General features: G+C 39.0%; 47 protein-coding genes (1 of these 47 running past the window's edge). 39 read left to right on the top strand and 8 right to left on the bottom strand.

Going from position 1 to position 51,236, the window contains the following annotated elements:
• Positions 1 to 470: 470 nt before the first annotated feature.
• Positions 471 to 1,379 carry a nuclease-related domain-containing protein gene (locus tag MLOOGBEN_RS16145; RefSeq protein ID WP_179159279.1) on the bottom strand — a complete coding sequence of 303 codons (909 nt, stop codon included), beginning with the start codon at positions 1,377 to 1,379 and terminating at the stop codon, positions 471 to 473.
• Positions 1,380 to 1,533: 154 nt separating this feature from the next.
• Here MLOOGBEN_RS16145 and MLOOGBEN_RS16140 point away from each other — a divergent pair, with 154 nt between their 5' ends.
• From MLOOGBEN_RS16140 to MLOOGBEN_RS29615, 5 genes are all read left to right on the top strand, one after another.
• Positions 1,534 to 5,193 carry a dynamin family protein gene (locus MLOOGBEN_RS16140; protein ID WP_179159278.1) on the top strand — a complete coding sequence of 1,220 codons (3,660 nt, stop codon included), beginning with the start codon at positions 1,534 to 1,536 and terminating at the stop codon, positions 5,191 to 5,193.
• Between the two features lie 17 nt (positions 5,194 to 5,210).
• Complete coding sequence (locus MLOOGBEN_RS16135) at positions 5,211 to 6,038, top strand: sulfurtransferase (protein ID WP_179159277.1); 828 nt, start codon at positions 5,211 to 5,213, stop codon at positions 6,036 to 6,038.
• A 56-nt stretch (positions 6,039 to 6,094) separates the two neighbouring features.
• Positions 6,095 to 6,988 carry a 5'-3' exonuclease gene (locus MLOOGBEN_RS16130; protein WP_306430749.1) on the top strand — a complete coding sequence of 298 codons (894 nt, stop codon included), beginning with the start codon at positions 6,095 to 6,097 and terminating at the stop codon, positions 6,986 to 6,988.
• Between the two features lie 124 nt (positions 6,989 to 7,112).
• Positions 7,113 to 7,235: a hypothetical protein gene (locus tag MLOOGBEN_RS29295; RefSeq protein ID WP_256989125.1), complete on the top strand. Its 123-nt coding sequence runs from the start codon at positions 7,113 to 7,115 to the stop codon at positions 7,233 to 7,235.
• The gene (locus MLOOGBEN_RS29615) at positions 7,235 to 7,318 is read left to right on the top strand and encodes a hypothetical protein (protein ID WP_306430750.1); all 84 of its coding nucleotides are present in this window, start codon (positions 7,235 to 7,237) and stop codon (positions 7,316 to 7,318) included. Before MLOOGBEN_RS29295 ends, MLOOGBEN_RS29615 begins: the two co-directional genes overlap by 1 nt.
• Before the next feature lie 52 nt (positions 7,319 to 7,370).
• Here the strand turns inward: MLOOGBEN_RS29615 and MLOOGBEN_RS16120 are convergent, their stop codons facing one another.
• On the bottom strand, positions 7,371 to 8,054 hold the full coding sequence (locus MLOOGBEN_RS16120; protein WP_179159276.1) for a response regulator transcription factor: 684 nt from the start codon (positions 8,052 to 8,054) through the stop codon (positions 7,371 to 7,373).
• Positions 8,055 to 8,091: 37 nt separating this feature from the next.
• Entirely contained in the window at positions 8,092 to 9,600 is a 1,509-nt protein-coding gene (locus tag MLOOGBEN_RS16115) for a sensor histidine kinase (protein WP_179159275.1), read from the bottom strand.
• Positions 9,601 to 9,715: 115 nt separating this feature from the next.
• On the opposite strand from MLOOGBEN_RS16115, the gene MLOOGBEN_RS16110 reads away from it, so the two are divergent.
• From MLOOGBEN_RS16110 to MLOOGBEN_RS16065, 10 genes are all read left to right on the top strand, one after another.
• A complete protein-coding gene (locus MLOOGBEN_RS16110; RefSeq protein ID WP_179159274.1) occupies positions 9,716 to 11,017 on the top strand; it encodes an ABC transporter substrate-binding protein in 1,302 nt (433 codons plus the stop codon).
• 100 nt (positions 11,018 to 11,117) lie between these two features.
• The gene (locus tag MLOOGBEN_RS16105; protein WP_179159273.1) at positions 11,118 to 12,017 is read left to right on the top strand and encodes a carbohydrate ABC transporter permease; all 900 of its coding nucleotides are present in this window, start codon (positions 11,118 to 11,120) and stop codon (positions 12,015 to 12,017) included.
• Positions 12,018 to 12,048: 31 nt separating this feature from the next.
• A complete protein-coding gene (locus tag MLOOGBEN_RS16100) occupies positions 12,049 to 12,918 on the top strand; it encodes a carbohydrate ABC transporter permease (RefSeq protein ID WP_179159272.1) in 870 nt (289 codons plus the stop codon).
• 14 nt (positions 12,919 to 12,932) lie between these two features.
• Entirely contained in the window at positions 12,933 to 16,343 is a 3,411-nt protein-coding gene (locus MLOOGBEN_RS16095) for a polysaccharide lyase family 8 super-sandwich domain-containing protein (protein WP_179159271.1), read from the top strand.
• 19 nt (positions 16,344 to 16,362) lie between these two features.
• Positions 16,363 to 17,796, top strand: coding sequence for a sulfatase family protein (locus tag MLOOGBEN_RS16090; protein ID WP_179159270.1), 1,434 nt, complete (start codon positions 16,363 to 16,365; stop codon positions 17,794 to 17,796).
• On the top strand, positions 17,793 to 18,992 hold the full coding sequence (locus tag MLOOGBEN_RS16085; RefSeq protein WP_256989124.1) for a glycoside hydrolase family 88 protein: 1,200 nt from the start codon (positions 17,793 to 17,795) through the stop codon (positions 18,990 to 18,992). Before MLOOGBEN_RS16090 ends, MLOOGBEN_RS16085 begins: the two co-directional genes overlap by 4 nt.
• A gap of 76 nt (positions 18,993 to 19,068) precedes the next feature.
• The gene (locus tag MLOOGBEN_RS16080; RefSeq protein ID WP_179159269.1) at positions 19,069 to 19,680 is read left to right on the top strand and encodes a YesL family protein; all 612 of its coding nucleotides are present in this window, start codon (positions 19,069 to 19,071) and stop codon (positions 19,678 to 19,680) included.
• A 53-nt stretch (positions 19,681 to 19,733) separates the two neighbouring features.
• Positions 19,734 to 22,352 carry a polysaccharide lyase 8 family protein gene (locus tag MLOOGBEN_RS16075; protein ID WP_179159268.1) on the top strand — a complete coding sequence of 873 codons (2,619 nt, stop codon included), beginning with the start codon at positions 19,734 to 19,736 and terminating at the stop codon, positions 22,350 to 22,352.
• Positions 22,353 to 22,467: 115 nt separating this feature from the next.
• Positions 22,468 to 23,976, top strand: coding sequence for a sulfatase family protein (locus tag MLOOGBEN_RS16070; protein ID WP_179159267.1), 1,509 nt, complete (start codon positions 22,468 to 22,470; stop codon positions 23,974 to 23,976).
• 43 nt (positions 23,977 to 24,019) lie between these two features.
• Positions 24,020 to 25,276: an anaerobic sulfatase maturase gene (locus tag MLOOGBEN_RS16065; protein ID WP_179159266.1), complete on the top strand. Its 1,257-nt coding sequence runs from the start codon at positions 24,020 to 24,022 to the stop codon at positions 25,274 to 25,276.
• Positions 25,277 to 25,606: 330 nt separating this feature from the next.
• On the opposite strand, the gene sspL is transcribed toward MLOOGBEN_RS16065, so the two are convergent.
• Complete coding sequence (gene sspL, locus MLOOGBEN_RS16060; RefSeq protein WP_179159265.1) at positions 25,607 to 25,744, bottom strand: small, acid-soluble spore protein L; 138 nt, start codon at positions 25,742 to 25,744, stop codon at positions 25,607 to 25,609.
• Between the two features lie 85 nt (positions 25,745 to 25,829).
• Between sspL and MLOOGBEN_RS16055 the strand changes: the two genes are divergently transcribed.
• Complete coding sequence (locus tag MLOOGBEN_RS16055; RefSeq protein WP_179159264.1) at positions 25,830 to 26,336, top strand: divergent PAP2 family protein; 507 nt, start codon at positions 25,830 to 25,832, stop codon at positions 26,334 to 26,336.
• Positions 26,337 to 26,351: 15 nt separating this feature from the next.
• Positions 26,352 to 26,633, top strand: a complete 282-nt coding sequence (locus tag MLOOGBEN_RS16050) for a DUF6123 family protein (RefSeq protein ID WP_179159263.1) — start codon at positions 26,352 to 26,354, stop codon at positions 26,631 to 26,633.
• Between the two features lie 73 nt (positions 26,634 to 26,706).
• Here MLOOGBEN_RS16050 and MLOOGBEN_RS16045 read toward each other — a convergent pair whose 3' ends face one another.
• Positions 26,707 to 27,114, bottom strand: coding sequence for a reverse transcriptase-like protein (locus MLOOGBEN_RS16045; protein WP_179159262.1), 408 nt, complete (start codon positions 27,112 to 27,114; stop codon positions 26,707 to 26,709).
• 193 nt (positions 27,115 to 27,307) lie between these two features.
• Here MLOOGBEN_RS16045 and MLOOGBEN_RS16040 point away from each other — a divergent pair, with 193 nt between their 5' ends.
• Positions 27,308 to 27,964 carry a reverse transcriptase-like protein gene (locus MLOOGBEN_RS16040; RefSeq protein ID WP_179159261.1) on the top strand — a complete coding sequence of 219 codons (657 nt, stop codon included), beginning with the start codon at positions 27,308 to 27,310 and terminating at the stop codon, positions 27,962 to 27,964.
• A gap of 21 nt (positions 27,965 to 27,985) precedes the next feature.
• A complete protein-coding gene (locus MLOOGBEN_RS16035; RefSeq protein WP_179159260.1) occupies positions 27,986 to 28,174 on the top strand; it encodes a zinc-finger domain-containing protein in 189 nt (62 codons plus the stop codon).
• Positions 28,175 to 28,279: 105 nt separating this feature from the next.
• Here the strand turns inward: MLOOGBEN_RS16035 and cspD are convergent, their stop codons facing one another.
• A complete protein-coding gene (cspD, locus tag MLOOGBEN_RS16030; RefSeq protein ID WP_026563856.1) occupies positions 28,280 to 28,480 on the bottom strand; it encodes a cold-shock protein CspD in 201 nt (66 codons plus the stop codon).
• 271 nt (positions 28,481 to 28,751) lie between these two features.
• Here cspD and MLOOGBEN_RS16025 point away from each other — a divergent pair, with 271 nt between their 5' ends.
• The 7 genes from MLOOGBEN_RS16025 to mntR all read left to right on the top strand — a co-directional run bounded on the left by MLOOGBEN_RS16025 (position 28,752) and on the right by mntR (position 38,077).
• Positions 28,752 to 29,033, top strand: coding sequence for a hypothetical protein (locus MLOOGBEN_RS16025; protein ID WP_095251973.1), 282 nt, complete (start codon positions 28,752 to 28,754; stop codon positions 29,031 to 29,033).
• Positions 29,034 to 29,276: 243 nt separating this feature from the next.
• Positions 29,277 to 30,683 carry a cytochrome ubiquinol oxidase subunit I gene (locus tag MLOOGBEN_RS16020; protein WP_368737794.1) on the top strand — a complete coding sequence of 469 codons (1,407 nt, stop codon included), beginning with the start codon at positions 29,277 to 29,279 and terminating at the stop codon, positions 30,681 to 30,683.
• Between the two features lies 1 nt (position 30,684).
• A complete protein-coding gene (cydB, locus tag MLOOGBEN_RS16015) occupies positions 30,685 to 31,698 on the top strand; it encodes a cytochrome d ubiquinol oxidase subunit II (protein ID WP_179159259.1) in 1,014 nt (337 codons plus the stop codon).
• Entirely contained in the window at positions 31,698 to 33,416 is a 1,719-nt protein-coding gene (cydD, locus tag MLOOGBEN_RS16010) for a thiol reductant ABC exporter subunit CydD (protein WP_179159258.1), read from the top strand. The genes cydB and cydD overlap by 1 nt, the downstream gene beginning before the upstream one ends.
• Positions 33,413 to 35,140 carry a thiol reductant ABC exporter subunit CydC gene (gene cydC / locus MLOOGBEN_RS16005; RefSeq protein ID WP_179159257.1) on the top strand — a complete coding sequence of 576 codons (1,728 nt, stop codon included), beginning with the start codon at positions 33,413 to 33,415 and terminating at the stop codon, positions 35,138 to 35,140. The genes cydD and cydC overlap by 4 nt, the downstream gene beginning before the upstream one ends.
• 264 nt (positions 35,141 to 35,404) lie before the next feature.
• Positions 35,405 to 37,585 carry a DNA topoisomerase III gene (locus MLOOGBEN_RS16000; protein ID WP_179159256.1) on the top strand — a complete coding sequence of 727 codons (2,181 nt, stop codon included), beginning with the start codon at positions 35,405 to 35,407 and terminating at the stop codon, positions 37,583 to 37,585.
• Positions 37,586 to 37,654: 69 nt separating this feature from the next.
• Positions 37,655 to 38,077 carry a transcriptional regulator MntR gene (gene mntR / locus MLOOGBEN_RS15995; protein ID WP_179159255.1) on the top strand — a complete coding sequence of 141 codons (423 nt, stop codon included), beginning with the start codon at positions 37,655 to 37,657 and terminating at the stop codon, positions 38,075 to 38,077.
• Positions 38,078 to 38,110: 33 nt separating this feature from the next.
• Here mntR and MLOOGBEN_RS15990 read toward each other — a convergent pair whose 3' ends face one another.
• Together MLOOGBEN_RS15990 and metA are read right to left on the bottom strand one after the other, a co-directional pair.
• Positions 38,111 to 38,323 (bottom strand): DUF3892 domain-containing protein, encoded by a 213-nt coding sequence (locus MLOOGBEN_RS15990; protein WP_179159254.1) that lies wholly within the window; start codon positions 38,321 to 38,323, stop codon positions 38,111 to 38,113.
• 124 nt (positions 38,324 to 38,447) lie between these two features.
• Positions 38,448 to 39,356, bottom strand: a complete 909-nt coding sequence (gene metA / locus MLOOGBEN_RS15985) for a homoserine O-acetyltransferase MetA (RefSeq protein WP_179159253.1) — start codon at positions 39,354 to 39,356, stop codon at positions 38,448 to 38,450.
• A 202-nt stretch (positions 39,357 to 39,558) separates the two neighbouring features.
• Between metA and MLOOGBEN_RS15980 the strand changes: the two genes are divergently transcribed.
• The 13 genes from MLOOGBEN_RS15980 to MLOOGBEN_RS15925 form a co-directional block, all read left to right on the top strand.
• Positions 39,559 to 41,241 (top strand): formate--tetrahydrofolate ligase, encoded by a 1,683-nt coding sequence (locus MLOOGBEN_RS15980; RefSeq protein ID WP_483296394.1) that lies wholly within the window; start codon positions 39,559 to 39,561, stop codon positions 41,239 to 41,241.
• A gap of 19 nt (positions 41,242 to 41,260) precedes the next feature.
• Positions 41,261 to 41,797, top strand: coding sequence for a hypothetical protein (locus tag MLOOGBEN_RS15975; RefSeq protein ID WP_179159251.1), 537 nt, complete (start codon positions 41,261 to 41,263; stop codon positions 41,795 to 41,797).
• 133 nt (positions 41,798 to 41,930) lie between these two features.
• Complete coding sequence (locus tag MLOOGBEN_RS15970; protein WP_179159250.1) at positions 41,931 to 42,779, top strand: DegV family protein; 849 nt, start codon at positions 41,931 to 41,933, stop codon at positions 42,777 to 42,779.
• Between the two features lie 12 nt (positions 42,780 to 42,791).
• Complete coding sequence (locus MLOOGBEN_RS28935; protein ID WP_218781214.1) at positions 42,792 to 42,995, top strand: hypothetical protein; 204 nt, start codon at positions 42,792 to 42,794, stop codon at positions 42,993 to 42,995.
• A gap of 73 nt (positions 42,996 to 43,068) precedes the next feature.
• Positions 43,069 to 43,719: an HD domain-containing protein gene (locus tag MLOOGBEN_RS15965; protein WP_179159249.1), complete on the top strand. Its 651-nt coding sequence runs from the start codon at positions 43,069 to 43,071 to the stop codon at positions 43,717 to 43,719.
• Positions 43,716 to 45,605, top strand: coding sequence for an ABC-F family ATP-binding cassette domain-containing protein (locus tag MLOOGBEN_RS15960; RefSeq protein ID WP_179159248.1), 1,890 nt, complete (start codon positions 43,716 to 43,718; stop codon positions 45,603 to 45,605). The genes MLOOGBEN_RS15965 and MLOOGBEN_RS15960 overlap by 4 nt, the downstream gene beginning before the upstream one ends.
• Before the next feature lie 137 nt (positions 45,606 to 45,742).
• Entirely contained in the window at positions 45,743 to 46,879 is a 1,137-nt protein-coding gene (locus MLOOGBEN_RS15955) for a conserved virulence factor C family protein (protein WP_179159247.1), read from the top strand.
• Positions 46,880 to 46,937: 58 nt separating this feature from the next.
• Positions 46,938 to 47,378 carry a BrxA/BrxB family bacilliredoxin gene (locus MLOOGBEN_RS15950; RefSeq protein ID WP_179159246.1) on the top strand — a complete coding sequence of 147 codons (441 nt, stop codon included), beginning with the start codon at positions 46,938 to 46,940 and terminating at the stop codon, positions 47,376 to 47,378.
• Between the two features lie 176 nt (positions 47,379 to 47,554).
• Positions 47,555 to 48,133, top strand: coding sequence for a YpjP family protein (locus MLOOGBEN_RS15945; protein WP_179159245.1), 579 nt, complete (start codon positions 47,555 to 47,557; stop codon positions 48,131 to 48,133).
• 100 nt (positions 48,134 to 48,233) lie between these two features.
• Complete coding sequence (locus MLOOGBEN_RS15940; RefSeq protein ID WP_179159244.1) at positions 48,234 to 48,815, top strand: TerD family protein; 582 nt, start codon at positions 48,234 to 48,236, stop codon at positions 48,813 to 48,815.
• Between the two features lie 71 nt (positions 48,816 to 48,886).
• On the top strand, positions 48,887 to 49,657 hold the full coding sequence (locus MLOOGBEN_RS15935) for a TerC family protein (protein WP_179159243.1): 771 nt from the start codon (positions 48,887 to 48,889) through the stop codon (positions 49,655 to 49,657).
• A 76-nt stretch (positions 49,658 to 49,733) separates the two neighbouring features.
• Positions 49,734 to 50,930, top strand: a complete 1,197-nt coding sequence (locus MLOOGBEN_RS15930; RefSeq protein ID WP_179159242.1) for an HpcH/HpaI aldolase/citrate lyase family protein — start codon at positions 49,734 to 49,736, stop codon at positions 50,928 to 50,930.
• On the top strand, positions 50,872 to 51,236 hold the 5' portion of the coding sequence (locus MLOOGBEN_RS15925; RefSeq protein ID WP_179159241.1) for a phosphoribosyltransferase family protein. 967 nt of this gene lie beyond the right edge of the window; the window shows 365 of its 1,332 coding nt (coding positions 1-365); it begins with the start codon at positions 50,872 to 50,874; its stop codon lies beyond the right edge, outside the window. The genes MLOOGBEN_RS15930 and MLOOGBEN_RS15925 overlap by 59 nt, the downstream gene beginning before the upstream one ends.

Here is a 51,236-nt window from a genome sequence, read left to right as displayed (position 1 = left end):
CATTTAGCGAAGGAAAATGAGTAGTTTTGTACATTCTTAAACAAGCGAAAGTGTACATATTTGTGTTGACATTTATAAATTGGGTAACTCCAGGTGGGCTGGAGTGACTGAAGAGCATAACGAAATAGCAACTGGGTAACTCCAGGTTGTCTGGAGTGACCGAAGAGCATGTGGAAAAGGCAATTGGGTACCTCCAGGGGGGACTGGAGTTACCTAAGAGCATAAGGAAATAACAATTGGGTAACTCCAGGTTGTCTGGAGTGACCGAAGAGCATGTGGAAAAGGCAATTGGGTAACTCCAGGGGGACTGGAGTGACCGAAGAGCATGGGGAAATAGCAATTGGGTAACTCCAGGTTGTCTGGAGTTACCGAAGAGCATGTGGAAAAGGCAATTGGGTAACTCCAGGTTGTCTAGAGTGACCGAAGAGCATGTGGAAAAGGCAATTGGGTAACTTCACCATAGTCAAATTTTATTTATAATAAGTAGCGTGTCTTAAACCTATTATCTGGTAATGTTTCTTCAATATCCGCCTAATCTGTTTCCTAGATTCAATTACCTTAAACCACTCAAATATCAAATTTGTTGTTATCTTTATATCTGGAATGAGCAGCTGAAGTTCTCCCACGGCCCGTAAAATGGCGTCATCCACATTTTCCAAACACCCACATGAATGACAGGTGAAGATCGTCCCATCAAACGAAACTGCAAAGGAATGGCACAACATACAGCTAGGGCCTTTCTTCAGTTGATAATAATCGTATTGTGGTAATCGGGTATAAGGGGAAATCGTTTTATGTTCCTTCACTAAATCTTCGGCTAGCCTATAATGGTCATCGGTTAGAATAGAACTTCTCTTATTTAATTTTTCAAAATACTTAGCGAGCTGAGTAGGATAAATAATCGGCTTGTCCTGTGGCGCTTGGTAGAGGGTGAAAGAAGGATTGACAAAGAAAACATTTGATTTTAAAGAAATAGAGTATTTTTTCTTTTGGAGAAATTGGAGCAGCAATGTGTCACTTTTCTTTATTTGGTCAAGGGGATTCTGGATCACTGTATCATTCATGGCAAAGAACTGATCAGTTTTATAATAAAAATCCCCCTCGAAATTTTTCACTTCACAAGGAAAATGGGTCCCTTGGCTGATGAGAAACGAATCTATTTGAAAGGTGGTAGAGTTCGTCTCCAAGAGTAAATCATTCAATATTAGAAACTTATTTGGGTCGAGACCTTCCGTTAATTGATCAAACATCACCTCACCTTTAAATCCTTTTTCAAGATTTGCATAAAATAATTTCTCTTTACTTGGTAAGACCGAACGATAATTCAATAACCTAAAAATCTTCAACTCATCTGACTCTCTGCGTTCCCTAAATGCCATAATCCACTTCCTTCCTCTTTTCTTAATTGTAACCAAGGAATAAAATAAAAGAAGTGAATATTATGTTAACAAATTGAGTTTTCACGATAGGAAAAGTTTGAATTATCGTATAAAATATTAAATATTACAAAGTTGTGAACAAGGGGAAGAAATTATGGTGCAAACGGCAAATAAGCAAGAAACCATTTTATCACTTAAAAATAAGATCCTTGCTTTATATGAATATCTTATTGAACAAAGTGATACGGAGAACGCAGAAAAAACAAAGCAGCTAGCGAAGAAACTGCAGAATCGTGAGTTTATGATTGCATTTTGCGGTCACTTTTCAGCTGGAAAATCAACGATGATTAACAAAGTGGTCGGCGAGAATTTGCTGCCATCAAGCCCAATTCCCACCAGTGCAAACCTAGTGAAGGTAAAATCAGGTGAGGAATATGCGAAGGTGTTTTTCAAAAATGAAAAGCCGCGGGTTTACTTAGCACCATATGATTATGAATTAGTAAAGAATTACTGCAAGGATGGCGACCAAATCGAGGAAATCGAAATTAGCCATGCAGACTCTCAGTTACCAGAAAACACCGTTATTATGGATACTCCAGGAATAGATTCAGCAGATGATGCACACAAGGTGGCAACCGAATCTGCAATCCACCTTGCAGACCTCGTTTTGTACGTGATGGATTATAATCATGTCCAAGCTGAGCTGAATTTTTTATTCACAAAAGAATTGACGGAAGCAGGGAAAGAAGTTTATCTCGTTATTAATCAGGTAGATAAACATAAGGAAGAGGAGCTATCGTTCCGCCATTTTCAAGAAAGTGTCCAGGATTCGTTTGGTGCATGGGGAGTTAAGCCGGCACGAATCTTTTATACTTCCTTAAAGTTTCAAGACCATAAACTGAATGAATTTAATGAATTGAAAGCATTTATCGCCGAGAAATTGCAGAATAAGGATCAGCTTCTACAGCAATCCATTTTTCATTCTTTGAAAAAAATTGCTGTAGACCATCTAGACCAAGATCGCAATAAAAGGGTAGAAGAACTTCAGCCAGTTTTTGATTTGTTAAATGAACTTCCTGAGGAAGAAAAACAGGAACTAACACAAACCTATCAATCCATTAGTACAAACCTTCAGACTCTTGAAAAAGGGGTTGAGGAAACCGAAAAAGAAATGGATAAAGAGATAGCAAAAATCTTGAATAATGCTTATTTGATGCCCTTTCAAACAAGAGAATTGGCGGAGGCTTATCTTGAAGCAGCACAGCCGGAGTTTAAGGTAGGTTTTCTTTTTTCAAAACAAAAAACGCTAGAAGAAAAGAATGCTCGTCTTGATAGACTTTACCAGGACCTGCTAGAGAAAACGAAATCACAGATTGAATGGCATTTGCGTGAATATTTGATCGCCATCCTCAAGAACAACAGTCTAGATGACCAGGTTCTACAAAATAAGGCGCAATCTTTTTCAATCAATGTTCCGATTGAATTAATCGTACAAACGGTTAAGCAAGGAGCCCGTTTATCCGGTGAATATGTGCTTCACTACACAGAGGACTTGGCGAATGGAATCAAAAAGATAGCAAGAGAAGGTATTTTAGATTTTAAACAGGCACTCATGCCTGAACTAGCAGCAAAAACAAAAAAGTTAACACAAATGTATCAAGAAGAATTCAAGAATATTGAACAATATGTAGGTGCACTAACAGAAAAAGAAAATTTTGAAAAAGATACTGCAGCAAAAGAGGCAAAAGTTGATAAGCTGCTTAATGAAGCATACGAAGATCTAAACGATGAGTATTTGCTATTCCAGCAAGAGGAAGAAGAAGCTGATGTTGTATATGGTCAAACCATACCGGAGACAGAAACACAACAAAAGAAATTGCCGGTAGCAAAAGTAAAAACAAACCTTGCCAAGAAAAACGAAACAGAAAAAGCAAGAAGTCATTTACAAAGCATGGTTGCTCGGTTAGATCAATCTGCTAAGTTAATTGACAACCTGCCAGGCTTTAAAAAGCTTGCAAAGGAACTGGAAGAAAAAGCAGATCGTTTGGCTAACAAAGGGTTTACTGTTGCATTATTTGGTGCCTTTAGTGCGGGGAAATCTTCCTTTGCTAATGCACTTATGGGGGAAAAGGTGCTGCCAGTATCTCCTAATCCGACAACTGCAGCTATTAATAAAATCAAGCCTGTAACCGAGCAATATCAGCATGGCACGGTGCTTGTGAAATTTAAAGAGGGCAACGCGATGCTTGAGGATGTTAATCGCTCCTTGAAATTATTTGACCTGCAAAGCCCTGAGTTAGAAGCTGCGTCGAGTGAAATTGATAAGGTTATGCTTGAAAAAGGGCAGGAAGGTGTAGCGGAAAAGACACACTATGCATTTTTACAAGCATTTAAAAAAGGCTTCCTCTTACACGGAAAGCAGCTTGGAAGTGTCTTGGAAACGGACTTAAACGAATTTGCAGATTTCGTTGCTTTGGAAGAAAAGTCGTGCTTTGTGGAGTGGATTGAGCTTTACTATGATTGTGAACTGACTCGCAAAGGAATCACGCTCGTTGATACCCCAGGAGCAGATTCAATTAATGCCCGTCATACGGGAGTTGCATTTGATTATATTAAAAATTCAGATGCTATCTTGTTTGTTACGTATTATAACCATGCCTTTTCAAAAGCGGATCGAGAGTTTTTAATCCAGCTTGGACGCGTGAAAGAGTCCTTCCAGCTAGATAAAATGTTCTTTATTATTAATGCTATTGACTTAGCTGAAAATGAGGAAGAGAAGGAAACCGTTGCGGAATATGTAACAGAACAATTAATTAAATATGGAATTAGGAAACCACACCTTTATCCGTTATCTAGTTTGTTGGCTTTAAAGGAAAAAGTAGAACCAAACACAGATGAAAAGTCTGGAATGGGGAATTTCGAAGAGGATTTCTACCATTTTATTTCTAATGATTTAACTGAAATGGCCATCACCTCTTCAGGTAATGAATTAAGTCGTGTTCAGGAGTTGGTTGGTAAACTAATTCAAAATTCTAAAGAAGACCAATCCGTAAAAGACAAAAGACGCACTGAAATAGAAAAACAAAAGGCCATGATTAAAGAGCTGCTAGAAAAACAAAGTTCTGAAGGATTACAAAAACGTATGACACTAGAAGGTGAAGAACTCCTTTACTATATTAAGCAAAGGGTATTCCTTCGCTTTGGTGACTTTTTTAAAGAGGCATTTAATCCTGCATCCTTAAGAGATGACGGAAGAAATTTAAAGAAGGCATTACAATCTGCTTTGGATGAATTGTTAGAAAGCCTTGGCTTTGATTTCGCTCAGGAGCTGCGAGCAACTACAGTCAGACTGGACTCTTTTGCACGAAAAGTGTTATTCGACTATCATACAGCGCTAACTCGCGGTATGAAGGAAATCAATAAGGACTTATCATTTGCGCCTTTTGAGATGAAGTATGAAGGGGAGATAGAGTTTCCTTTAGCTTTTAGTCAGTTAAATAAACAGCTGTTTACGAAAGCTCTGTCTTATTTTAAAAATCCAAAGTCCTTTTTCGAAAAAAATGAAAAGAAGCTTATGAGTGATGAGCTAAATCATGTTTTAAATGGCCCTGCAGATGATTATCTGAAGTCTGAAGGTGAAAAATTAGCTAACTTTTACTCACAAATTTTGATTGGACAATTCGAAGAATTAATAACCCAAATTGAAGAACAGGCAGACGATTATTATTTGAGTCTTTTTACTGCATTAGATGGGGGAATCTCTATCGAGAAATTACAAGAAGTTTATCAAAAGCTGGAAGAGTCTAAGTACTAACTTACTGGGGGATCTCTATGAATTATATTATCGATAAAGAATGGCTGTTTAAAAATGTAAATGATCCACATGTCCGTATTGTGGATTGCTCTTTTTCGTTAGCAGACCCTACAAAAGGCAGACAGGAATATGATAAAAATCATATTCCTGGAGCCAGCTATTTTGATCTTGAGAAAGATTTATCGGGTGAAATTGGTGAACATGGCGGCCGACACCCATTGCCTAATTTACACGAGCTTATCGAAAAACTTGAACATGCTGGTATTGATGAAAATAAAACGGTGATTGCTTATGATCAAGGAGAAGGAGCTTTTGCAGCAAGGTTTTGGTGGCTGCTGCAATACCTTGGACATGAAAAAGTGTATGTACTGGATGGAGGCTTAAAAGGCTGGAAGGTAGGAAATTACCCGGTTACATCAGAGGTGCCTACCTTTAAAAAAGCTGCCTATAAGCCAAATATTAAGCATGACCTGCTCGCAGGTATGGAGGAAGTAAGGGCAGTGTCAGGTGGACCAGATTCCAATACAATCCTTATTGATTCAAGGGAAGAAAGAAGATATTTAGGGTTAGAGGAACCGATAGATAAAAAAGCTGGGCGGATTCCCGGGGCAATTAATAAACCATGGTTCGATGGATTAACTGCCGGTTATTATAAGCAAGCCGAAGTCCAAAAACAACGGTTCTCCGACATTAATCCTGAAAACGAAATCATTGTTTATTGTGGTTCAGGTGTTACAGCGGCACCCAATTATCTGGCATTAAAAGCAGCAGGGTTTGAAAAGGTAAAACTTTACTTGGGAAGTTTTAGCGATTGGATTTCCTATCAAGAAAACGAGATAGAGTAAGTTTTTTATGTTATAATCAAAACCGTGTTGTTTTTAAATGATCGGAGGTCAATATATTGGAAAATCAAAAACCTTCACTTATGCTCGTTGATGGTATGGCTTTATTATTTCGTGCTTTTTATGCTACGGCTGTTTCAGGCCAGTTTATGATAAATTCAAAAGGAATTCCGACGAATGGAATTCACGGATTCATTAAACATTTATTTACTGCAGTATCTTCCTTTAATCCATCCCATGTGGCCGTTTGCTGGGATATGGGTAGTAAAACGTTCAGGTCAGAGTTATTCGATGCCTATAAAGGGAATCGCGGTGAAGCACCTGTCGAATTAATCCCTCAATTTGATTTAGTTAAAGATGTAGTGGCCGCTTTTGACATCCCTAATATTGGTTTAGCGGGCTATGAGGCAGATGACTGCATTGGAACAATTGCGTATCAAGCTAAGGAACAGGCGCATGTTTCGATCCTAACAGGGGATCAGGATATTCTTCAGCTTCTTGATGAGAGTATCTCGGTTATTTTATTAAAAAAAGGCTATGGGAATTATCTTGTCCATACTCCTGATACCTTTTTTGAAGAAAAAGGTATTAAACCGCGGCAAATGATCGATTTAAAGGCACTTATGGGAGACCCTAGCGATAATTATCCTGGAGTAAAGGGGATTGGTGAGAAAACGGCTTTGAAGCTCCTAAAGGAATTTGAGCATGTTGAAGGGATTATTTCGAACCTTGACCGTCTTTCTAAGTCTCACAAAACGAAAATTGAGCAGGATTTAGAAATGCTTCACTTATCACGAATACTTGCGGAAATTAAATGTGATGTCCCAGTCAGCTGTGATTTACAACAAGCTGGTCTAAAAATTGAAAAAGACAAAGCTTTGGACAAATTAAATGAATTAGAGCTTCGTGGCTTGCACCGTCTGCTTCCGCTTGAAGCTTCCTTTATATCGTGAAATTTTAGGCTGTCCTTTAAAGGGCAGCCTTTTTCTATACATTAAAAATTACTTGTAGGATTGCTGGGTTGATGGATCCAAGTATAATATACTAATTTCACTTATTAGAGGAAGGTAGATATTAATGAAACCATTGCAAAATGATAGTTTAATACCGCTCTATCATCAACTTAAGGAAATATTAAAGGATTCTAACGACATGGGGTATGGAGGCAAAGAGATCAAATACCTTCTGGGAATCAATTAATGAATGAGTACAGTGTGAGCTGGAATACCGCAAAAAAAGCCATTGAGGGGTTAGTCCAAGAGGGACTTCTTTATCGGATCTAGGGAAAAGGTACGTTTGTGGCCGGTATTTGCACGCAATGTACCATCCCTTTTATTAAGAAATTTCCTTAATTAGTTCAAACAGTTTGAGTTCATTGACTTCCGTAATGATTTCTTTTGTGTTACTTTTATCGAACTTTTTTAATAAGCTGCTAATTTGCTTTTTAATCGTTTCCACTTCAACTGCACGGATTTCTGCAATATCCTTACGCTTTAAGCCGCTGCAAAGCAACTTCAATACCTCGAGTTCAGATTGGGTCAGATTTGCCACGATTTTGAAAAAATGGGTTAATTGATCTTCTGATTTTTTTATTCGAGCGAATTCGTGCCTGATTTTCTCCGCAATAATCGGCCTGATCGGTGACTGGTTGTTAGTGGCGGAATAAATCGCTTCTATGATTTCTTCTTTTGGGGCCGATTTCATTAAGTAATCAACAATCCCTGTTTGGAAGGCTGCAAATACAATATTGTTATCCTGATGAACAGTCAACATTACAATCTTGGTATCGGGTAAAATCTTATGTATTTCGGAAGCTGCCTTAATCCCTGCCATCTGACTTTCCATTTCAATGTCCATTAATACAATATCTGGTTTTTTAACCGCTGCAAAAGCAACGGCCTCGTAGCCGCTTTTGGCAGAGGCTGCTAAAGAGAGGTTATCCACACTGCTTATGATTCTTTCCAGCCGTCTTCGATGAGCCTCCATGTCGTCAGCTATTAAAATATGTATCTTTTCCAAATGAATACCTCCCCAAAATTAGGAAAAGGGGTATGCTTTATCCCCTCTTTACCAATGGCAATAGAATATCAAATTGTGTGAACTTACCTAATTCACTTGTCACTTCAATTTTTCCTCCATGAGCTGTAATGACTTTATGACAAAATGATAAACCAATTCCCCAATTGGTGATGCTTGGTTTCGTTGAGAAAAAGGGGGTGTAGATTTCATCTACATTTTCCGCGGCAATCCCAGGACCGTTATCTCTAATCGTAATCGTCCCCCATTGGTCCACAGTGTTTAACATAACCGAAATTATCCCGTCTTTGCTTCCAAGTGCTTCAACTGAATTTTTAAGGATATTATAGACCGCCTCATTGATTTGGTCTTCATCCATGTACACATAGATACTTGACTCTGGTTTTTCAATTTGGAACTCCACATCCGAGAGCATTGAATGAAAACGCTGAATCGCTCTTTCGATTGGCAGCTCGATAGGAACGGCTTTGATGTTCAACGTGATATGCTTCAGCTTCTCATTGGCTTGGTTAATACTTTGAAACGAATATTCACACGAATCGGTAATCAATTTAAGGCTATATAGAGCCTCTTCGTCATTTGCGAATTTTTCTTGCAGATACTCAGCCTCCGATCGAATCGCCAGCAGATGGTTCTTAATGGCATGAGTAAACGCTCGAATCCCTAAAGATGCCGTATCAATCTTTTTCTTCGTAATGATATTAATGTTTGAGTAGCGTGCCTCATTTGATTTGTATTTGTAAATGTTGTAGAGCATGATGCCAATAGCAACGATTGCAAGAAACGGGAAAAAACGATATTCCATTAAAAATAAATTAATTGGCGGCTGTGAATAATTAATAAAGCTTTTACTGAAGGTGATTTTGACAAAGTTGGAAGGCGCCCAATAAAAAATGAATAGTTGTAAAAAGGTGATGGGCAGTAAGGTAATCATCATGTAAAGAGTATGGTCACGAATGGACCTTAGTTTGTAATAGCGAATGTAATGGCCAATAAATAAGACAAAACTAACAATGAGATAGGCATAATTTACTGTCTGGAAAACAATATCTCCTATTCTACTGTATTGCTGGTATTGCCTGGTGAGTATCTCCGTTCCTGATGATAATTCCTGAAGGTAGAGGTTTATACTTGGGTCATAAAATAGAAACTGAAGGAGTCCTACAATTCCCAGTGCCAAATAAAGATAGCGCAATTTCTTTCTGATTTTAAAATTGCTGGTAAAAGAAATCGAAAAACACAAAAAGGAAAAATAGAAAAGGATTAATCCTAAATGAAAGAGTCTAATTAACGTATGAGTATCAAAGTTACCTAATACTAGACGGCTCCACGTTCCAGGACCAAAATCAATGAATTGATTCACAATACTATAATAGTAATTAAATTTTGATAGATAGAGGGTGAAAGAAATATACGCCATAATCCATCCAATTGTTAACGCACATAAAAAGAAAACCGACCTGCTGCTTAGGTTTTTATAGATAAAAAAGATTAAAAATACCATGAAAATAAGGCAGAGAAATATCATGTTTGTCACTCCTGGTTAGAAAAGGGGGAAAGAAATTTTCTACTTATTTAAAAAAATGAAAACCTTTACACTAAGTATATAACAAACTATTAAAAAAAATAAGGGGGAACAACGAATGAAAAAAGTAATTAGTTTACTAGCCATACTGATTCTATTTCTTGGAATCTTAGCAGGCTGTGCAAGTGGAGGGTCTGAAAAAGGAAATGCAAAACCGGAAGACAAAAAAGATTCGAATGAAGAAGTCAGTTTGAAAATGGCAGTTTTTCCTGCAGATGAAGCAGTTTTTAAGAAAGGTTATGAAAACTTTAAAAAGGATCATCCAAATATTGATATCACCTTTGAAACTTTCCCTCAGCAGCAATATTATGAAAAGATCCGTATGCAGCTAGCAGGCGGTGAAGGTTATGACCTTTTCACTGGTCAATTAGACAACATGGTTGATACTGGAATTGTCGCACCGCTAGATCAGCACATTAAAGACAGTGGTATGGATGTATCAGGATATGGTTCCATGTATGACACATATAAATATGAAGGAAAAGTGATGAGCCTTCCATATCGTAAATCCAATTGGATGCTTTATTATAACAAAACACTTTTCGATGAAAAAGGTGTCGAGTATCCAAGTGATGATATGACGTGGGATGAATTCCGTGAATTAGCTTTAAAAATGACAAGCGGTAGTGGTGAAAGTAAAGTATACGGTGCATTTTTACAACAATGGCCGCAAACTTGGTATATGAGTGCAGTTCAAAATGGTTCTTCTATTATTGATAAAGATTTAACACCATTTAAAGAAGCATTAAAAGTAAGAGTGAATCTTGAAAAAGACGGTTCCATTATGCCGTGGTCTGAACAGGTAACAACTGGTGCTCACTATAATGCTGCTTTCCAAAAAGGTAATATTGCCATGAATATCATTGGAGACTGGCATGTTGCTCAGCTTCGTCAAGGGGAAAAGGAAGGAACAGTTAAGTTTGATTGGGACGTTGCTCCAATTCCACATCCTGAAGGTGTAGCAAAGAATACATCACTTGCATTGCCTGTTACGATTATGATGAACAAAAATACAAAGCATGCAGATGAAGCATTTGAATTCCTTAAGTATATGTCAGGGAAAGAAGGAGCCGAGCTTCTAGCTTCTGAAGGTTATTTAACTGGATATATGGATAAGGATGTAGAAGCTGCATATCTTGGGGACGGTTCACAAAAACCTGAAAACCTTCACTATTTCTTAGAGACAAAAGAATACCCAGAATATCCGATGCTGCCTGGAGTTAAGAACGTTGTCGTTGAACAAATCTTTAAGCAAGAAGGAGAACTTGCCTTGCTTGGTCAGAAATCCGTGGATGACACCATTAAAGAAATAACCAAGCGTGTCAAAAGTGAATGGGCTAGTAAGTACGGAGAAAAGTAACAAAGAAAAGTGAGGTACTGCGCTGGATTATCCAAACAGCAGTACCACTTTTTTTAAAAAGTACTGTTTTCGAATAGCTATAAAGAAAGGATGAACCCTCATGAACCCTACTAAAAAGGTAAGGTCAAAAACCATTAGGCGAAATCGAATCATCGCATATACCTTTCTTCTTCCCAATATCATTGGCTTCCTAATATTTATTCTAATTCCTGTAATTGCTTCTTTTTTTATGAGTTTTACCTCATGGAACGGTTTCGGAGTCGTAGAGTTTATTGGGTTAGACAACTATAAACAACTACTGAATGATGAGAATTTTAAAATTTCCTTTTTTAATAGTATCCTTTTCATGGTCATCTCTGTTCCTATCACCTTATTTCTTTCCATGTTAATCGCGGTGGCCCTAAATCAGGGAATCCGCTTTGTTAAGGTTTTCCGGACAGCTGTTTTCCTTCCTTATGTTACAGCTACGATTGCTGTTGCAGCTGTATGGCAGCTCATTTTTAATCCTACGATGGGACCCATTAATGGGGTATTAATGAACTTAGGGATTGATCAGCCGCCTGGCTGGCTATCCTCACCAACCTGGGCTTTAATCTCTGTTTCTATCGTTTATATTTGGCATTCAGTCGGCTATTATATGGTTTTATTTTTAGCAGGGCTCCAGAGTATACCAGATTACCTTTACGAAGCAGCTGAATTGGACGGGGCGGGACCGATTTCGAAATTTTTCAATATCACGGTGCCAATGTTATCCCCAGTTCTATTCTTTACTACCATTATTGGTGTCATAAACTCGTTTAAAGTGTTTGATTTAATTTATGTCCTGACCGGCGGAGGACCTGGCCGATCCACTCATGTACTTGTATACGACATTTATAATACGGCATTCAAGCAATTTGAGTATGGATATGCTTCAGCGATGGCTTATGTATTATTCCTGCTCATTCTTGTTATATCTATCATTCAATTTAGAGGGCAGAAAAAATGGGTGAATTATTAATGAAAAATCAAGAGAAAGGCGGATGGAAGTTATGAATCTTGCTACGGAAGCATCTGTATACACCGCTGAAGCCAAAAGCCGAAAAAAAATATCAATCGGAAAAATAGTAAAGTACCTTGCTGTAATTTTTGTTTCACTCGCCATGGTTTTGCCATTTGTTTGGATGTTGTCTGCGTCATTAAAAGCAGAAACAGAGATTTTTGGGTTCCCGATAAAGTGGATTCCAGAAACCTTCCGGTGGGACAATTACAAAGACGTTTGGACAACCGTTCCGTTTCATCTTTATTATTTGAATACGTTAAAGATTGCGGTTATTACTACGATATTAGTGATTATCAATAGTTCCCTTGCGGGGTATGCGTTTGCGAAAATTAAATTTCCTGAAAGCAATAAATTATTTTTCATTTATGTAGCTACTATGATGATTCCTTACCAGGTAATGATGATTCCCCAATTTATGCTGATGAGCAAGCTTGGGCTGGTGAACTCTCATTGGTCACTTATTATTCTAGGGGCGTTTAATCCCTTTGGTGTTTTCTTATTCCGTCAGTTTTTCTTATCGATTCCGGATGAGTTATTAGAAGCAGCTAGAATTGATGGTTTAACTGAGTTTGGCATTTATTGGCGGATTATTATGCCATTGTCTAAACCGGCGATTGCTACACTCGTTATATTCTCATTCATGCATTCATGGAATGACTTTTTAGGCCCATTAATCTATCTGACTTCTGACCATTTGTATACTTTGCAATTGGGTATACAGCATTTTATTACCGAATATAACACGGAGTATTCTCTATTAATGGCAGCGGCCGTATCCGCAGTTATACCAACCATCATTGTTTACTTCTTGGCCCAGGACCATTTTATCAAAGGAGTGGCCAACACTGGAATAAAATGATAGGGAGTGAAATGATGAACAAAACACCTAAAAAAGGATTATCTGTCCTGATAATTTTAACGTTAATTATTTCTTTGACTGTAAATGCACCTTTGATATTTGCTGATGATAACGCTAATCGTTTGGTCAATGCAGGATTTGAAGAAACCAAAGGTGCTGCGTCAGGATGGGACCAATTAGGCGCAGCCAGTTGGAGCGTGTGGAAGCCAACTGGAAGTCCTGTTGTTTCAATTTCTGAGGAAGCAAGCCGTACAGGTAAGTATGGATTGAAAATTAAGGCTTCCCAGAACGCCCGAGCTGCAGTGTCTCAAGATGTAGTCGTAAAAGGTGGCAAAACATATCAACTAAGTACCTGGATAAAGACAGATAATATTGTCAGCGGACAGGGAGCACGAATGAGAGTGACAACGTTTGAGGGAAAGCAACAACTTGAACTCCTTTACTCCTCCCGCTTAACGGGCACCCATGATTGGTCCGAGATCAAAATGGATGTAGAGCTCCCAGCAAATGTAGATAGTATTCGGGTACAGCTTTTCTTTGAAACCGGGACTGGAACGGCTATGTTCGATGATGTTTCCCTACTATTAATTGATCCGGCAACCTCGATTGAGATTGAAAATAAGGAAGTAACAATTCTAGAGAATGAGACTGCTGAAATAAATGTCAGACTAGAGCCTGCCGACGCAAGCTCAACGATTTCTTGGTTTTCCACCGATGAGTCGGTTGCTAAAGTGGATAACGGTAGGGTTACCGGAGTGAGAGCCGGGGAGGCAGTGATTATGGCAATCACGGATAATCGACTGTCTGCCAGCAGCATGGTCAAGGTGTTGAAAAATGAAGCGGTTGGACGGCCGGCCATTGAGGCGATTGAAATCCAACCGAAACAAATGCAGCTTGAAGCCGGGCAAGTTCGTTTACTTCAAGCAAATGTTTCGCCTGAAAATGCCGATAGGGAAAAGTTGGTTTGGCGTTCTTCCAATGAAAGTGTAGCTTCCATACAGAATGGTCTGGTAGAGGCCAAGTCCGAAGGAAGCGTCATCATCACTGCTGAGACAATGGATGGCAGCATAAAAAGTGTAACTCAACTAACCATCTCGGCTTGGGAACAGGATGAATATGACGTGTTACGTTATAAGTGGGAAAGCCAAATGACCAGTCTTGATTTTTACGATGCTTCTAATGAACGAATGAAACAAATGGTTACCAATCAAACCAAAACAACACTGGCATTATGGAAAAACATGGTGAAAAATACTGATCGAACCTTCTTGTGGCATGAATACTCGAGCACCGATAATTCAGCAGATATCCGATCAAATTATCGGAACTTGACCACTATGGCTAAGACGTTTGCGAATGAACATTCAACGCTTTATCGAAATCCACAATTACTCAAGGATATCAAAGATGCACTAGAGTGGCTGTATCAGAATCAATATAATGAATCGATTGCCCAGTATAGCAATTGGTGGAATTGGGAAATTGGTGTACCGAATGAATTAAACAGCATCATGGTGCTTTTATATGATTATTTGGATCAAGAAACGATCCACCGCTACTTGAAGGTCGTGGATCATTTTCAGCCGGATCCAACGAAATCAGGAGCAACTACACCGAACAACTTCCGGGAAGCCGTCGGCGCCAACAGATTTGACGTCAGTAAGGTTGTCGGAGTCCGTGGTGTACTCGTGAAGGATGAGGTGAAAATCGCTGCTGCCAGGGACGCCCTAAGTCAAACCTTTGAAAACGTGGCGTCAGGCGATGGTTTTTATGAAGATGGTTCGTTTGTGCAGCATGAGGATATTGCTTACACCGGTTCTTATGGCATTGTGTTAATCGAGGGGTTAACGGAGATGCTGGATTTATTGAGTGGTTCAACTTGGAGTGTAACGGACCCTAAGGTATCGAATGTTTATAACTGGATTGAAGATGCATTTGAACCATTTATGTACAAAGGTGCCTTGATGGATATGGTAAGGGGAAGAGCAATTTCACGTGATTTCCTGCAGGATCATCAAGCGGGTCACAGCATCATTAAGACTGTAATTCGAATGGCGCAATTTGCTCCAGAACCATATGCAGAAAAATATAAAAGTATGGCTAAAAATTGGCTTCAAGAAGATACACAACTAGATTATTTTTCAAATGCAAGCAGTTTCCGTGATATGGTTTTGGCTAAAAACCTGTTAGAAAATCAAGATATCATCCCAAGGGGAGAACTTGATTTCCATAAAACATTTGCCTCAATGGACCGTGTTGTTCATAGAAAACCGGGTTACACTTTCGGAATCAGTATGTATTCAAACCGGATTCAAAACTATGAGGATATGAATGACGAAAATCGAAAAGGCTGGTACACAGGTGAAGGGATGACCTATTTGTATAATGCCGATCTCGCGCAATACAGCGATGATTTCTGGCCGACTGTTGACCCATATCGGATGCCGGGAACAACTATTGATACAATAAAACGAGCAAATGGAAGTGGAGAGCACAATTCAAGTGAGTCCTGGACAGGTGGTTCCACGTTAAATCGGTTTGGGACAGCAGGTATGTCTTATAAGGCCTGGAATAGTACATTAACCGCTAAAAAATCATGGTTTATGTTCGATAACGAAATTGTCGCTCTTGGCTCGGGAATAAGCAGCAATGATAACCGAACAATCGAAAGTATTGTTGAAAATCGAAAAATTCGTGAAGACCGCTCGAATAATCTCCTCATCAATGGTGAAAAGCCGGAGTTAACCGCGGGTCAACAACATACGGTTGAGGCCAAGTGGGCATTCCTTGAAGGGAATGTACCGGGATCTGATATAGGTTACTATTTTCCAGAAGGAAGAACACTCAGGGTGAAAAAAGAACAGCAGACTGGATCTTGGAAGGACATCAATTATGGGGGGCCGTCGAATCCAATCACACGTTCCTATGCCACGATGTGGTTTGACCATGGTGTGAATCCTGCAAATGAAACGTACGCCTATGTCCTGCTGCCAGGCTTAAATCAGGAACAAACAAGCCAATATGCCGCACAGCCGGGGATTACGATTTTACGAAATGATCCTGGAGTCCAAGCGGTTCATGATGTTAAGGAAAATATTATCGGGGCTAACTTCTGGCTGAATGAAAAGCAAACAGTAGGTCCGTTAACGGTATATCAAAAAGCTTCTATTACCATGCAGGAGAAGGATGGCGTGCTGACGCTAGCCGTTTCCGACCCAACGATGCAGAACAAAGGCTGGATTGATGTCGATTTTGATGGAAAAGCCTTTAAGGTACTCGAGGCAGACGAAAATATCCAAGTGTTACAAACGAAGCCTTCGATTAAGTTGAAAGTGAATGTCCAGCAGTCTTACGGGAAATCATTCATCGCCAAATTAAAAATGATTCCTAGCAAAAAAGGGAATAGCCCGAATTCAATTCGATAAATACAAAAGGAGAGAGACCATGGAGAGGCAACAAAGACCGAATCTAATCTATATTTTTGCAGATCAATGGCGCCGTCAGGCTGTGGGGTATGAAGGAGAGGATCAGGTAATTACACCGAATATCGACGCATTTGTGCGTGAAGGGACGACCTTTTCTAATGCCGTAACTTGCTCCCCATTATGTTCTCCTCATCGGGCCTCCTTGCTTACCGGAAGGTATCCAAGCAGCACTGGGGTTTATACGAACTGTAAGGTTGGGGCAGATGTTATGTTAAGCCCAGATGAAATTAGTATTGGTGACGTGCTGGAAGAAAACGGCTATCAGACGGGATATATCGGAAAGTGGCATCTAGATTTACCGGAATTAAATGTATCGGAACAGCCGGAATCCGGTGCAGAAGGGTGGGATGCGTATACACCTCCTGGACCGAAACGACAAGGATTCCAATTCTGGTATTCATATGGTGCTTGGGATGAGCATCTCTCACCGCATTACTGGCAGGATAGCCCGAAGAAAATTAAGGTAAACCAATGGTCCGTCGAACATGAAACAGACCAAGCACTAACATTTATCCAAAACCGAACCAGCGATCAGCCGTTTGCCTTATTTTTATCCTGGAATCCGCCACATAGCCCATTTGATCAAGTACCAGAAAAATATAAGGCGCTATATAACAGGGATCAAATCACACTTCGTAAAAATGTCACCCATTGCAGCTTCTCCGTTCATACTGGAGAAACAGTGGACGGCGGCATTGAAGAATTAAAGGAAAAACAATTGAATTACTTTGCTGCGATCTCAGGAATTGATGATCAATTTGAGAGAGTTTTACAATTATTAAAATCAGAAAAGCTAGATGAGAACACCATTGTTGTTTTGACTTCGGATCACGGTGAAATGATGGGTTCCCATGGTCTGATGGCAAAGCATGTATGGTTTGAGGAATCGATTGGTGTCCCATTTTGTATTCGCTGGCCGAATGTAATTCCAAAAATGCGGACAGACCTTTTACTTAATACTGTTGATATTATGCCGACTTTGCTTAGTTTTCTTGATTTAGAGATTCCTAGAACGATTGAGGGGATTGATTTATCGGACTTCATCGTAAACCAACAAACTGGCGGTCCAAAGGAAGCGTTTATTAGTGCTTATCCTGGAAGAAAGGAAGCGATTGAAGCGTTTCGTGAGGCTGGACTGGATAATCGCCAATTTGGATGGAGAGCCATTCGAACAGACGAATTTACCTATGTTATTCACCATGGTTATTCCCCTGAAGACGAAAGTGTTCGCTTGTTATACGATTTGAAAAGGGATAAATATCAGTTACATCCAGAGAAAATCGAAAATCCTTTCAAACATCGGATTGCAGAGGAACTTGAATGGAAGCTGCATCACTGGCTGAAAGATATGAACGACCCATTTTATTACAAACTAGAGGAGAATTGCAAATGACTGTATTAGTTGAAGAAGTACGCATGGAAGAAATTAAGAATAGTTTACGCTTTACGAAAGGACCTGCTGTAGACCGTGCTTTTGTTGAAAAAGCAATTGGGCATGTTTTGGCTAAAATCGATCAAAGCCTAGATGTATTTACAGATAAATTTCCTGATTCCAACAGTGTAAATCTTGTCTATCCTCCGATTGAAAATGTAGAGTGGACCACAAGTTTTTGGACGGGTATGCTCTGGCTCGCTTATGAATACACAGGGGATGAAAAATACCGGAAAGTTGCAGAGAAGCAGATTCAAAGTTTTAAAGAACGTCTAGAAAAACGAATCGAGGTTGACCACCATGACCTAGGCTTCTTATACACACTAAGCTGTGTCAGCGCATATAAGCTTACCGGAAATGAAGAAGCAAAGGATATCGCATTAAAGGCAGCTGATTTGTTAATTACCCGCTATTACGATAAAGCAGGAATTATTCAGGCGTGGGGCAATCTAAATGATCCAAAAGAGCGAGGCAGAATGATTATTGACTGCAACATGAATCTTCCGCTCCTTTACTGGGCGTCAGAAGTGACTGGAAAACCGATCTATCGAGAAATCGCCGAGACCCATATCAAGCAGGCAGCGAAATATATTGTTAGACAGGACGCCTCCACTTTCCATACGTATTACATGGATCCGGAGACTGGTGAACCATTGTACGGCAATACCCACCAAGGATTTTCGGATGACTCCTGCTGGGCCCGCGGACAAGCATGGGGGATCTACGGTTTCCCGCTCAGCTACAATTACACCGGTGATTGGAGTTTAGTCGATTTAGCAAAAAAAGTGACAAACTATTATTTGAACCGTTTACCGGAAGACGAGATTTGCTACTGGGATTTGATTTTTACCGAAGGTGATGAAGAAAGGGACAGCTCTGCAGCTGCAATCACGGTATGTGGACTGCTTGAGATGGTGAAATATTTACCACTTACTGATCCTGAAAAAGAAATCTATGAAAATGCTGCTTTAAAGATGGTGCAGTCATTATATGAAAACTATCGGACTGATATCGATAGTGAGGCAAACGGAATCCTTAAGCACGCCGTATACTATAAAGCTGGCGGCCGTGGTGTGGATGAAAGCTGTATCTGGGGTGACTACTATTATTTTGAGGCATTAATTCGACTTGTTAAGGATTGGAAAATGTACTGGTAAGGTATTCGGGATATGGAAACGTCCAAGAGGTGTTGGCGTTTCCTTTCCTTTAGGATTTGAAAGGGGAAATGATGATATGGATGGGAAGCTATATCGAACAATGGAGTTTATCATGAATGCCTTTATATTGAATCTTTTATGGCTGGTGGTATGCCTTCCGATTCTAACCATATTTCCAGCGACAACCGCTTTGTTTGGTGTAGTCCGGGAGTGGCAGAAGGAAAATGATATTAAAGTATTTTCTGCTTTTTTCCGCCATTTAAAGGCGAATTTTAAACAAAGCTTCGTTCTTGGCATTTTATGGATCGTCTTTACCTTTTTGCTTATCGGTGATTTTATCATCACCAATCAGATGCAATCAAACCTAAAATACGTACTATTTGCGGTTTTCTTCCTTTTAAGTATTGTTTATCTGTTTGCATCGATATCGATTTTTCCCGTCATCGTTCATTACCGAGTGTCTTGGAAAGAAGCTATCAAGAATGCCATGCTGCTTTCGATTGGAATTCCTCACTTTATGCTTCTTTCTCTCGTGATGATTGCCGGTACAGTGGGGCTCATATTTTTTTTTCCAGCGGCCTCGATGTTAGTTTTTAGCATTGCTGCCTATCTAATTTATGCTCTAGTATCAAAGGGGTTTCATAAGGAGAAAAAAGTTCAAACCAATTACCAAACGGCCGCTAATTAACATTGTGCTATGTGCCCTTGGTACATAAAAAATATCAATAGGATGGTGTATGTATGGTAAAAAATTTAAAGAAAATTTTGGCAACATCATTGACACTAACAACCTTTTTATCTGTTTCGGCACTAGATACCAACAACTCCGTTCATGCCTCTGAAACGTCGGCAGCTTCCACCGTGGCAAATTCTGCAGAATCTGTAAATGAACTCAATCAATTAAAGGAGAACTTTAGAAAGTATCTGGTTGGTACTGAAAGCTTGAATTCTGACCCATTGTTAGCTAGTAAAATCAATTCAGTCCACAAAACGGCCAATGATAGGCTCGACTCGTTCCTTCCTAGCGAGGAAAGGGGACAAGGTCTGTTCAAAGATGTCACACTTGGCCAAGATCCGAAAAATCTAGCCAACTCCTATTTGTATTTATACCAAATGGCACTAGCTGCCAAATCCTATAAAGACCCTAGCCAAACCGGATTTAACTTTTACGAGAATGTGGAAATGATCAATAAAATCATTGAAGGGCTGGATTGGCTGTATGCTAATCACTTTGCCGACCAAGAAAAGGGTTATTACGGGAATTGGTATGAATGGGAAATAGGTGCCCCGAATCATATTTCGAAAATCTTACTTTTGTTAGAGGATGAGATTAAAAGCCAAAAACCGGAACTGATTAACGCCTATGCGAACTCGATGGATTTATACTTAAGGAACGGAAAAGACGGGGATATTGATTTAACGGCCCGTCAACATACAGGCGCCAATCTTGCCGATATCGCCACAAATCGAATTATCCAAGGGGCAATTACAGGAGACGGGCAGCGGGTATCAAAGGCAGTGGCCAATATCCTGACTGTTTTTCAAACAATCGACCCTGATCATATTGTAAATGGGAATACGGATGGATTTTATGAGGATGGCTCCTTTATTCAGCACCACCGGGTTGCCTATACGGGTTCTTACGGGAAAGTCCTGATCAATCGAATTATCCAAACGATGAAAATTCTGGACGATAGTTCATACAATCCGAAAGACATATTGGTTCCAACCGTCAAAAATTGGTTATATCAAGGCTTCTCACCGGTTATTTTTGAAGGGTATATGATGGAAATCGTCAAAGGCCGGGCGGTTTCAAGAACAGGAACCGGGTATGCGGATGTCAATGGTATCGTCGAAGCAATGGTTGATTTAACGAACTACTTGAATGAAGAAGACAGTCAGCAATTAAAATCTCACATTAAATATATTGCTCAAACTACGAAAGGGACTATTAATACGGGATCCTTCACTTCTAATTTAGCTGTGGTACAGTATAATAACCTGATCGTGGATTCCAACGTTGAGGCTAAAAACGCGATTGCCGAAGAAAATCATTATGCCTTTAATTTAATGGATAAAACGGTCCATTTAAGAGACTCCTATGCGTTTGCTTTTTCAAGAAGCTCTGACCGAATCAGCAAATATGAGTATATGAGCGGCGAAAATTTAATGCCATGGTTCCAAGGTGATGGCGCGTATTACTTATATTTATCAGGAAGGAATCAAACGAAATCATTTGGGGCTAATTATTTTGCAACTATTGGCCCTTATAAGCTTCCGGGAACAACTGTACCTGTTGAGGAGAGAAAAACCATTCCTGAGCTGTATGGAAAGGCTTACTATGAAAATACCAATCATCCATTAAATTTCTTTGCATCCTCAGTGTCGCAAAATGATTATGTTTATTTTCCAGTAGGAACGAATAAGTATTCCGGCGGGGTAAAGCTGGGGAAATACGGGGTAACAGGTATTCAGCTTGGGGATGAGATTGGCTATCGCGATAAACAGAAAGGGATACTGCCTGACGATTTTGTCGCATATAAAAATGCCGAAGCGAATAAATCGGCGTTTATGTTTGATGATGAAATTATTTTACTTGGATCTGGTATTAAGGATCAGTTGGGACGAGAGGTTATTTCCACCATTGATAACCGGATGTTTGACAGCAACGAAACCAGTTCCATTACAGGGGAAACGTATGATGATCAAGTATTAACGGATCCTGAAAATGGCCAATACGAGTTAAAATGGCTGAATTTTAAAACCGATGAGGAAGCAAGTAAGGTAGGGTATTACTTTCCTGAATCCTCCAGCATCAATGTTTCAACAAATACGGTGACGGAAAGCCTTAAAAAAATCCGTACTCCCAACCCGGACACCAAGATTACGGAGAACTTCTTTACATTAGGACTGGAGCATGGAACAAATCCGCAAAATGCGAAATATGCCTATGTGATTTTGCCTAATTTCAATGAAGCAGATACGGAGGAATATGCGAATAGTCCAGGTGTGAAGATCTTGTCTAATACGGAGGATGTACATGCTGTTGAACATGTTAATCTTGGGTTGAAAGGGTTCAATTTCTTTGGTGACAAAAAGAGAAGTGTAAGTAATGTAACTTCCTATAATCCGGCATCGATTCTTGTGAAAAAAGATGGGGATATTGTGACGATTGCTGTTTCCGACCCGACCTTCAGTCTTGATAAGATGAAGCTGGAGGTGGAACTCCCGCACCCTGCAGTGGTAGAAGCGAGCAAGGGTGTTAAGGCTTCCGTTTCTAGTAAAAAGACGTTAATTCATATTGATTCCAAGAATTCTTATGGGAAGAGCTTTGATATCAAGCTAAAAGTTAAAGAGTAATACTAGCTGATAAAATGCGGTGGAGTGGGCGGCATTATCATGGGACGGGTTCACTCCCACTGCTTTTTCGTGCTCTTAATAAAATTTTATCTAAGATAAAGAGGTGTAGGCATTTATGAAAAGACCAAACATTCTATTGATCACAAGTGATCAGCAGCATTATGATACGATCGGCGCCTTTAACCCGGAACTATTCACCCCGAACCTCGATCGCTTGGCTAAGGAAGGAACGACTTTTCAGCGCGCCTATTGTCCAAATCCTACATGTACACCGGCAAGGTCTTCAATCATAACAGGCAACTACCCAAGCCAGCATGGGGCATGGACATTGGGAACAAAACTGAGTGAGGAGCAACTGACTGTCGGCGATGTTTTTGTAGAAAATGGGTATCGAACAGCACTTGTCGGGAAGGCTCATTTCCAGCCTACGCGCACGTCAGATGAGTATCCATCACTGGAATCGATGCCGCTCCTCCAGAATATTGACTTCTGGAAATCTTACAATCAGCCATTCTACGGTTTTGAAAGAATTGAACTTTTGCGCAATCATACCAATGAATACTTGGTGGGCCAGCATTACGTGGCCTGGCTGGAGGAGAAGGGTTTCCATGACTGGAAAAAGTATTATATGGCTCCAACGGGAACGATGGATCCAGCCATTAAATATACCTGGGGGATTCCGGAGGAGTATCACTATAATACATACATAGCAGAAAAAACCAATGAACTTCTGGAAGCCTATCAACAGCAAGGGGAAAACTTCTTCCTTTGGGCGAGCTTTCCGGATCCGCATCCTCCATATTTGGTGCCGGAGCCATGGGCTTCGATGTACGACCCTAATCAGTTGACCATTCCCGAGGCTGTTCCCGGCGAACATGACAAGAATCCCACGCATTTTAAAAAGACCCAGGAGGAGAACCCTGACTTTTCTGACCTAGAGGAAACAGGCTGGGGCATTCACGGTTATCACTCGCATTTGCTGCCAGAGGACGACCGAAAAAAATTAGTAGCGAATTATTATGGGATGATAAGTTTCATGGATAAGTATATTGGTAAAATTCTAGATAAGCTGGATGAACTGGGAATTGCCGATGACACTCTGGTTGTTTTTAGCACAGATCACGGTCATTTCTTCGGCCAGCATGGCTTGCAGTACAAAGGCGGGTTTCATTATGAGGATTTGATTAAACTGCCATTTATTGTCCGATATCCGGGGAAAGTACCGGGACAAAAAGAATCACATGCCCTGCAATCGCTGGTCGATCTAGCACCAACCTTTTTGTCCTTAGCTGGTATCCCTATCCCGCCTAATATGTCTGGTGAAGACCAAAAGAATGTTTGGCTGGGAATCCAAGAGAAGGTAAGGGATCACATTTTGTGTGAGTTTCGTCATGAGCCAACAACCATCCATCAAAAAACCTATGTTGATGAGCGCTATAAAATTACGATCTATTACCGGCAAACCTATGGTGAAATTTTTGACTTGAAGGGGGACCCAAAAGAATTAAATAATTTATGGGATCATCCAAACTATCAAGAATTGAAAAAAGAGCTTCTATTAAAATATGCGTGGGCGGAATTGCATAAAGAGCAGATGCCGATGCCTAGAATTTCTCATGCATAGGGACGTAAAACATACTATTAAACAGTAAGGAGACTAACAAAAAATGGTACAATCCTGTTTAACTTCGAAGAACCAAGGCCATATCGGTGTTATGTGGAAAACTGTTTCTGAGGCATGTAATCTTGCTTGTGATTATTGCTATTATAGCAGTTGTGGAGGTCAGCCAGGAAAAATCGAAAAAATTGATTCTATTATGCTTGAAAAATTTATTAAAGAATATATGGATATTTCCAATGGCGTAGCTTCATTCGCATGGCAGGGAGGAGAGCCGCTCCTAGCTGGCTTGGATTTTTTTAAACAGGTTGTATATTTACAAGCAAAGTACGCTCCTAAGAATACAATCATAAGCAATTCACTGCAAACCAATGCCACGCTCATTACAAAGGAATGGGCAAGTTTTTTTAAACAATATAATTTATTAATCGGTGTTAGTCTGGATGGACCAAAGGAAATCAATGATGCAAGAAGGGTGAATGGTCAGGGCATTGGGAGCTTCGACCGTGTGATGCGTGGGATTAATCATTTGCGTAATGCAAATGTTGACTTTAATATCCTCACGGTTATTCACGAAGGAAATGTAGGCAGGGCAAAAAAGTTGATGGCGTTTTATCAGACAGAAGGGTTTAGCCATGTGCAATTTATTCATTGTATGGATTTCCGAGCCCAAGAACCGAATAAGCCGGTGCAATATTTGATTACACCTGAACAATATGGCCAGTTCTTATGTGAGGCATTTGATGTATGGTATAACAATGGTAACCCGAAAAGATCGGTCAGGATCTTTGATAACATTTTAAGTGTGTATTTGCACCAAGAGGCAGAACTTTGTGTCCATCGTCAATCATGCCCAAAAACACTGATCCTTGAACAAAACGGTGACGCCTATCCGTGCGATTTTTATATTAATGATGAATCTAGACTTGGGAACGTCGCTCAGGATTCGCTTATAGATATTTTAAACAGCCCAAAATATGAAGACTTTCTTGGATTGAAGCCAAATTTACCTGATAAGTGTAGAGACTGCAAGTTTTTACATTTATGCCATGGCGGTTGTCCGAGAAATCGAGCATGGAATCAAGCAGTTGATATAGTTAACCCAGATTATTTCTGCGAGAGTTATCTTGAACTCTATAACTACTGCCATGAACGAATGGAAAAGCTGGCTGAAAATATAAAACAGAAGTGGCTGCAAAATCACCTTCAAGCAGACCGACCAAAGCCTGAACGAAATGATCTTTGCCTTTGTGGAAGCAAGAAAAAATTCAAAAAATGTTGTGAAAAGTTTTTGCAAAAAGCTTAGCCTTCCTATTGGAGGAGTTAAAATGGATATATCAAATGGATTTTACTTAACATCGGGATTGGTGCTCTGCCAGGCTCCATATTTGGTATTGTTACTGCAACTTTATTCATCAAGTTATTTTTATGTTATCTTTTCAACTATTTGTTTCGTTAGGAACCTTATTATTTTTTTAAAAATCTCCCAAAAAAAATTAAAAAACATGTTCTCACTGAGGAATACAATTATGTAGCAGCTGCATCTTCCGAAAGCAATAATTGGTGCAGTAGTTATTTATTCCTGTCCCTGTATTTAATCCTGAGGCTGTCCCAGAAAGGGACAGCTGTTTCCATTTTATTTTGTATTTTTTTTCTTTTGTGCATTTTCTAGTTTGCTTTTTGGTTCCTCAGCGAATTCTGCATCTTGTCCGTATCCTTGTGGATTAACCCCAGGAGCCTTTACACCGCGATTAGCATGACCGTTTTTGCTCATCCTTCTCACCTCCCATTTTTTTAGTATTTCCACTCGGAATAATAAAACTCAACTTTCTAAACAATAATGATAAGAGGTGATAAAAATGAATAAAGGCGTTTATTTAGCCCTTTCTAGTATTGGTTTAGCACAAGGCTTAAAGATTCCCATTCATTATTACAAAAAGAAAGAGTGGCGCCCAGACCTCTTTTTCCAAACAGGCGGTATGCCTAGCTCCCACTCAGCTGGAGTTTCAACACTAACCACCTATATAGCGCTACAGCGAGGGCTGCCAACATTTGATTTTGCTCTATCGCTGGTTTATGGATTAATTGTCATGTACGATGCCCAAGGGATACGGCGGCAAACAGGTGAACTCACCTTAAAAGTCAATTCCATGCATGATTTAATTGAAAAAGTGGACAAAGAGGAAAGCGTAGAATTTGAACAGGAAGCTCCCAAAAAGTTAAAGGAAATGTTAGGACATCAGCCTGAAGAAGTAATTGGCGGAGCAATTCTTGGGGCAATAGTCGGAGTAGTTGGACATTTATGTACAAAAAGGGGTAGAAAATTGTCGAAATTTAAGTTAAAATCTGATAGTAGATGGTTTTAGATTGCTTGGAGAGGGATGGAGAAGCCAGTGCGAACAACTGATGAGTACTTGCACTACCTAGAAGGAAAAGGATTTCAATTTCAAGAGGATGCAATTGGGTTTATTTATTTCGGAAAACACTATACGAATGCTTCCGATGAATTGATTAATTCTGCGATAGAGATCACATTAAAAGCCCAGAAGAGCTTTGATGGCAGCTTTTATGTGTCATTATTAGAAACCCTTGTTTCGAGCAAAATACAAACAAGAAATGCGGCCCTCAAGTTCGTTAAAGAAAGAGAACTAGTGGCAATATAAACAAGAATCCTCCCAAACCGGGGGGATTTTTGTTTAACCATGATATTACAAAAATAGGCTTTTTCATGTTGCTTTACTCTTCCTCCAATGTATTTTTTCGGATTGCAAGTCGGGCCAATTCATCGGCTGCTTTATTTTCGATACTTGGAATCCATTTCATAAAAAATAAATCAAATTGTTTCGATAACTGTAATGCCTGTTCTAGAAGAGGAGCATATAGTTTATTTTTTGCAAATTCTTTCTCTACAGCCTTATTGACTAATTCTGAATCCGTTCGAAAGGATACAACACTATGGGAATAGCCTTTTTCTAAGCACAGCTCTAATGCTTTAATAAAGGCATGATACTCGGCCTCGTGATTAGACATCATACCGAGCGGAATTGAAAATTTTTCGGCTGTCCCATTCCCTTTTATAAAAATTCCAGCACCGCTTGGACCTGGGTTGCCAGCACTGGCACCGTCTATGTAGACTTCGATCATAGGAGTCCCTCCATTTTCATAATAATTGAAAGTTTATCATAATCTAACACAAAACGCAGGAAATAAATTTTCCCTCTTTCTACTTTGTTGAACTGGGTATGCTAAGACTAGATGTTTAAACGTATTGTAAGAAAGTGCAATCATAAATTCTTTCTTTTCAACTCAGAAATTTTCTTTAGAAAGGTTGAAAATCATGAAATATAGACTTGAGTGGAATTATAAAACAGGCAGTAATGAAAAAATACAATTCACCTCTGATTGGATTTCTACGGAATTGGCAATACAAGCAGGTGAAGAGCTTGAAAAGCTAGGGAAAGCAAGTGACATCTACTTTTATGATGAGATAGGTACATCGTGGATATTAAAGGAACTGAAAAAGCTGGTAACTGAAATTGAGGATGATCCTCATGAAATCACTGTATATTTCGATGGCGGATTTCAAAAGGAAACCAATACAGCCGGTCTTGGTGTGGTTATATTTTTTAAACAAGGGAAAAAGAAATATCGAATTAGAGCGAACGAAATGTTCGATGAATTGGAAACAAATAATGAAGCAGAATATGCAGCCTTTTATTATGGTTTAACGCTTTTAGAGGAATTAGGCGTTCATCATCTGCCTTGTGAATTTAAGGGGGACTCACAGGTCGTCTTAAAGCAGCTTGAAGGAGAATGGCCGTGCTATGAGGATGTACTCAATGCCTGGCTTGACAGGATTGAAGAAAAAATGAAGGCACTCTCGCTGATACCAAAGTACACACCGATTCCAAGAAATGATAATAAAGAAGCAGATAAATTGGCTACTCAGGCGTTAGAGGGGAAAGAAATTTTTGCAAAGACACAAATAATTTAGGAAACGGGGTGCCTTTGACTCGTGAAAAATTCTAGTAGAAAAGAACTGTTCCATCATGTTGAATCCCTATTAGGCCAGTACTGTAATGGATGTTTTGTTCATCAGCAGTTTAAACAAGATGGGGGCAGGAGGTTTGCCCATCGCTTTTGTATTTCACAATGCACCGTAGGGGAAAAACTGCAGGAATATGGAAAAAAGCTTACAAGATGATTAGTTACTGTACGGGATGCCAATTTCAAGAAGGCATCTAAGAAGGCATTTAAAGAAATATAAAAAAGGCTGACGGTATTCGCCAGCCTTTGGTTAGTCATTAGATTAAAGTTTTACTACGTTAGCAGCTTGTGGTCCGCGGTTTCCTTCAACGATTTCGAAAGAAACTTCTTGGCCTTCTTCTAAAGACTTGAAGCCTTCGCCAGTAATAGCGCTGAAATGTACGAATACATCGTCTCCGCCTTCAACTTCGATAAAACCAAAACCTTTTTCATTGTTGAACCATTTTACTTTACCGTTTTGCATTTACTATTTCCTCCTAAGCCTTTCAGGACACTTTATGTAAGTGCCAAAGATAAATATTATCATGTACATAAAGATAATATTAATACTATTCAATTAATGATACATGACGCTTTAAATATACATGAATATTTTTGGGCAGTCAAGGAAAGTAAGCGCTTTTTTACCCAGTAAATCGTATTTTCATGCAATCTTCAAAATTAATAAAACTATCAACATAAATTTTTATCAGCCTCATATTCTTATAAAAATGGTTGATAAAGGGTGAGGAGTAATGTACCGATTTTCGATTGAGGGAGATGAATGGATTTTAAGATTCTCGCCGCAAGTCTTCATTGAAGCCGAAGAAAAACAAGTTGTCTTGATGTCATTGCTTCAAATCGGAAATGATTTATCATCTTATTCACATGGTGACGCCTTTCTCATGTTCACGAAGAAAATAGGTGCAATTGTTTTTGATGTTGAAAGAATTCCATCATTTATTTTGACTGTATCGAATATCATTCCAGAAGAAAATTGGTATATGCAGGATTCAACCTTGAAACTTATACAATAATACTGCAAGTGGGTGGTCAAAATTGACTGCCCTTTTTTATATCGCATTTCACAAATTAGACATAAATACTAGAACTATTATATAGTGAATTCTGCTAATATATGGGTGGAAGTATCGATAATAATTATTAAAGGATAATTATTATCATTAACTGTATGAAAATAGGGTTAATTATGTTATTGCCTTATTTTATCGCTAAGTTTGTGAAGTGTTGAACATTATTATTTTAAGGAGGTCCTGATTGTGGATGCAGTATTGCTGGCAAGAACTCAATTTGCCGCGACAACCATTTTTCACTTCTTCTTTGTACCGCTTTCCATTGGGTTAGTCTTTATGGTTGCCTTAATGGAAACCTTGTACGTGGTGAAAAAGAAGGAAGTATACAAGAAAATGGCAAAGTTTTGGGGACATCTATTTTTAATTAACTTTGCAGTCGGAGTAGTAACAGGAATCATTCAAGAATTTCAATTTGGTATGAACTGGTCAGATTACTCAAGATTTGTAGGTGATGTATTTGGAGCCCCGCTTGCAATCGAAGCGCTGCTAGCCTTTTTTATGGAATCAACGTTTATCGGATTGTGGATTTTTGGCTGGGATCGTTTATCAAAAAAAGTTCATTTAGCTTGTATCTGGCTAGTGTCACTCGGAACCATATTATCTGGTTTTTGGATTTTGACTGCCAATTCCTTTATGCAGGTGCCAGTTGGATTTGAGATGAACAATGGGCGCGCGGAGATGAATGATTTCTTTGCTTTAATCACGAACGGGCAATTATTAGTTGAATTCCCTCATGTATTAACTGGCGCGTTATGTACTGCAGCATTCTTTATTGCAGGGGTAAGTGCTATTAATCTACTTAAGAAAAAACATATCGAGTTTTATAAAAAATCGATGAAATTAGCTATTATCATTGGTTTAATCGGAAGTATTGGCACTGCCCTAAGCGGACATTCACAAGCACAATACTTAGTGAAAACACAGCCGATGAAAATGGCTGCAGCTGAAGGGATTTGGGAGGATTCACAAGACCCGGCTCCTTGGTCAGCATTTGCCATTATTAATACTGAGAAACATGAGAATAAGTTTGAAATTAATATTCCCTACGCGATGAGTTTCTTGGCGTATTCAAAATTTGAAGGCAGCCTTAAAGGCATTGAAACACTCCAAAAAGAATATACCGATAAATATGATTCTGTCGTTGGTGAAGGTACCAACTATATTCCGCCGGTAAAAACAACTTATTGGAGCTTTAGGCTCATGATTGGTTTTGGGTTGGCAATGATCCTCTTATCCTTTTCTGGTCTTTACCTATGGAGAAAAGGAAAATTGGAAAACAGTAACTTGTTTTTAAAACTCCTGCTGCCAGCGATTTTATTTCCATTTTTGGCGAATACCGCTGGATGGATTATGACCGAGGTGGGGCGTCAGCCGTGGACGGTATTTGGACTAATGACCACAGCTGATTCCATTTCTCCAAATGTTTCGGCAGGAATGATTCTATTTTCAACCATCATGTATCTTCTAGTGTTCACTGTGCTTTTAGGTGTAATGGTTTATTTGATGGTCCGTGAAATTAAAAAGGGTCCGGATGTTGGTCATGGTGTCATGGCGAAAGTAACAACCGATCCATTTAAAAAGGTAGGTGCTTAAGATGGAGTTAAGTGAATTATGGTTTGTCTTAATCGCCGTAGTCTTTATTGGTTTCTTTTTCCTAGAGGGATTCGATTTTGGAGTAGGTATGTCCACGAGGCTTTTAGCTCGAAATCAAATAGAACGAACAGTGATGATCAATACAATAGGGCCATTCTGGGATGCGAATGAAGTTTGGCTATTAACGGGTGGTGGAGCTATTTTTGCAGCCTTTCCACATTGGTATGCGACGATGTTCAGCGGTTATTACTTGCCATTATTAGCTGTTCTCCTATGTTTAATAGGAAGAGGGGTATCGTTTGAATTCCGCCGTAAGGTCGAGAATCCACGATGGACCAATGTGTGGGACTGGGTTATTTTTATCAGCAGCTTACTGCCGCCATTCCTATTGGGAGTTCTTTTTACCAGTATGCTTAGAGGAATGCCAATCAAAGAAGACATGAATATGTCAGCAGGTTTTACAGATTTCATTAAAGTTTACTCTCTATGGGGAGGACTCACCGTAACCTTACTCTGCTTCTTACATGGACTTAACTTCCTTTCTTTAAAAACAGAAGGGGAGCTTCGAAAGCGCTCCAGTCTATTGGCTAAAAAGGTAACTCTTGCCGTATTAGGCTCGCTCGTTGTGTTCGTAGTATTGTCATGGTTTATGACGGATATTTTTGAAGTTAGACGTGTACCTGAACTAATTCTTGCAGGTTTAATAGTAGCAGCATACGGCTTAGTGTACTATTTCAACCTGAAGAAACGCGAAGGATTATCGTTTACGATGTCCGGTCTTGGTTTAGCATTCACGGTATCAGCCATCTTTGTTGGCCTATTTCCAAGGGTGATGATTAGCAGTATTGATAAGGATTTTGATTTAACGGTATATAATGCAGCGAGCGGGGACTATTCGTTAAAAATAATGACTATCGTTGCATTTACCGTCTTACCATTCGTTTTAGGATATACAATTTGGAGTTATTATGTTTTCCGGAAAAGAGTAACTGACAAGGAGCATTTAACTTACTGATGGACAGGAAAATGATTTCTTATCAAGGGGCTAAGACTGTACTGAGTCTCTTAGCCATATTAACGGCAATTCAAGCTGCTGCCATAATTACTCAAGCCTATTATTTAGCTGAAGCAATCTCCTCCCTATTTGGGGGAGATTTGTTTCGAACTGTTATTAAAGACTTATTGATTTTCTTTATTTCTCTTATAGTTCGACAGGTTACTACTGTTGTGAAAAAGAATATCGCCTACGATTTTGCAGCGAAAACGAGCAAGAACTTCCGTGAACGTTTACTAGAAAAAGTATTTCAACTTGGCCCACGATTTACCCAAGAGGAAGGTTCTGGACAGACCGTTACACTAGTAATGGAAGGGATCACGAAATTTCGTCGTTATTTGGAACTTTACTTTCCTAAGATTATGAATGCTGCTTTTATCCCAGGGATACTTGTCCTTTATATTTTCTTTGAAAATTCCCGTTCGGGGCTCATCTTGGTACTGACCTTTCCAATTGTCATGATTTTTATGGTTTTACTTGGTAAGGCTGCAATAGGTAAAGCACTCAGCCAATATGAATCCTATCAATTACTATCCAATCATTTTGTTGATTCATTAAGAGGTTTAGAAACTCTTAAGTATCTCGGTTTGAGTGTGAAGCATATTGAAAAGATTGCCTGGGTGAGTGAACAATATCGAAAAGCAACAATCGCGGCATTACGGATTGCTTTTTTATCCTCGTTTGCACTCGACTTTTTTACGATGCTTTCGATTGCAACGGTGGCTGTATTCCTAGGATTAGGGTTAATTAATGGGAGTATGGAGCTGCACTCGGCATTAACCATTTTAATGCTGGCACCAGAGTACTTCCTGCCGATAAGAGAGGTGGGAGCAGATTATCACGCGACACTTGATGGTAAAAATGCTGGTAACAAAATTCAAGAAATACTTGATCTTGACAGCAGCCTGCCAAAACAAGAACCCCTTTCACTCTGGGAATCTACCAGCACTCTTACTGTATCAGGAATGAGTATCGAATATAGTAAGGGCGAAAAACCTGGATTAAGAGATATCAAATTTACACTATCGGGTTCAAAAAGAATTGGTATTGTTGGTGCCAGTGGTTCGGGGAAATCCACCATGATTGATGTGTTAAGTGGATTTTTAAACCCTTCAAGAGGAGAATTTCTAATCAGTGGTAAAAAGGTAACCTCCTTGTGCCAGCGGGATTGGCAAAAGCAAATAACATATATTCCACAGCAGCCATATATTTTCCACGACACTATAATGAACAATATTCGATTTTACCATCCTGAAGCAACGTTTGAAGAAGTGGAAGCAGCGACGGAGAAATCCGGCTTGAAAGCAATGGTCGATGAGCTGCCACAAGGGTTAGAGAATCAAATTGGTGAGGGTGGACGAAGGATTAGCGGCGGACAGGAACAACGTATTGCCATCGCACGATCATTCTTAGGAAATACCCCGATCATCATGCTTGATGAACCAACAGCCCATCTCGATATTGAAACAGAAGCAGAACTAAAGGAAACCATGCTTCAATTGTTTGAAGGTAAGCTCGTTTTTTTTGCAACACATCGACTCCATTGGATGTTAGACATGGACCAAATCCTTGTTCTTGACCAAGGAGAGTTAGTTGAAACTGGAACACATGATGAATTACTTGCAAAGCGTGGCTATTATTATCAGCTAGTTTCAACAAAAATGGAGGGAAATCTATGAATAGAAACAAATGGATTCTTCCATATTTGAAACAATATCGTGGTTTACTTTTTCTCTCTATTCTTTTGGGGTCACTAACCATTCTGTTCGGCGGGGCATTAATGTTTACATCTGGATATCTCATCTCGAAATCTGCAACCATGCCTGAATCCATTTTAATGGTCTATGTCCCGATTGTAGGTGTTCGAACATTTGGAATTGGACGTGCCGTTTTAAGTTATCTTGAAAGGCTTGTCGGTCATCAGTTTGTACTGAAAATACTTTCTCAGATGCGTGTTCGGTTATATAAAATCATTGAGCCGCAAGCTTTGTTTATTACTTCGCGATTTCGCACTGGGGATATTCTCGGAGTTCTGGCAGATGATATTGAACACCTTCAGGAGTTCTATTTAAAAACATTGTTCCCAGCTATTACTTCATTAGTAGTCTATAGTGTGATTATCATAGGCGCTGGTCTTTTCTCGGTTCCCTTTGCTATTTTACTAGCTTGCTTAATTGGCCTCATACTTTTTGTAGGTCCATTTGTTTCATTTTTTTATGTTAGAGGTAAAAATGAAAAATTGAAACATGGTAGAAATCAGCTTTACCAACAGTTTACAGAAGCTGTTTTTGGGATAAGTGACTGGATATTTAGCGGTCATACAAAAGCGTTTATCCATAGGTACGAACTACAGGAGCAGAAACTACTTAAGGTTGAAACTCAAAAACAATCATTCGTAAATTACCGTGATATTGTGAACCAACTGATTCTTGGCTCCATCGTAATTGTTGCGATATATTGGGCAAGCGATTTAACTGCGAGTGGTGAGATTCCTCCGACTTTAATAGCAGCTTTTGCACTTGTTTTATTGTCGCTGCTAGAATCCTTTTTACCAATCGCAGAAGGAATTAGTGAAACAACAAGCTATCAAGAATCGTTAAAACGCCTAGATTCGCTTCAAATATATAGTGAGTCAAAGCAAGAAACTCTAGCAATAGATATTTCCAATTCTCAGATTTTGATTGAAATAAATAACGTTTCATTGGGTTATTCAGATAAATTACTGTTGCATGATTTTATATTAAAGATAGAGCAAGGGGAGCGGATAGCTATTATTGGACGGAGCGGCGCAGGTAAATCAACGCTATTAAAACTCATTAAAGGTGTACTTGCTCCTGTTAGTGGTGCGGTGAAACTTAATGGTATAGATGCACATAAACGGGAACCTTCTATTTCTAAAATTATGGGTGTACTGAACCAAAAACCGTATTTGTTTAATACTTCTGTGTTGAACAATATTCGACTTGGTAATCCGGAAGCAAGTGATGTAGAGGTCCATGAAGTTGCGAAAATGGTTCAATTGGATGAAATGATAAGAGAGCTGCCGCAAGGATACGAAACAAATATGCAAGAAACAGGCCAACGCTTCTCAGGCGGAGAGCGCCAAAGGATTGCGTTAGCTCGTATTCTACTGCAAAAAACACCTGTGGTTATTTTGGATGAACCAACGGTAGGTCTCGATCCCATTACGGAGGTTAAGCTGTTAAGAACGATTTTTGATAACTTAAAGGGAAAAACAATTATCTGGGTGACACACCATTTAATAGGGGTAGAGAAAATGGATCGTATCCTATTCCTAGAAAATGGTAAAATAGCCATGGAAGGCAGTCACTCTCAGTTGCTGGAAAATGAAGAGAGATATCGCCGCCTGTATAAATTAGATTGTCCGTTTAAAAAAGTATAAAATAGAGTCTGAGTCCAAGAATATGGTGCTCAGACTCTATGAAAGTTTATTTCTGCATATTAAATTGCCACGCACTATTTTTCTCCAACACTATTAATCCTCTTACGTACCACTGTTTATTATATGAAAAATCTACCAATTAAAGTTTAATTAAATAATTTATCAATCTAATGGTCTACTATTGGATATATTTTAATCCTTTACAAAAAGACAAATGAAGTGGGAAAATGAATGCTGGATGCTTTATCAAAAGGAGCAATCGTAATGAAATTAATTATTGCTGAAAAGCCAGATCAAGGTTCAACACTGGCTTCTATTTTTAAAAATAAAAAACAAAATGGTTTTATTGAGGTTTTTCCCAATGAGACTTTTCCAAATGGTGCCTATGTCACTTGGGCGATTGGGCATTTATGTCAGCTTGTGAATCCAGAAACGTATGAGCCGGGATGGAAGAAATGGTCTTTGGATAATCTGCCGATGATTCCGAATCAGTTCCAATATGAAGTAACGAAGGATAAAGTAAAACAATTTTCAGTTATTCAAAAGCTGGTAAATAATCCTGCGGTAACAGAAATTATCCATGCGGGTGATGCCGGGCGTGAAGGTGAATTGATTATCCGTAATATACTTCGAATTACTGGCTGTAAAAAGCCAATGAAACGACTTTGGATATCCTCTTTAACAGCTAACTCTATTCGAGATGGGTTTAATAAATTATTAGACGAAGATTATACAAGAAATTTATATTTTGAAGCGTACACCCGGGCTTGTGCAGATTGGGTAGTCGGAATGAATGCATCAAGGCTCTATAGCCTACTGCTGCAAAAACAAGGCTTTTCAGATGTGTTTTCTGTAGGCAGGGTACAGACCCCAACATTAGCACTTATTGTAAAAAGAGAATTAGAAATTGAAAATTTCAAGTCTGAACCCTTTTGGGAAGTGATTGGCCATTTTAACATCGATGGCAAGAAATACAGAGGTAAGTGGCAGAATGATGGAGAATCACGCGTAAAAACAAAAGAAATGGCTGAGAAGGTTGCGGCGTTTTGCCGAGAAAAGCCTGCAGAAGTTTCAGATGTGATATCGGAAAGAAAAGAATTCTTTCCACCGTTACTCTATAATCTCTCAGCTCTTCAGGCTGAAGCAAATAAACGATACAAATTTTCACCGAAGAAGACACTGGATGTGCTGCAAAAACTCTATCAAAAAGGAAATGTATCCTATCCCCGCTCTGACTCGCGGTATGTAACGAAAGAAGAAGCGAATACATTCCCTGAAATACTTACTAATTTAAGTCATATCAATGGGTATGATAAATTCTTCCCACTGCCATTGGAATCAATTGCGGATAACAAACGATATGTAAACGAAAAAAAAGTTACTGATCACTATGCGATAATTCCTACTGAACAAGTTCCAAATGTTGAAAGATTAGACCCAGATGAAAAGAAACTATATGACCTCATTGTCACAAGTTTAATTGCAGCACATTATCCGAAAGCAATTGCTGAATATACGACAGTGACAACTTTAGTAGATGGACGGGCAGTATTTCAATCAAAGGGAAAGGTCCAAATCGATGAAGGCTGGCGGAAGGTAATCAACCAAAAGGAAAAAGAGGATGAACCGGCACTGCCGAAAGTTTCAAAAGGGGAACAAGGCCGTACAACGAAGGTGGATGTAAAAGAGAGCCAGACACAGCCGCCAAAACGCTATACTGAAGGTCAGTTAATCACGTTAATGAAGACTGCCGGGAAGCATATCGAAGACAAGGAAATGGAGAAAATATTATCTAAGACAGAAGGTCTTGGTACTGAGGCAACAAGGGCTGGAATTATTACGATGTTGAAGGACCGAAAATATATTGATGTAACCAAGAACTTAGTTTATGCAACTTCAAAAGCAAGAATATTGATAGAAGCGATTGGTGAGGAAATTCTGGCTTCCCCAGAAATGACGGCAAAATGGGAGCAGAAATTAAAAGAAATCTCTGAGGGGTCTGCTTCTCCAAAGAATTTCATGGAACAAACCAATAAAATGGTCTACCATCTGATTTCTTCTGGAGTGGGACATTCTGCAAATTGGATATTTTCAGAAGATGTTCGTGAAAATTTCACTCCAAGTAAGAAGATGACAAAGGGTAAAGGCAGTACGAAGCTGGGGAATTGTAAAAAATGTGATGGCTCAGTGGTTGATAAAGGAAACTTTTATGGTTGTTCGAACTATCAAAAAAACCAGTGTAATTTCACAATATCAAAAAAAATCCTCGGGAAAAACATTACCCAAAAGAATATTAAACTCCTCTTAACGGAAGGGAAAACAGAGTTGATTGAAGGGTTTACGAATAAGGATAAAACCTTTAATGCAAGGCTTTTTCTCGATGAACAGGAGAAAAGGGTCAAGTTTTTATTTGAAGAACCAAGTGCTAAAAGTGTGACAAAGTGATAATTCAACTTGTCACTATTTTTTTTCTATAGTAAACTTTTAGAAGAGTAATTTTTTTGGAGGTCCGGGATGCCAACACCTAGTATGGAAGATTATATTGAACAAATATATATGTTAATTGAAGAAAAAGGGTATGCCCGTGTTTCAGATATTGCAGAGGCACTATCTGTTCATCCCTCCTCTGTAACAAAAATGGTACAAAAGCTCGACAAAGATGAATATTTAGTCTATGAAAAATACAGAGGCTTCAGTTTAACCACAAAAGGGAATAAGATTGGGAAACGCCTTGTATTTAGACATGATTTACTTGAACAATTCTTAAAAATTATCGGAGTGAAAGATGAAAATATCTATAATGATGTCGAAGGAATCGAGCACCACTTAAGCTGGGATTCGATTGAAAGAATCGTTGACCTCGTTCAATTTTTCCAAGAAGATGAAACGAGAATAGAGGCATTAAAAGAAATTCAAAAACAAAACGAAGCTGAATAAGCGTAAAGCACCTGGCCGCCGCCAGGTGCTTTTTTAGAATAAATCAGGGTAATGGTCAAAGGATGGTTCCAGCTCGGGGCTTAGAACAAGATTACCATCATAATCCTCAATCGCTTGAACGCCTTTGATGACGCCGTTTGCAGCTTCCATTAATGCTTTTTGATAGGAAATAATCCGTCCTCCGGATGTGACAAAGCTGATAATCTCTCCAACATGGTTTCGATGCAGTGCTACGACTGTTTCCACAACGTTTACCCCCTTTGCTCGATATTCTTTCTATAATTTTATAAAAATAAACGAAGAATAAATAAAAAATAATACTTTAAAGACATTGAAAAAGAAGCATCGGTTTATCCCGATGCTTCTTTTCTTAATCCCAATTAAATGGTGTTTCTTGATAGACATAATAGTTGAGCCAGTTTGAGAAGAACAAGTGGCCATGAGAACGCCAGCGATTGATTGGCGGCTGCGTAGGATCATTGTTTGGAAAGTAATTTTCCGGAATATGAATTTGCAGCCCTCTCTCAATATCCCGATTGTATTCTTGAGCTAAGGAATCAGACTCATACTCCAAGTGTCCTGTTATCATCACATGTTTTCTGTCATGGGAGGCAATAAGCAGGGCTCCAGCATACTCCGAGGCAGCCAACAGCTTAAGTTCAGGTTTCTCATGAATTTCTCCAATCGATACATCTGTATATCGGGAAACAGGAGCATAAAAATGATCATCAAAACCACGCAGGAGTAAATCATTTTGCTCGAAAACTTGGTGCTCATAGATTCCTGAACATTTACGAGATAGTTCAAATTTATCAATCCCATAATGATAAAAGAGTGCAGCCTGTGCTCCCCAGCAAATATGAAGGGTAGAGGTGACATTGGTTTTGGTCCAGTCCATAATCTCGGTAAGTTCTTCCCAATACTTTACTTGCTCAAACTCCATTAGCTCAACAGGAGCACCAGTAATAATCATGCCATCATATTTTTGATTTTTGATTTCAGAAAAGGTGGTATAGAATTGTTCAAGATGTTGTTTGCTCGTGTTTGTAGATTCATAGGAATTGGTTTTTAAAAATTTTACATTTACCTGCAGCGGGCTGTTTCCCAATAGCCTTAAGAGCTGCGTCTCTGCCTTTTCTTTTTCGGGCATTAAATTTAATATAAGTAGTTTTAATGGCCGAATGTCCTGACGTATTGCCCGTTCGTCGTCCATGACAAAGATATTCTCATGTTCAAGGATTTCTTTCGCAGGCAGCAGCTTTGGAATGTTAATAGGCAAGGTGCACTCCCCCTTTATTTCTTTTCAAGTTAAGTTAAGTATATAGTATATTTTTAAAATTCGGTTATTAACATTATAAACATTATCTTAAATTCAGAAAAGAATAATATCTTGTGAAAAATATTACACGAAATAAATCAGTGATTTGATACAATAAAAGAGGTTTACAATTCTATGTGAATGCGGGGGATCATTTTTGCAAATGAAAACATCAGTTAAGTCAGACATTGAAATTGCACAAGAATCAACCATGAAACCTATTGGGGAAATTGCCAAAACAATTGGTTTAACGGAAGATGACCTCGAGCTTTTTGGGAAATATAAAGCGAAAATTTCATATGAGGCACTTTCGAAGATTGAATCAAATAACAGTGGGAAAATCATTCTTGTTACTTCCATCAATCCTACACCTGCAGGTGAAGGTAAATCTACGGTAACAGTTGGTCTAGGTGACGCGTTTGGGCGCATTGGCAAGAAAGCAATCATTGCGATTAGGGAGCCTTCTTTAGGACCGACAATGGGAATCAAAGGTGGGGCAGCTGGTGGCGGCTATTCACAGGTATTGCCGATGGAAGAAATTAATTTGCATTTTACTGGTGACTTGCATGCGATAACTACAGCAAATAATGCTCTGGCCGCATTACTCGACAATCATATTCAACAAGGAAATGAGCTTAAAATTGACCAGCGCCGCATCGTCTGGAAACGTGCAGTTGATTTAAATGATCGCGCATTGAGAAAGGTCATTATTGGGCTCGGCGGACCTCTTCAAGGAGTCCCTCGTGAGGATGGCTTTGATATAACTGTTGCCTCTGAGATCATGGCCGTTCTATGTTTGGCTTCAGATTTGAAGGATTTAAAATTACGATTAGCACGAATGGTTGTTGCCTATAATGACAAAAAGGAACCTGTAACGGTTGGGGATCTTGGGGTTGAAGGTGCGCTGACATTATTGCTAAAGGATGCGGTGAAACCGAATCTCGTACAAACCATCGAACATACACCCGCACTCGTGCATGGCGGGCCTTTTGCGAATATTGCTCATGGCTGTAATAGTGTGATTGCTACCCGTGCCGCTGCAAAGCTAGGTGATTATGTAATAACAGAGGGCGGTTTTGGAGCTGATTTAGGAGCGGAAAAGTTTTTACATATTAAAGCAAGAAGTGCGGGTATTAAGCCAGAAGCAGTGGTAATTGTCGCAACCATCCGGGCATTAAAAATGCATGGAGGGGTAGCCAAATCTGATTTGGCAAAGGAAAACATCGCATCGTTAACCTTGGGCTTTGCTAATCTGCAAAAACATATCGAGACAATTAAAAGCTTTGGCTTACCAGTGGTTGTAGCGATTAATAAATTCATTACCGATACCGATTTAGAAGTTCAAACACTGCTGGAATGGTGTAAACGGGAGACTGTCCCTGTTGCCTTAACAGAGGTATGGGAAAAAGGCGGTGCCGGTGGAGTTGAGCTTGCGGAGGCACTTCTAGAGGTAATCGAAAAAGAAGAAAATAAATTTCATCCATTATATGATTTATCTGATTCACTCGAATCAAAAGTAAGAACCATTGTCCAAAAGGTATATGGGGGAAAAGATGTAGAATTCTCATCGAAAGCAAAAAAACAGCTTGAGGATTATGAAAAATTCGGATGGTCTAATTTAGCCATTTGTATGGCTAAGTCTCAATACTCCTTGTCTGATGACCCAACGAAACTAGGGAGACCAACAGACTTTACGGTAAATGTCAGAGAGTTCAAACCATCGATTGGAGCTGGGTTTATTGTGGCTCTAACTGGAGAAGTTATGACGATGCCAGGATTGCCAAAGAAACCTGCAGCCTTAAATATGGACGTAGACGAAAATGGCAAGGCGCTAGGTTTGTTTTAACAAAATTGAGGTGAGTTGAATGTTTGATCCAACTGCTTTTGATAATATGAAGGTAATCATTGAAGGTGCAATTTACGATTTAGACCTAGCAGGTGAAATTGTGATTATTGATCGCAATGATCAGATGAATATGGCGAAAATGTCGCGCAGCTTTGATATGCACTTTCAATTACCTGATGCAAAAGGAAATATGGTTACTGCCAAAATGGAAATCAAAGCCGATATGGTTAACCTCGCTGCTGAGCTTTTATCTGATGTGCTTTCACAGAAACATTCAGGATGCAAATTAAGACTTCAATTTTTTCATAAGGACATTACGGATGAAAAACAATTAAAGGAAATTAATTGGATCCTAACTGAAATTTGGGGGGGAACAAGAGAAATTTGTCAATCCGTCACGATTACTCCCTCAAAAGCACTCATTACGAATACGATTTCAATTGAATTTGACAGACTCATCGGTGAAGACCAGATGAATGATTTGGTTGAATTGCTTGATTTTATGGTATCAACCATTAAACACCTGCAATCATACCTTCTTGAAAGCAGTAAATAATAATCTCCAAAAACCAGCTCATTCATTTAAGCTGGTTTTTTATTGTATAAATTATTTACAATATTTTGATTTCAAGGTACGATTATTTTAACTAGATATTAAGACCTCATACCAATAATAGGGGGAGATTCCATTGGTTAAAACGGCATGGGTAACGGACAGTACTGCTTTTTTAGATGACGAATTAAAAAATCATCCTGATTTGTATACAATACCATTAACAATATTACTAGATGGCGAAGAATTTGCTGACGGAATTGATTTAACCGCAGCACAGCTTTATGCAAGGTTGAAGGAGCTTAAGTCTCCACCTAAATCGTCGCAGCCAGCAGTAGGAGTTTTTAAAGAATTATACGAAAAACTTTCAAAGGAATATGACCAAGTGGTGGCAGTTCTACTATCAGGAAAACTAAGTGGAACAGTGTCCTCTAGTGAACAGGCAGCAAAGCTTGTTGACATTCCAGTTACAACCTTTGATTCCCAAATCCTAACTGCACCAATGACAGCTTTATTAAAAAAAGGAATCGAACTAGTAGAAGCAGGAAATAGTATTGAATCTGTAATTGATCAATTAGAATCATTAAAGACTACAAATGAGACATATGTTCTAATTGGAAGCTTAGAGCAGCTTCACCGGAGCGGCAGGATGTCTGGCTTACAGTTCTTTTTAGGAAGTATGCTAAATGTGAAGCCAATCATTTCGATTGAAGATGGTGCCCTTAATACAAAAGAAAAAGTAAGAAGCGATAAGAAGGCGAAGGAAAAGATTCTTGATTACCTTAAATCTTCCTACGAAAAGCATAATTTTAAAGAAGTATATATTCTATATGGATTACACCTGGAGCACGCAAATGAATGGAAAGTGGAAATAGAGAAATTATATCCTGAGCTGATAGTGACTTGCTGTCCGCTGGGTGCTGTTATTGGCGTTCACGCCGGCGAAAACACACTTGGCATCAGCTGGCATAATGGATTGAAATAACTTTATCCCCTAGTGAGCATACTAAAAGGGCAGTTCATTTTTGATGAGGGGGTAATCATCATCAGTAAGCAAGGTAGACAAAATCCAAATATGACACGTGAGCAAATTGAAAAACAAGATCAGAAAAATGATGTTGAACTAGGCAGCGAGTTTACAATTGGGAACACAAAATCGCAAAGCCAGAAAAAAAGCGGCCGTCAAGCCAACAAAAAATAACTCCGAATTCTTTCGGGGTTATTTTTTATGCGTTTTTCATGGTAAAATAGCATGGGTGAAGGAAGGTGTCTAAATGAACGAACAAATTATCGAACAAACGGTAACCTATGTCCGTAATGAACTAGGGGAAGACGCAACAGGGCATGATTGGTATCATGTTGACCGTGTTAGACGGGCAGCTTTACATATATGTGATCAAGAGCAAGCAGGTGACCCATTCATTATTGAAATGGCGGCCCTTTTGCACGATATACCTGACGAAAAGCTAAATGATAGTGCTGAAGCAGGTCGAAATAAACTGGATTTATTTTTTCAAAGTATTAAGCTTCCAAATGATGTACAAAACGCTATTGTTCAAATTATTGAAAATATTTCATATAAAGGTGGAAGAAAAACGGAGCTAACTAGCGTTGAGGCAAAAATCGTTCAGGATGCGGACCGATTAGACGCCATTGGAGCGATTGGGATTGCGAGGACTTTTGCTTATGGCGGTAAAAAAGGACAACCCATCTACGATCCAAAGCTAAATGTTCGGGAAGAAATGAGTCTAGAAGAATACCGAAAAGGAAAATCAACCAGTATTCATCATTTCTATGAAAAATTATTAAAATTGAAGGACTTACTGAATACAGATACAGCGAAGGAAATGGCAGAAAAGCGTCATCAAGTGATGGAGCTATTTTTAGAACAATTTTATCTAGAATGGGATGGTCAAGGCCGATGAAAATGCTCACAGTCGAAAATGTTACGAAAACGTATGGAGAAAAGCAGCTTTTTAACAATATTTCCATAACGATTGGTGAAAAAGAGCGAGTCGGCTTAATTGGGATTAATGGAACGGGAAAATCCTCACTTTTGAAAATTATTGCTGGCTTGGATCAGCCGGATGCCGGCAAGATTATCACGGGCAAGGATTACAGTATTGCGTTTCTTGACCAGCAGCCAGATTTGGATTCAGATAAAAGTGTTCTTGAACAAGTTTTTCATGGCGATGCACCTATTCTTAGGTTAATGCGTGAATACGAAAAGACGCTTTTGTTATTAAATACTGCTCCAAATGATACGAAGATTCAAGAGGATTTATTCCAACTGCAAAAACAAATGGATGCTTTAAATGCTTGGGATGCTAGTACAAATGCCAAGTCGATATTAATGAAACTCGGAATCGAGGATTTTACTAAGAAAATTGGTGAGCTTTCTGGGGGTCAGAAGAAAAGGGTAGCTTTAGCGCAAGTTCTCATTGCTGAGCCGGATTTACTAATACTCGACGAGCCTACAAACCACCTAGACTTTGACTCTGTTAAGTGGCTGGAGGATTACTTAAGTAGATATAGCGGTTCTATCCTGCTTGTCACACATGATCGATATTTTTTAGACCGAGTTGCTAATAGAATGTTTGAATTAGATGGCGGTAATCTTTATAGCTATAAAGGAAATTATGCCGCATTTTTAGAAGCAAAAGCCATCCGTGAAGAAAATGAGGCTGCAACCTTTGAAAAAAGGCAGAACCTTTTTAGAAGAGAACTTGAGTGGATGAGACGTGGTGCTAAGGCACGTACAACGAAGCAAAAAGCACGGATTCAGCGTTTTGATGAACTGGAAGATAAGCTATCTGGAGGGAAGCCTGCAGGGGAAAAGGTTGATATCTCATTAAATGGAAGCAGGCTTGGGAAACAAGTCTTTGAACTGAAGGATGCCTCAAAATCTTACGGGGCAAAAACAATTCTAAATCACTTTGATTTACTTGTAAAACCAGGAGATCGCCTAGGGATTATCGGCAGAAATGGAACAGGAAAGTCGACATTATTAAATGTTCTGGCTAAAAAACTGCCGCTCGATGAAGGTGAATTCATCATGGGGCAGACAGTGAAGATTGCTTATTATACACAGGAAAACGAAGACATGGATGAGAACAAGCGGATGATTGAATATATTAAAGAAACTGCAGAGGTGATTGAGACATCAGATGGGAAAACACTATCTGCCGCACTCATGCTCGAACGTTTTCTATTCCCTCCATTCTCCCATGGAACACCAATCCGCAAATTGTCAGGCGGCGAAAAGCGGCGTTTATACTTATTGAAGCTATTAATGACGGCACCTAATGTCCTGTTGTTGGATGAGCCTACCAATGATCTTGATACACAAACATTGACTGTTTTGGAAGATTATCTTGAAGAATTCCCTGGTGTTGTGATTACCGTATCCCATGATCGATATTTCCTAGATAAAGTGGTCGATCAGCTGCTTGTCTTACGTGGAGAAGGAAGAATTGATTCTTTCTACGGAAATTACAGTGAATACCTAGAAAAGGATTCAGCTGTAGAAACGAAAAAGACGGTTGCGAGCTCAGCTGCACCTGCTAAAGCTCCTGAAAAGGAAAAAAAGAAAAGAATGACCTTTAAGGAGAAAAAAGAGTGGGAAGAAATTGACAATTTGATTGAGAAAACGGAATCCCGACTAGAAGAAATTGCCGAAGAAATGGGGAGCACCGGCAGCGACTTCACAAAAGCGCAGGAATTAATGAAATTAGAAGCAGAATTAAACGAAAAGCTCGAGTATTTGATCGAAAGATGGGAATATCTAGCTGAATTAGCTGAAAGTGAGTAGAAAAGTGCGTCGATGACGTACTTTTTTTTATCAGATAAATTTATATCAGCGTTGCAGCATTTACAAGACCAATTTCTAGAATGAAATATAATCATTATGTTAAACTTGTAAAAGAGTAACTAAAGAAGGTGATCTTCATGAAAATAAAGGCAATCGAACCAACTCCAAGCCCAAATACGATGAAAATAATCTTAGATCAAGAACTGCCAATGGGAAAAAGCCATAATTATAAAAAAGAAACTGCAGCCCAAGCACCAGGCATCATCCAAAATATACTTCAAATTGAGGGAATTAAAGGTGTCTATCATGTGGCTGATTTCTTAGCTGTTGAAAGAAATGCGAAGTACGACTGGAAGGATTTATTGCCGCAAGTCCGCCATTCGTTTGGGGAATCAGCAGAACTAGAAGCTGAGTCCCAAAAGAAATTAGACGAGCACTTTGGTGAAATCAAGGTGGAAGTCCAAATGTTTAAGGATATCCCTCTTCAGGTTAAACTGACTGATGGAACAACAGAGAAAAGATTTGGAATGCCTGAATACTTTTTAAAAGCAAGAGAACGCGCCCAGCTTCCGGAAGAAAATTATATCTTGCTCCGTCGATGGGATACTCAAGGTGTTCGCTATGGTGAATTTGACCAAATTGGTCAGGAAGTAGTCGAAGAATTAATTGCGGCTTATCCTACAAAGCGGCTTGAGGACCTAGTCTCCAAAGCCCAAACGAAGGAATCTGCAACCAAACAAACACCAACAAGAGAACGTAGAAAAGTTACTTTAGCCTCTTTAGAGAATCCTGATTGGCAAATTCGCTATCAGCTTCTTGAACAAATGGATGATCCTGAACTAGAGGACCTGCCTGTTTTAGAAAAAGCGTTAGCAGATGAAAAACCATCAATCCGCAGACTCGCCACTGTGTATCTAGGGATGATTAAAGACCAAAGAGTCTTACCGTATTTATATAAAGCATTAAAAGATAAAACGGTTACGGTGAGAAGGACTGCTGGAGATTGTTTATCAGACCTTGGTTTTCCTGATGCAAGTGAAGAGATGACCAAAGCACTGCAAGACTCAAGTAAATTAGTACGTTGGCGTGCTGCGATGTTTTTGTATGAAGTAGGTGATGAAAGCTCATTGCCAGCTTTAAAGGCGCTTGAAAATGATCCTGAATTTGAGGTCAGTATGCAAATAAAAATGGCAATCGAAAGAATCGAAGGCGGAGAAGCAGCAAAAGGTTCCGTATGGAAGCAAATGACGGAAGCGCGGAAAACAGACAACTAAATTGCACATAGCAAATTAGATATAGTAAACTGCAAATAAAGAAAGTGAGGTTTTTATTATGTCAATGGCATACGAAGAATATATGAGACAAATGGTTTTACCGATGCGTGAGGAGTTAACAAGAACAGGATTTCAAGAACTTACAACTGCTGAAGAAGTGGAAAACTATATGGAAAATGCAAGTGGTACTACACTTGTCGTTGTAAATTCAGTTTGCGGATGTGCAGCTGGACTTGCAAGACCTGCAGCAACTCAAGCTGTTTTAACTAGCGATAAAAAACCAGAAAATCTTGTAACCGTCTTTGCTGGACAGGATAAAGAAGCAACAGCAAAAATGCGCGAGTATTTCGAGGGCATTGAGCCATCTTCTCCATCAATGGCATTGTTGAAAGGAAATAAAGTGGTTCACTTTATCCCGCGTCATGATATTGAAGGTATGCCGATGGAATCCATTATGGATAATTTAAAGGCTGCGTTTGAAGCCAATTGCTTAAAGTAAAGGATGTCATTTGACATCCTATTTTTTTGGAGGTTTTTAAGAGGTTCTAAAAAAATGCTACTATTCTGAAGGGAATGATTTTTCATTTTGCTTGCAAAAGAGGTATAATAATTGATAAGAGTCAAAAAAATTCGGAAAAATTAATTGAATTCTTCCAGGTACAAAGGGGAAAAAAGATGAATAAGTGGATTCGTAAATCAGTTGTCGTACTAGTTTCACTTTTAACATTTGGTCTTATTACACCCACTCAATTAATAAATAACGTTAATGCTGAGAAAACTAATGAGAGAGATACAGTTGAATCTGCACCGTCTCAACAGACTAGTTATTTTGAAGAATCTCATGTTGATAAAGAAGGGATTCTAAAGGAGTTACTTAAACAAGCGGAGCAGCAGTCCTATCAAAAATTTGGCACCAGAATTAAACCTGTCATTGAGAATGAATTTAGGGTAATTATTTTGCCAAATATTGAAAAAGCCATTCAGGAAACAGCAACACAGTTTCCAGCTGAGGACTTAGTAAACTTAGCTATCACAGAGTCTCCGGGGAAAGGGCAATCAGAAAAGATTTTTAACATCAAAAATAGTGATACAAATAGTGATGTTCTTCGGTTTCATGTTAGAAGAGATAACCCGCCGCAAGCAGGTTACTGGTTCAACTTTCATTACCATACATATCATGACGGGTTCCAAAGTCATCATGAGCTGGGATCAATCTATTGGGATAAAAATACACCGCCGAAATGGATGAGTTAATGATTTGCGTATTACTATGAAAAAGTTTTATTATAATTAGTGAAACCTTTTCTAGAGAATCTCGTATATAGACTATTACCTAAAATGGAGGAATGTAAAAATGGCAATTAGTTTATCAAAAGGACAAAAAGTAGACTTAACAAAAACAAATCCTGGGTTAACAAATGTAGTAGTTGGATTAGGCTGGGATACAAATAAATATGATGGCGGTAATGATTTCGATCTAGATTCATCCGTTTTCTTATTAGGCGATAATGGTAAGGTTACAAACGAAACAGACTTTGTGTTCTACAATAATCCAAAAGGTGCTAACGGTGCAGTTGTACATAATGGAGATAACCGAACAGGTGAAGGTGACGGGGATGATGAGCAAGTTAATATCAATTTAACTGCAATTCCAGCTAACATTCAGCGAGTGACTTTCACAATTACGATTCATGATGCAGCCGCAAGAAATCAAAACTTTGGTCAAGTATCCAATGCATACGCTCGTATTTTCAATGAAGCTAATGGTGAGGAACTGATCCGTTATGATTTAGGAGAAGACTTCTCTATTGAAACGGCTGTTGTTGTTGGCGAATTATACCGACATAACGGCGAATGGAAGTTTAGCGCAATTGGCAGCGGCTATCAAGGCGGCCTTGCAGCTCTTGCAACAGACTTCGGATTATCAGTAGGATAACAACTAGATTAAAGACCCAGCAAATGCTGGGTCTTTGAAAAAACATACAACATCCGGGAGGAATTTTTTTTATGTCTGTTTTACAAGGAATTTTAGATACGTATGCACAATTTTTTAACTGGGAAATGTGGGGGCAGGTTTTAACAGATCCTGTTGCTTGGGGCTTGATTGGGACACTAGTTATCCTAGAAGGACTACTTTCCGCGGATAACGCACTTGTTCTAGCTGTTATGGTAAAACACTTACCACTTGAAAAACGTAAAAAAGCACTTTTTTATGGATTATTAGGAGCTTATGTTTTCCGTTTTATCGCCATTGGGGTCGGGGTATTCTTAATTAAACTTTGGTGGGTAAAGATTCTAGGTGCAGGGTATCTAGCATGGCTATCTATTAAGTATTTCATGGATAAACGTAAAGCAGCGCAGAGTGAAGAGGAAGAAGCGCATGGAATGAACCAAACTGGTCTTCTTATTCGTCTATTTGGAACCTTCTGGGGAACAGTTGTTGCGGTTGAATTAATGGACATTGCATTCTCCGTTGACAGTGTGCTTGCAGCATTTGGTGTCAGTGAAGAAATTTGGGTGTTATTAGTCGGAGGTATGCTTGGGGTATTAATGATGCGTGGAATTGCCGGAGTTTTCTTGAAATTAATTGACCGTGTACCTGAGCTTGAAACATCTGCTTATGTTTTAATTCTATTAATTGCTGCAAAAATGCTTATCGCAGTTTTCGGTATTCACCTGCCACATTCGCTCTTCTTTATTATTATTTTAGTTACATTCGGTGCCACTTTCATTATTCATTTCAGGAACAAAAAGAAAGAATTGGGCAAAGAATCATAATTATCATCGTACGACATAAAATGGGGAACAGACGAAAGTCAGTCCCCATTCTTTTTTATTAAAGGAGTCATTAAGAATGAAGTATTTTACTTATTTTTATGAAAATGAGCTTGAGGCAATGTTTTTTCAAACGCCTAAGGACTTTAACAAGTACAGTGATCGGGAGCTTTTATCCTATGGTCTAGGTGCAACGCTATATATGCCGGCAACTCGTCCCAACATTCATCAAGACCTCCTCTCCAAAAAGCATGAAGGATTAACTTCGCTGGTTATTGATTTAGAGGATGCCGTTGGCGATATTGAAGTTGAAAAAGCGGAAGTGTTGCTTATAGGGGAATTGCTTAAGCTATATGGTGAAATCAATAAAAAGTATTTGACGATTGATGATTTACCACTTATGTTTATCCGGATTCGGAATATAGAGCAGCTTAAAAGAATCAAAGAACAATTAGGGAATGCCATCGAACTGTTAACGGGAGTGGTTTTACCGAAATTTAATGCGGAATCTGGTGAAGCTTTATTAGCTGAGGTTGCGAATATACATACAGAACACAAGCCTTTTTATGCCATGCCTATTCTTGAAAGTGATAAATTAATACAAAAAGAAACAAGAATGACCGAACTAATGGATATTAAACATCTCCTTGATCACTATAAGAATAATATTTTGAATGTTCGAATTGGGGCTACGGATTTCTGCGGGTTATATGGAATTCGCAGAAGTGTAGATACCACCGTTTACGAGATTACTGTTTTACGAGATTGCATTGCAGATATTATTAATGTTTTTCAACGATCAGAGAGTCCTTATGTGATTTCAGGACCGGTCTGGGAGTATTTCTCCTCGAAACCAAGAATGCTAAAACCGCAGCTAAGGCAAACTCCATTTCGTGAACGATATGGTGACGAAGGCTTGAAATGGCGGGCTGAACTAATTGACCAAAATTTAGACGGTCTTATCAGAGAGGTATTAATGGACATTGCCAATGGGCTAACGGGAAAAACAATTATCCATCCTACTCATATTAAAGCAGTCCAGGCCCTCAATGTTGTAACGTACGAGGAATACATCGATGCATGTTCGATTGTTGAAGCAGCAAACGGTGAAATTGGTGTGAAGAAAAGTAATTTTTCCAATAAGATGAATGAAATAAAGCCCCATTTATTTTGGGCAAAAAAAATTCTATTAAAATCTCAGCTTTACGGGGTGCTGCATGAAGGATACACAAATATCGACCTTATCAAAAAAGACGTATACGTATACAATTCTTGATGCGATTAACGTAGACATTGAGGTAACTGATAACCCATATCAGTTACCTCTTGAAGAACTGTTTACGATGGCAGCAAGAATTAATAAAAAACGTTCGTTTTTATTTGTCAGTAAAGTTCTAGGAAAGCATTTGCCCATTCATCCGCAAAGAGGTTTGTTAACAGCCGCATTACTTACAGCAAGATATGCAGAAAATAAAGGTTTGGATGTTAAGGTTACAGAGGGATTAATTAACACCTTTGTTCAGAAAGAAACACAATTCCAAAGTGCAGCTTTTATCCCAAACTCTGTTAATCCGGTAGTTAT

The organism is Bacillus sp. EB106-08-02-XG196 (assembly GCF_013396335.1).
In the GTDB taxonomy this organism is placed as follows: domain Bacteria; phylum Bacillota; class Bacilli; order Bacillales; family Cytobacillaceae; genus Neobacillus.
Note: the sequence above shows the minus strand (reverse complement) of the source record. Positions and strands in the feature narration are given on the sequence as shown.

Bases quoted from the DNA above. Each gene is read 5' to 3' on its own strand.
- MLOOGBEN_RS16080 (WP_179159269.1), top strand. From the start codon at position 19,069: ATGGATGGGAAGCTATATCGAACAATGGAGTTTATCATGAATGCCTTT.
- MLOOGBEN_RS16050 (WP_179159263.1), top strand. From the start codon at position 26,352: ATGGAGAAGCCAGTGCGAACAACTGATGAGTACTTGCACTACCTAGAA.
- MLOOGBEN_RS16055 (WP_179159264.1), top strand. From the start codon at position 25,830: ATGAATAAAGGCGTTTATTTAGCCCTTTCTAGTATTGGTTTAGCACAA.
- MLOOGBEN_RS29295 (WP_256989125.1), top strand. From the start codon at position 7,113: ATGAAACCATTGCAAAATGATAGTTTAATACCGCTCTATCATCAACTT.
- MLOOGBEN_RS16000 (WP_179159256.1), top strand. From the start codon at position 35,405: ATGAAATTAATTATTGCTGAAAAGCCAGATCAAGGTTCAACACTGGCT.
- MLOOGBEN_RS16095 (WP_179159271.1), top strand. From the start codon at position 12,933: ATGAACAAAACACCTAAAAAAGGATTATCTGTCCTGATAATTTTAACG.
- cspD (WP_026563856.1), bottom strand. From the start codon at position 28,480: ATGCAAAACGGTAAAGTAAAATGGTTCAACAATGAAAAAGGTTTTGGT.
- MLOOGBEN_RS16085 (WP_256989124.1), top strand. From the start codon at position 17,793: ATGACTGTATTAGTTGAAGAAGTACGCATGGAAGAAATTAAGAATAGT.
- MLOOGBEN_RS15980 (WP_483296394.1), top strand. From the start codon at position 39,559: ATGAAAACATCAGTTAAGTCAGACATTGAAATTGCACAAGAATCAACC.
- MLOOGBEN_RS16045 (WP_179159262.1), bottom strand. From the start codon at position 27,114: ATGATCGAAGTCTACATAGACGGTGCCAGTGCTGGCAACCCAGGTCCA.
- MLOOGBEN_RS15935 (WP_179159243.1), top strand. From the start codon at position 48,887: ATGTCTGTTTTACAAGGAATTTTAGATACGTATGCACAATTTTTTAAC.
- MLOOGBEN_RS15975 (WP_179159251.1), top strand. From the start codon at position 41,261: ATGTTTGATCCAACTGCTTTTGATAATATGAAGGTAATCATTGAAGGT.
- MLOOGBEN_RS16075 (WP_179159268.1), top strand. From the start codon at position 19,734: ATGGTAAAAAATTTAAAGAAAATTTTGGCAACATCATTGACACTAACA.
- MLOOGBEN_RS16070 (WP_179159267.1), top strand. From the start codon at position 22,468: ATGAAAAGACCAAACATTCTATTGATCACAAGTGATCAGCAGCATTAT.
- cydD (WP_179159258.1), top strand. From the start codon at position 31,698: ATGGACAGGAAAATGATTTCTTATCAAGGGGCTAAGACTGTACTGAGT.
- MLOOGBEN_RS15955 (WP_179159247.1), top strand. From the start codon at position 45,743: ATGAAAATAAAGGCAATCGAACCAACTCCAAGCCCAAATACGATGAAA.
- MLOOGBEN_RS16105 (WP_179159273.1), top strand. From the start codon at position 11,118: ATGAACCCTACTAAAAAGGTAAGGTCAAAAACCATTAGGCGAAATCGA.
- MLOOGBEN_RS16040 (WP_179159261.1), top strand. From the start codon at position 27,308: ATGAAATATAGACTTGAGTGGAATTATAAAACAGGCAGTAATGAAAAA.
- MLOOGBEN_RS16140 (WP_179159278.1), top strand. From the start codon at position 1,534: ATGGTGCAAACGGCAAATAAGCAAGAAACCATTTTATCACTTAAAAAT.
- MLOOGBEN_RS16025 (WP_095251973.1), top strand. From the start codon at position 28,752: ATGTACCGATTTTCGATTGAGGGAGATGAATGGATTTTAAGATTCTCG.
- MLOOGBEN_RS15940 (WP_179159244.1), top strand. From the start codon at position 48,234: ATGGCAATTAGTTTATCAAAAGGACAAAAAGTAGACTTAACAAAAACA.
- MLOOGBEN_RS15930 (WP_179159242.1), top strand. From the start codon at position 49,734: ATGAAGTATTTTACTTATTTTTATGAAAATGAGCTTGAGGCAATGTTT.
- MLOOGBEN_RS16065 (WP_179159266.1), top strand. From the start codon at position 24,020: ATGGTACAATCCTGTTTAACTTCGAAGAACCAAGGCCATATCGGTGTT.
- cydC (WP_179159257.1), top strand. From the start codon at position 33,413: ATGAATAGAAACAAATGGATTCTTCCATATTTGAAACAATATCGTGGT.
- MLOOGBEN_RS15965 (WP_179159249.1), top strand. From the start codon at position 43,069: ATGAACGAACAAATTATCGAACAAACGGTAACCTATGTCCGTAATGAA.
- MLOOGBEN_RS16145 (WP_179159279.1), bottom strand. From the start codon at position 1,379: ATGGCATTTAGGGAACGCAGAGAGTCAGATGAGTTGAAGATTTTTAGG.
- MLOOGBEN_RS16090 (WP_179159270.1), top strand. From the start codon at position 16,363: ATGGAGAGGCAACAAAGACCGAATCTAATCTATATTTTTGCAGATCAA.
- sspL (WP_179159265.1), bottom strand. From the start codon at position 25,744: ATGAGCAAAAACGGTCATGCTAATCGCGGTGTAAAGGCTCCTGGGGTT.
- MLOOGBEN_RS16110 (WP_179159274.1), top strand. From the start codon at position 9,716: ATGAAAAAAGTAATTAGTTTACTAGCCATACTGATTCTATTTCTTGGA.
- MLOOGBEN_RS16100 (WP_179159272.1), top strand. From the start codon at position 12,049: ATGAATCTTGCTACGGAAGCATCTGTATACACCGCTGAAGCCAAAAGC.
- MLOOGBEN_RS16135 (WP_179159277.1), top strand. From the start codon at position 5,211: ATGAATTATATTATCGATAAAGAATGGCTGTTTAAAAATGTAAATGAT.
- MLOOGBEN_RS16115 (WP_179159275.1), bottom strand. From the start codon at position 9,600: ATGATATTTCTCTGCCTTATTTTCATGGTATTTTTAATCTTTTTTATC.
- MLOOGBEN_RS29615 (WP_306430750.1), top strand. From the start codon at position 7,235: ATGAATGAGTACAGTGTGAGCTGGAATACCGCAAAAAAAGCCATTGAG.
- MLOOGBEN_RS15945 (WP_179159245.1), top strand. From the start codon at position 47,555: ATGAATAAGTGGATTCGTAAATCAGTTGTCGTACTAGTTTCACTTTTA.
- MLOOGBEN_RS15950 (WP_179159246.1), top strand. From the start codon at position 46,938: ATGTCAATGGCATACGAAGAATATATGAGACAAATGGTTTTACCGATG.
- MLOOGBEN_RS15960 (WP_179159248.1), top strand. From the start codon at position 43,716: ATGAAAATGCTCACAGTCGAAAATGTTACGAAAACGTATGGAGAAAAG.
- cydB (WP_179159259.1), top strand. From the start codon at position 30,685: ATGGAGTTAAGTGAATTATGGTTTGTCTTAATCGCCGTAGTCTTTATT.
- mntR (WP_179159255.1), top strand. From the start codon at position 37,655: ATGCCAACACCTAGTATGGAAGATTATATTGAACAAATATATATGTTA.